The sequence below is a fragment of the Streptomyces sp. WAC 04229 genome (genome assembly GCF_003947455.1).
Classification (GTDB): domain Bacteria; phylum Actinomycetota; class Actinomycetes; order Streptomycetales; family Streptomycetaceae; genus Streptomyces.
Genome location: NZ_QHJH01000012.1, coordinates 1 through 55,046, shown reverse-complemented (window position 1 = coordinate 55,046; position 55,046 = coordinate 1). Strand labels below are relative to the sequence as shown.

The window sequence follows — 55,046 nt, the reverse complement described above, 5'->3', positions numbered from 1 at the left end:
AGGAGCGGCCCGGGGAGGGTGATCACCCGGCCCTGCTCGGTCTCCCGGTCGTCGGCGTGCTCGCCCGGGACGACGAGGACGGGGTCGTGTCCCGCCGCCCGGTATCCCCGGCCCAGCTCGCGCAGCGCGGTGCGCAGGCCGCCCGAGGCGGGTGCGACGAAGTTGGCGAGCCGGACGATCCGCAGCGCGTTCATGCCGCCAGCACCGCCTTCCGCGAGGCCAGCACGTCCCTGTAGTGCCCGATGAGGCGGTCGCCGACGGCCGCCCACGTGCGGCCCTCGACCTTCGCCCGGCCGGCCGCCCCGTACGCGGCCCGCAGTACGGGGTCCGCGGACAGCGACCACACCGCGTCCCGTACGGCGGCGGCGTCGCGCGGCGGCACCAGCAGGCCGGTGCTGCCGTGGGCCACCAGATCGAGCGGGCCGCCGGCCGCCGGGGCGACGACGGGCACCCCGCTGGCCATGGCCTCCTGGACGGTCTGGCAGAACGTCTCGAAGGGGCCGGTGTGCACGAAGACGTCCAGGGAGGCGAAGACCCTGGCCAGCTCCTCGCCGGTGCGGCGGCCGAGGAAGACGGCACCGGGCAACGCCTGTTCCAGGCGCGACCGGCTGGGCCCGTCCCCGACGACCACCACGCGCACGCCCTCCAGGGCGCAGACACCGGACAGCAGCTCCACATGCTTCTCGGGGGCGAGGCGGCCCACGTAGCCGACGATCAGCTCGCCGCCGGGGGCGAGCCCGCGGCGCAGTTCCTCGTCGCGACGGTCGGGCCGGAAGCGGACGGTGTCCACACCGCGCGGCCACAGGCCGACCCGGGGCACGCCGTGCGCCCTCAGGTCGCGCAGGGCGGCGCCGGAGGGGGCGAGGGTGAGGTCGGCGGAGGCGTGCACGGAGCGGATGCGGCGCCAGGCAGCCGCCTCGCCCGCTCCCATGTAGGTGCGGGCGTAGCCGGCGAGGTCGGTCTGGTAGACGGCCACGGCGGGCACGCCGAGGCGGGCGGCGGCGGCCATGCCCCGGACGCCGAGGACGAAGGGGCCGGCCAGGTGGACGACGTCCGCGCGGTGTTCGGCGATGGCTGCGGCCACGCGCCGGCTGGGCAGGGCGACGCGGACCTGGGGGTAGCCGGGGAGCGGGAGGGAGGGGACGCGGACCAGCGGGCACGGAGCGGAGGCGTCCGCCGCGTGCCCGGCGGCGGTGGCCGGTGCGACGACGACGCATGCGTGACCGCGGTCGACGAGGTGCCGGGCGGTCTGCAGCGCACAGTGGGCGACGCCGTTCACATCGGGGGGAAAGGATTCGGTCACGATGACGACACGCATACCGGTGTTGTCGCCGGACTGGACGTGCCCGCGTCAACGTCGATCTTTCCGGCCGGGAAACGTCCCATGAGCGTTGCCCGTGCACCCGGGCGGGTCGGCCGACGGCCATGTCCGGCGGCCCCGCGCGCCATCCGTCGTTCACCCGGGGACGGCGGCACCGGGCCGGGCACGGTCCGGTGCCACCGTCCCCGGGCCGTCTCACACGGCGGGCGCGTCCGGTCCGAAGCGGCTGCGCACGGCCGTCTGGACCTCGTCCTCCTCGGCCGGATCGGCGGCCAGCCTGCGCAGCCGCTCGACGACCCGGTTGTCGCCGGTCTCGGCGTGCCGGGCGGCGACCTCGCGGGTGGTCTCCTCGCAGTCCCACAGGCACTCGATGGCGAAGCCCGCGGCGAACGACGGGTCGGTGGCGGCCAGTGCACGGGCGGCCCGGCCGCGCAGGTGGGAGGAAGCGGTCTCGCGGTAGATGTGGCGCAGCACGGGGGCGGCGCAGGCGATGCCGAGGCGCCCGGTGCCGTCGACGAGGGTCCACAGGGTCGGGGCGTCAGGGCCTTCGCCGCGTACGGCCTCGCGCAGGGCGGCGAGGACGAGGTCGCGGTCCTGCGCCGCGCCCCGGCAGGCGAGCACCCGTCCGGCGGCGGCGCCGAGGGCGTCGGGGCGGTGCACCCAGCCGCGGGCCCGGTCGACGGCGGCGAGGCTGCGCATGCGCTCGTAGGCGGCGACGGCGGCCTCCACGACCGGGGTCGGGCCGGTGGTCGCGGCGCCCTCGATCAGGTCGAGCACGTCGGGATCATTGGTGTCGGCGAGGTAGTGCAGGGCGGTGCTGCGGGCGCCCTCGGTGCCGGACCGGGCGGCCTCGACGATCTCGGGCCGGTCCTCGGGTCCCGCGACGGCGGTGAGGCAGCGGGCGGCCGGCACGTGGAGCGCGGCGCCGCGCTCGATGCCCTGCTCGGCCCACTCGAACACGGCCCGCACGCTCCAGCCCGGACGCGGGCCGGTGGGGTTCATCTGCCGCTGCCAGCGGTCGAAGCTGCCCGCCTCGTGGGCGGCACGCACGCGCGTGGCGATCGATTCGCGGGGATCGTCGGCCCACAGCCGCCAGGGCCGCGGTTCGAAGGCGTCCCGCACGGCGACGGCCAGCTCGGCGTCGCCCTCGGGATCGCGCGGAAAACGCGCCAGCACGGGCGCGGCGAGGGCGCGCAGGCCCGCGTCGTCGTCACGCAGCGCCAGCTCGTCCAGGGCCCACGCCCAGTTGACGCCGTGGGCGGCGTACCGGCGCAGCAGTTCGAGCGCGTCCCGCCTGCCGTAGGACGCGAGGTGCCCGAGGACCGCGAGGGCCAGCCCGGTGCGCGACTCGTCGGCGTCCAGGACGTCCTCGGGGTCGAAGAGGTGGGCCTCGATCGCGTCCAGCTCGCCATTGAGGTCGAGGTAGAGGCGGGCGTAGTAGAGGGAGCGGTTCTCGACCTGCCAGTCGTGGCGGGGGTCGTGGAGAACGCAATGGTTCAGAGCCGCCAGCGCTTCGGGGCGCGGGGCGGTGAGCGCGTGCAGCGTGCCGTCGCCGCGACCCCGCTGAAGCAGGCCGAGCAGCGTACCGCTGGGCGCTATGACCGGATCGAACATGGGAAACAGCCTCACATCAAGCGTCGACGCAACCGGGAAACACGCGTTACCTGGCCGTGCGCCAACACGTCGGAGCGCCCGCCGTCTCTTGCTTGCTGTAGACCATGTTCCTGCCTCTCGTCGGTGGCCCTTGCGAGCCGTGTCACGGCCCGCGCGGTGCGGCAACACCTGCCCAGCCATCACGTCCGTGAACCACGTCGTCATGATGGCCCGGCGGTCACATCTGCCGCGACCGAAATTTCGGCGGCCTTGTACCGCCTCCCCCGTTTTCAGTGTTTTACCTGGTCAGAACGTGCGGATCGGATCCTCGGAGGATCCGGGCCGACGTCCGGTCACTGGGCGTCGAACAGCTCCAGCAGGTCCGTCCGGGCGAACATCCGCGCCGTGTCCACGGCCGACGGGGTGCCCGCGGCCGGGTCCGCGCCGGCCTCGAGAAGCGCCTTCGTCACTTCCGTCTCACCCTTGAAGGCAGCTCCGGCGAGCGGGGTCTGACCCCGGTCGTTGACGCGGTCGGCGTCGGCGCCGCGGCCCAGCAGCGCGCGTACCGCGTCGGCGTGGCCGTGATAGGCGGCGAGCATGACGAGGGAGTCGCCGCGGTCGTTGGTGAGGTCGGCCGGAACTCCGGCGTCCACATACGCCACCAGCTCTTCGGTCCGCCCCTGCCGGGCCAGATCGAAGATCTTGGTCGCCAGCTCCACGACCTCTGGGTCGGGGGCTTCACTCATCGGCCGGACCGCCTCTCACTGCGAACGTTGGGGACTGCGGGACTGCGCACGCTGCCGGGGTACTCCCCGGGTGTTGCCACGTACGGCGGCGAGCGGTGCCGCCGTACGAGTGAATCGCCAGGGTACTGGCTCGCGAAGCACTCGTCCGGCCCAACAAACACGCCGCCAATCAGGGTGATTCTGCCGAATTTCCCCCATTTGCACCTTTTATCGTATGGATACATGCTGTGAGCCTGGAAGTACTCATGGTGACTGTCCCCCGTGAACCAGGAGAACTCACATGATCCTCTCGATCTCAGGCGTGGTCCTGCTCGGCATCGTCGTCTTCATCTTCTTCCGCAAGGACGGCCTCAAGGCCTCGCACGCGCTGGTCGCGGTCCTGTTCGGGTTCTATCTCGCGAGTACCGCCATCGCGCCGAGCATCAAGGCGGGCGGCGAGAGCCTGGCGGGCCTCCTAGGCGGAATCAAGTTCTGACGCCCCCCTCCCCCCACCCGACACCCCCACGTACGCACTCCAGGAGGCATCAGTGGCCCGGCGGCCCCTCCCCCGCATTCTGAGCAACGGCGGCGCACAGCTCGCCCGGAGCCGGGTGCTGGCCCGGACGGCGGCCGACAGCGCCACCGACGTCCTCCAGCCGCTGATCACGATCGGCCGCGGTCTGCGCAGGCTGGCCGCAGCCGGGCGGAGCAGATGGACCGAGACCCCCAAGGACCGGCGCGGTGCGCTGCTGTTCCTGGTGGCCTCGGTGGTCCTGGTCGTGGCACTCGTGCCGTACGGCCCGCTGCTCGCCGTCATCGCCCTGATGGCGGCGGCAGCCTGGCAGGGCAGGGACCGCACCCCGGCCACGCCGGAAGGCCCCGACGACTCCCAGACCCAGCGCCTCCAGTCCCTCTACGAGGCCCTGGTCCCGTACTTCTCGCTCGCCGAGGACCCCGACCCCCTGTACGCCCACGGCGGCTCCTGGGAGAAGGCGTTCCCGTCCTACGAGTTCGACGGCGGCGGCCGCTTCACCCACCTGGTGATCCGCTACCCCGCCTACTTCACCGACGGGGAGGCCGGCTCCCGGACCCGCATCGAGCACCTGCTCACCGCGAAGTCCGGCCGGGGCCGGGAGTACCACTTCACGTGGGACGAGGAGGCCAACCACCTCACCGTCGACGTGCTCGCGGCGCTCCCCACCGACATCGCCGCCCAGCGTTTCGTCACCGCGCCCGGCGAGACCGTCCTCGGCTTCACCGACCCGACCCGGGTCCAGCGCACCCTCCCGCTCACCCACGGCGAGGAGCGGCGCGACGTCCCGCCGGTCGTCTGGCGCACCGGCATCCGCTCGACCGAACCCCACCTGCTGGTCCTGGGCCGGCCCGGCACCGGCACCTCCACACTGCTGCGCTCGGTCGCCCTCCAGGCGCTGCACCACGGAGACATCCTGATCGTCGACGGCGGCGGCACCGGTGAGTACGCCTGCCTGGTCGGCCGGGACGGCGTCCTGGCCGTCGAGGCGGGCCTCACCGGGGCGCTGACCAGCCTGGAGTGGGCCGCCGCCGAGACCGAGCGCCGGCTGATCTCCGTCAACCGGGCCCGCCAGGAGGGGCAGCCCGCACCGGACGACACCCGACGGCCCCTGTGGGTCCTCCTGGACCGTCCGAGCGCCTTCACGCACCTCGCCACGGCCGAGGGCCGCAGGGACCCGCAGTCCCTGCTCCAGGTGCCCCTGCGGCACGGCCGCGCCGCGCACGTGACGGTGGTCGTCGCCGACCAGCTGGACGCCCTGGAGGGCCTCAGCGACGGCGTACGGCAGCACACACGCGCGCGCGTGGTGCTCGGCCCGGCCACGGCGGACGAACTGACCGCCGCGCTGGGCGCTCCCCCGCACACCACCCCCGTCGACCAGGTTCCCCCCGGTCGCGGGTACGCCCGCCTCGGCACGGGAGCGGTGCACCGCCTCCAGGTCCCGGCCACTCCGGACCCCTACGACGACGCCACGAGCGACGCCCACCGGCAGGCGGTGCTCGACCTGCTCCCCCCGCGCACGACCCCGGCGGACGGGGAGCGGGCGCCGGTCCCCGCGGAGGCGGAGGCGGCGGAGGCGACGGCGGAGGCCAAGGCGGTGTCGATGGAGAAGAAGGCCCGGCCGGCACCCAACCGGACCGAGCCGGAGGAAGCCCCGGCGGAGCCCGAACCCACGCCGGTGGCGACGGAGACAACGACGGGGGCGCCCGAGGCACCGGGCGGTCCGGAGGCCTCCGCTGAGCCCGCGACGTCGGACCCGGTCCCCGCGGGGCCGGTCCCCGTTACGGCCGTCGCGGCGGAGCCGGTCCCCGCCAAGGCCGTCGCGGCGGAGGCCTCCTGAAAGGGTGACCGCGGCCCCTGAGAAGGTGACCGCGGCCGGGGCGGAGCGACCCACCGCTCCGCCCCGGCCGCGTTCACACCGACCGCTCCGCCCTGCCGAACCCGGGCTACGCCACGAACGTCCGCGGCGCCTCGCCGCCGCTCCCGGCTCCGCCGCTCTCCACCAGGCGGGCCGCCGCGGCCAGCCGGGACGCCGCCTCCTCGGCCACCGCGCCACCCACCGTGAAGGGCAGCCGGACGTACCCCTCGAAGGCGCCGTCAACCCCGAAGCGCGGACCGGACGGGACCCGTACCCCCACCCGCTCCCCCGCCTCCGCGAGCCGGGAGCCGGAGAGGCCGCCCGTCCGCACCCACAGAGTGAGCCCGCCCCTGGGCACCTCGAACTCCCAGTCGGGCAGCTCCCGCCGTACCGCCGCCACCAGCTCGTCCCGGTTCTGCCTGGCCTGCTCGCGGCGGACCGCCACGGCCTGTTCCCAGCCGCCGGTGCTGAAGAGCCAGTTCACGGCCAGCTGCTCCAGTACGGGCGTGCCCAGGTCGGCGTACGCCCGCGCGGCGACCAGGCTGCGGATGACATCCGGCGCGGCGCGGACCCACCCGATGCGCATCCCGGCCCAGAAGGCCTTGCTCGCGGAACCGACGGTGACGACGGTGGACCCGGCCGGGTCGAAGGCGCACACGGGCCGCGGCATCTCGACGTCGTCGTCCAGCCACAGCTCGCTCATCGTCTCGTCGGCCACGAGCACCGTGCCCGCCGACCGGGCGGCGTCCACGAGACGGCGTCGCTGGTCCTCCTCGGCGAGCGCGCCGGTGGGGTTGTGGAAGTCGGCGACGACATAGGCGACGCGCGGAGCGGCCTCGCGCAGCACCTGGCGCCAGCGGTCGACGTCCCAGCCGGTCAGCCCCTCGGCCATCGCGACGGGGACGAGCCGGGCGCCGGCCTCCCGCATCAGCTGGAGGATGTTCGCGTAGGAGGGCGATTCCACGGCGATCCGCTCTCCGCGCCCCCCGAAGAGGTGGCAGATGGCGTCGATCGCGCCCATCGCGCCCGTGGTCACCATGATCTGCTCGGGCATGGTCGGGATCCCGCGCGCGGTGTACCTCTCGGCGATCATCGCGCGCAGCGTCGGCAGTCCCGCGGGATAGTCGCCGTGGGTGTGCGCGTACGGCGGCAGCTCCTCCAGGGCGCCCTGCACGGCCCGGGTGAGCCAGGGCTCGGGCGCGGGGAGCGCCGCGCAGCCCAGGTCGATCATCGAACCGAGCGCTTCGGGCGGCAGGGGTTCGAGACCGCGCGCCGGCAGCGGGTTCCCGGCCGGTACGGCCGTCCAGCTGCCCGCGCCGCGCCGGGACTCCAGGAAGCCCTCCGCGCGCAGCGCCTCGTAGGCGGCGGCGACAGTGGTCCGGCTGACGGTCAGGGCGAGGGCCAGTTCGCGCTCGGCGGGCAGCCGGGCGGCGACCGGAACGCGGCCTTCGAGGACCAGCAGACGGATGCCGTCGGCGAGCGCACGGTAGGCGGGCGGGCGGCGGGTGCCGGGCCCGGCGGGGCGGTCCTGCTGGGAGCCGAGCAGCCGGGCGAGCTGACCGGCCCCCACGGCCGAGGTCCACTGCGCCATTGAAATCAGTCCACCTTCCCCGAATTGGCCATGGTTGCTTCTCCTTCTCAAGCCACAGGGTGTCATGCAGCAGGCCACTACGACCACACAGGGGGCAGATCTTGTCCAGGCAGGCCGAGGTCCGGCACCGGCACCTCACACGGCGGCTGACCCAGCTCTACGGCGGACTCGCGTTGTACGGCGCGAGTTCGGCGCTGCTGGTCCGGTCGGGACTCGGCCTGGAGCCGTGGAACGTGCTGCACCAGGGACTGGCGGAACGCACCGGCCTGTCCATGGGCGTGGTGCTGACCGTCCTGGGCGCCGCCGTGCTGCTCCTGTGGATCCCGTTGCGCCAGCGGCCGGGCCTGGGCACGGTCTCCAACGTGCTGGTGATCGGCGCGGCGATGGACGCGACGCTGTCCGTCCTGCCGGACGCCCAGGGGCTGCCGCTGCGGATCGCCGCCATGGCGGCGGGGATCGTCCTGAACGGGGCGGCGACCGGGCTGTACATCGCCGCGCGGTTCGGCCCCGGCCCGCGCGACGGCCTGATGACCGGCCTGAACCGGCGCACGGGCCTCTCGGTACGCCTGGTGCGCACGGCCGTCGAGATCACCGTCGTGGTCACGGGCTTCGCCCTCGGCGGCACGGTCGGTGTCGGCACCCTCCTGTACGCGGTGTCGATCGGCCCGCTCGCCCAGGTGTTCCTGCGCGTCTTCGCCGTGCACCCGGCACCTTCCGGCAGCACGGTGGTCGCCGCCGGCGAACCCCGGCGCGCGATACTGCGTCGGTGACCACCCCGATACGCCACCCCTACCTCGACCACCCCGGCCCGATCGCCTTCGCCCACCGGGGCGGTTCGGCGGACGGTCTGGAGAACACGCTGCGGCAGTTCCGGCGGGCGGTCGAGGCGGGCTACCGGTACATCGAGACCGACGTCCACGCCACGCGCGACGGGAGGCTCGTCGCCTTCCACGACGCGACCCTGGACCGGGTGACCGACGGGGCCGGGCGGATCGCGGACCTTCCGTGGGAGCGGGTGCGTCACGCGCGCGTGGCGGGCGAGGAGCCGGTGCCGCTCTTCGAGGAACTCCTCGGGACGTTCCCCGAGGTGCGCTGGAACATCGACGTGAAGGCGGAGCCCGCGCTGGTGCCCCTCCTGGAGCTGATCGGGCGGACGAACGCCTGGGACCGGGTCTGCGTCGGCTCGTTCTCGGAGGCACGCGTGGCGCGCGCCCAGCGCCTGGCGGGCCCGCGCCTGGCCACCTCGTACGGCATCCGCGGCGTCCTGGGCCTCCGGCTGCGCTCATGGGGTGTTCCGCTCGCCCCACACCGTGCTGCGGTGGCCGCGCAGGTCCCAGAGGTCCAGTCGGGCATCCGGGTCGTGGACCGCCGCTTCCTGCGCGCCGCCCACGCGCGCGGGCTCCAGGTGCACGTCTGGACGGTGAACGATCCGGACCGCATGCACCGGCTCCTGGACCTGGGAGTGGATGGCATCATGACCGATCACATCGACACACTGCGCAAGGTCATGGAGGACCGCGGCGTCTGGGCCTGAGTCCCGGCCGGTCGCCCGGGGCGGTGCGCGCGCACGGGGAAGCGAGGCACGGGTGGGCACCGACACCCTGCGGACGGAAGCGGCCGACGGGGCCGCCGACCGGCGGCGCGAACAGCGCGGCTGGTACTTCTACGACTGGGCGTGCTCCGTCTACTCGACAAGCGTGCTCACCGTGTTCCTGGGGCCCTATCTGACGTCGGTCGCCGAGTCGGCGGCGGACGGGGACGGGTACGTCCATCCGCTGGGGATACCGGTGCGCGCCGGGTCCTTCTTCGCCTACTCGGTGTCCCTCTCGGTGATCGTGGCGGTCCTGGTGATGCCCCTGGTGGGCGCCGCGGCCGACCGCTCGGGCCGCAAGAAGCCGCTGCTGGCCGCGGCCGCGTACACGGGCGCCGCGGCCACTGCGGGGATGTTCTTCCTGGACGGCGACCGCTATCTGCTGGGCGGCGTGCTCCTGGTCGTCGCCAATGCCGCCCAGTCGGTGGCGATGATGCTCTACAACTCGTACCTTCCGCAGATCGCACCGCCCGGGGAACGCGACGCCGTCTCCTCGCGCGGGTGGGCCTTCGGATACGCGGCCGGGGCCCTGGTCCTGATCGCGAACCTGATCCTCTACACAGCCCACGACTCCTTCGGACTGAGCGAGAGCGCCGCGGTCCGCATCTGCCTGGCGTCCGCCGGACTGTGGTGGGGCGCCTTCGCGCTCATCCCGCTACGACGACTGCGCGACCGCCGCACCCCCGCGCGCCAGGCCGCGGGGACCGGCCGGCAGCAGCTCGCGGCGACGATCCGCGACATGCGCCGCCACCCGCTGACACTGGCCTTCCTGCTGGCGTACCTCGTCTACAACGACGGCATCCAGACGGTGATCACCCAAGCGTCGGTCTACGGCTCCGAGGAGCTGGGCCTCGGGCAGTCCACCCTCATCGTGGCGGTCCTGCTGGTCCAGGTGCTCGCGGTGGTGGGCGCGCTGGCCCTGGGGCGGCTGGCCAGGACGTACGGGGCCAAGCGGGCCATCCTCGGGTCGCTGGTGGCCTGGACGGCGACCCTCGCCGCCGGGTACTTCCTGCCGGCCGGGGCGCCCGTGTGGTTCTTCGTGCTGGCCGCCGGGATCGGGCTGGTGCTGGGCGGCAGCCAGGCGCTCTCCCGCTCCCTCTTCTCCCAGCTGGTTCCGCCCGGCAAGGAGGCCGAGTACTTCTCGGCGTACGAGCTGAGCGACCGCGGGATGAGCTGGCTCGGGCCGCTGCTCTTCGGGCTCACCTACCAGCTGACCGGGAGCTACCGGGACGCCATCATCTCGCTGGTGGCGTTCTTCGTGCTGGGTTTCGTGCTGCTCGCGCGGGTGCCGGTGAGGCGTGCGATCGGCGACGCGGGCAACCCGGTACCCGAAAGGATTTAGCACTCGGCGCGAAAGGGCTGTAGTGTACGCGTTTGGCCTGCCAGGCGGACCGTTACTGCGCGTCAAAGGTGCCGAAACGCAATGTCACATCTGTTAGCAGAGGTGACAAACCGGACGTTGGCGGGTACTGCACTGGTTGCAAGGCTGCGGCTGCGACGGCGACGCAGGGCCCGGATCGGGAGTCGGGACGGGAATCTTTACCGCCGCCCGGACGTTGACCGGATGACGACGACAGCGACACCTGTCCTGTGGGCGACAAGCCCGGGAGGCACGATTCATGAGTGAGCGAGCTCTTCGCGGCACGCGCCTCGTGGTGACCAGCTACGAGACGGACCGCGGCATCGACCTGGCCCCGCGCCAGGCCGTGGAGTACGCATGCGAGAAGGGGCACCGCTTCGAGATGCCCTTCTCGGTCGAGGCGGAGATCCCGCCGGAGTGGGAGTGCAAGGTCTGCGGGGCCCAGGCACTCCTGGTGGACGGCGACGGCCCTGAGGAGAAGAAGGCCAAGCCCGCGCGTACGCACTGGGACATGCTGATGGAGCGGCGCACCCGCGAGGAGCTCGAAGAGGTCCTCGAGGAGCGGCTGGCCGTACTGCGCTCCGGCGCTATGAACATCGCGGTCCATCCGCGAGACAGCCGCAAGAGTGCGTAGCGGGAAACCGTAGGCGACACAACCGAACACCGCGGGTGCCGTACGTGAGCTTCACGTACGGCACCCGCGGTTTTGGTGTGTCCGGGGGGCGCCGGCGATCCGGCGACCCCCGAAGGGCGTCAGTGGGTCAACGGCGGACGGGGGCCCTGCGGGGCGTCGTCCGGGTGGTCGTCCCGGACGACCTCGCCCTGGACCACCTTGCCGTCGGGCCGGTGCATCCGGGCCTGACGGAAGGCGTCGCCCAGGGTGCCCGGGCCGGCCTCGCGGATCCTGCGCTCCACCGTGCGCTGCGCGGAGCGGCTGACGGCCTTCTGTACCGGCGGCAGCAGCATGAGCAGGCCGAGCGCGTCCGAGATGAGGCCGGGCAGGATCAGGAGCAGCCCGCCCAGCATCATCAGGCCGTTGCCCTCGCTGTTGGGACGGGCCTCGGGCGGGACGCCGGACTGCTGCTGCTGCAACGTCTCGGTGAGGTTCCTGAAGGCCCGGCGGCCCGCCGCCTTGATGACCACGGAGCCGAGGACGATGCCCGCGACCAGCAGCAGGAAGACCACGAAGCCGCTGGACGCGCCGGCCACCACGGTCAGCAGCCAGATCTCCAGGACGAGCCAGGCGGCGATGCCCAGCGGCAGGAAGGTGCGCAGCCGGGAGCGCGGAGGCCGGCCGGGGGACCTGGGGGTCTGAGCGCCAGTCGTCATACTCCCAGTGTGCCTGGCCCCGGCTCAGCGCGGCGTAAGGGAACGATCAGGCGTTCCTGTCGGACGCCTGTGCCGACTTGTCGCCCGGCACGGCCGGCCTGTCGGACTGCTTGTCGCGTCCCAGGACCTTGCCGACCCTCTCCCCCACGCCCCACGTGGTGACCCGCCAGAGCGCCTCCACGAGGATGTCCCGGCTCATCTTGGAGTCGCCGAGCTCCCGCTCGACGAAGGTGATCGGGACCTCGACGACGTGGTAACCCGCCTTGATCGCCCGGCGGGCCAGGTCGACCTGGAAGCAGTAGCCCTGGGAAGCGACCTCCTCCAGTCCGAGCCCTTCCAGGGTCTCGGAGCGGAAGGCGCGGTAACCGCCGGTGATGTCGCGCAGCGGCAGGTCCAGGGCGATCCGCGAGTACATGCTGCCGCCGCGGGAGATGATCTCGCGCGACCTGGGCCAGTTCACCACCCGGCCGCCGGGCACCCAGCGGGAGCCGAGCACCAGGTCGGCGCCCTTGAGGGCGGTCAGCAGCCGGGGCAGCTCCTCGGGCTGGTGGGAGCCGTCGGCGTCCATCTCGACCAGCACGCCGTAGCCGTGCTCCAGTCCCCAGCGGAAGCCCGCGAGGTAGGCGGCGCCGAGACCCTCCTTGCCCTTGCGGTGCAGGACCTGAACGTGGTCGTCCTCCGCCGCCAGCTCGTCGGCGAGCTTGCCGGTGCCGTCGGGGCTGTTGTCGTCGGCCACGAGCACGTGGGCCTCGGGGACCGCCTCGCGCACGCGCGCGACGATCGCCTTGATGTTCTCCGCCTCGTTGTAGGTCGGGATGATCACCAGGACCGTGCCCAGGGGACCGAACCGCCTCCCCTGCCCCGCCGCCGCGGGCGTCCCGTCGCCGTCGTTCACCACTGCCCCTTCGTGTCCGTACCCAGAGCACCACCTTAATCGCCGCCGCCTGCGCTGACGTGACAGGACGTACGTACGGTGGTGTCGCTTTCCCAAGACCGGGGTAGGGATGGCCGTTTCGGACCGTTTGCGCGGCGGATGGGGGCCCGGCGCCCTTCGGGCCGACCTGGGGCCCGCTGGCTGCGGGTCGACCGAAAGCCGTTGTCTACTGAGCTCCCGGGCCCCACCCGGGGTCGCACCTCCCGACCGGCCGGAACGATCCCTCGTCGTGGCGCGAGCGCTGAGCCTGGCTGCCAGTGGCGGTGCACCGGTTCGGCACACCGTCCCTGACTCAGCGGCGCCGCGACGGTGCGCGGAAGATTCCCCGGTCGGGCGTCCGGTGGTGGACCCGGCCGAACCTACCGGCCCCCCGCCGTCGCCTGTCAACAGTCGTTCCACCTGCGCCTTTTGCGTCAAAGCCCAGGTCAGCGCGGAGGACACACACGCCGGACGCGCCCGAAGATCATCGCCCTGTCGGCCGTCGCAATCACTCGCCCGGCCGCACGAACACGGTGCGGCCGCCCACGACGGTGCGCAGGCAGACCGGCAGGTCCCGGCCCGGGGTCAGATCCGGCAGGCCCGGAGTGCCGGAGCGCGGGTCGGTGGACCAGCGGGCCACCCGGTCGTCCGGGGCCTGGACCACGAGTTCGCCGGTGCGCCACACGGCGTAGTCGGCGGGCACGCCCGGCACCAGCACTCCCGCGTCGTCGCGCCCGACCGCCCGCCAGCCGCCTCGCGTGTGCGCCGTGAACGCCGCGCGCACGGAGACCCGGTGTTCCGGCGTGTGGTGGAAGGCGGCGGCCCGGACGGTGCCCCACGGATCGAGAGGGGTGACCGGGCTGTCGGAGCCGAAGGCGAGCGGGACCCCGGCGCGCAGCAGGGCCGCGAACGGGTTGAGCGTACGGGCCCGCTCCGCCCCCAGCCGCCGGGCGTACATGCCGTCCTCGCCGCCCCAGAGGGCGTCGAAGGCGGGCTGGACGGAGGCGGTGAGGCCCAGTTCGGCGAAGGCAGCGACGGTCTCGGGGGTGAGCATCTCGGCGTGCTCGACGCGGTGGCGGGCGGCGCGCAGGCGGGCGAGGCCGACCTTGTCGGCGGCGGCGCGGACCCCTTCCACCACGGTGGCCACGGCGGCGTCGCCGATGGCGTGGAAGCCCGCCTGGAGGCCGGCCTCGGTGCAGGCGACGACGTGCGCGGCGACCGCGGCGGCGTCCAGGTGGGCGGTGCCGGTGTGGGCGGCGTCGGCGTACGGCTGGTGCAGGCACGCGGTGTGCGAGCCGAGGGAGCCGTCGACGAAGAGGTCCCCGGCCGCCCCGACCGCGCCCAGCTCGCGCGCCCTGTCGACGTCCTGTTCGGCCCAGTAGCCGATGACCCGCGGGCCCGCCTCCTCGGCCGTCAGGCGCAGCAGGCCGGTGAAGTCGTCCTCGGAGGAGATCTCCGGGCCTGCGCATTCGTGAACGGTTCCGATGCCGAGGGAGGCGGCGTGCGCGAGGGCGGCGCGCTGGGCCGCGGCGCGCTGGGCCGGAGTGACCGCGCCGAGCGCGGCGGCGCGTACGGCGTGGTGGTCGTCACCGGTGAGCGGTCCGTCCACGCGGGCGACCCGGCCGGGCGTCAGATCGAGCAGGGCGGTGGTGACGACGGCCGAGTGGACGTCGATACGGCTGAGGTAGAGGGGCCGGCCGCCGGTGGCCCGGTCCAGTTCGGCGCGGGTCGGCGGTACGCCGTCGGGCCAGCGGGCGGCGTCCCAGCCGTGTCCGAGGAGCACACGGTCGTCCGGGCGGGCGGCGGCGAAGTCGCGTACGAGGGTGAGGGCGGCCTCCCGGGTGGGGGCACCGGAGAGGTCGAGACCGGTGAGGGCGAGACCCGTCGCGGTGGTGTGCACATGTGCGTCGGTGAACGCCGGGGTGACGAGGGCGCCGTCCAGGTCGACCACCTCGTCCACGCCGTCCGCGAAGGCGTCCGCGGCGCCCTCGGAGCCGACCCAGGCGACCTGGCCGCGCTCGACGACCATGGCCGTGGCGAAGGGGTCGGCGGGACTGTGGACCTCGCCGCGGCGCAGCAGGACGGTCGAGGACGGGGTGGTGGTCTCACTCATGGACACCAGTCTCGCCCCTGACGGGGGCCGCCCGGCAGCCGGGGCGGCCACGCGGGCGAGCCGGGGCGGCCCGGAGTCAGACGCGTGGCGGGCGGGCCTCGTACGGTGTGGAGAGCACCACGGTGGTCCGGGTCGAGACGCCGGCCAGGGAGCGCACCCGGGCTAGCAGCTCCTCCAGTTGGTGCGGTGTGGAGACGCGGACCTTGAGGATGTAGTTCTCGTCGCCCGCGACGCTGTGGCAGGCCTCGATCTCGGGGACGCCGGCCAGGCGGTCCGCGATGTCGTCGGGGGCGCTGGGGTCGAAGGGTTTCACCGAGATGAAGGCGGTCATCGGCAGCCCGACGGCTTCGGGGTCGACGACCGCGGCGTACCCGCGGATGACGCCGCGCTGTTCCAGCCGCCGCACCCGCTGGTGCACGGCCGACGTGGACAGGCCCGTGGCCTTGCCCAGGTCGGTGTAGCTCATCCGCCCGTCCTTGACGAGCAGCTGCACGATCTGTCGGTCCAGCTCCTCCATGGCGCAAGAACCTACAGTGCGGTTGATCTCCTCGGATACCTGAGCGGCCCGGGGGCATGTCCGGTTCGTGATGTGACGGGGCGTCGGCCGCGTTCGGGGCGGGGACAAATCCGCCGGACGGGGCACCTGCGCCGGGCATGTGACGAAGACCACACCGCTCGAACGTTCTCCGTGATGTTCGCGTGATTACCCCGCGAAGTGGACGGGAAGTGCTTGCTGTGGTCGAGGCCGCAGTGCCGTCACGGCCCAGCCCGAGGGGGAGAATCCCATGCAGAGTCTTAAGCGCCCTGGTCGTACCGCGCCCAAGCGGCAGCAGCCGGTCGTCGAGCCCGTATCGGAGGGCGTCGAACCCGACGCCTTCGACGACGAGGACCTCGACGCCTACGACACCTTCGAGATGTACCGGGTGATCTGCCCGGACTGCGCGCAGCCCATCGCACTGCTGGCCGACGAGCGGGAGCTGCCCGAGCATGCGCTCTGCGCCTCCCCGTGGAACCCGTTCGGGCTCACGGTCTGCGCCGGCACCGGCCGCAGGGCAACCGAGGCCCGCCCCGCGGACGAGTCGTTCCGGCCCCACGAGCAGGACACCGCCCTGCTGTTGACGCTCCCCCGGGGCCTCGACTGGCGGACCCAGCCCTTCTCCCACGTCGGCGGCCCGGGCTCGCGCCCGATGCGGGTGCCGACGATGCGGAGCGAAGCGGCCTGAGGCACCCGGCGCCCCCGTCCGGGGGACGCCGCCCGATGCGGTCACCCCACCCGCGCCACGGCTCGCAGGACGCCGCGGCGTGGGTGGGCGTCGATGAGCCGACGACACGTCAGGTCGCGACGGCAACCGCGTGACGGCGGCGGACACCGGCGAACTCACGCTCGATTGCGTCCGCCGGTGACCTGTCCCCACTTCGCCGCGTTGCCCGGGTATGACCCACACGTACTCGGCGACCGGGAGTCGGCGCCGCGTGTTCGTCCCGGTGCCCGCCGGACCGGTTCCGCCGGCCCCGCAGATCCCGGACCCGCCCATCTACCGCGAGCTGATGCGGACCTGGGCGGACGGCGGCCGCACCCTGCCCGGGCGGCACGACCCGGAGTGGATCAGGCTCGCGGAGCCCCCGCGCGGACTGGGCGACTTCTTCACCGGCGCCGACGCCCTGACCACCGGCGACGCCCTCGCCACCGGTGGCTTCACCGTCACCGGTGGCTTCACCGTCGCCGGCGGCTTCACCGTCACCGGTGACTTCAGCGTCCCTCGGGACCCGCGAGGTGACGGGCGATGACCATGCGCTGGATCTGGTTGGTGCCCTCGACGATCTGGAGCACCTTCGCCTCGCGCATGTACCGCTCGGCCGGGAAGTCCGCGGTGTAGCCGTACCCGCCGAGGACCTGCACGGCGTCGGTGGTCACCTGCATCGCCGCGTCGGTGCAGTACAGCTTGGCCATGGCCGCCTGCTTGGCGAACGGGCGTCCGGCGTCGCGCAGTCGCGCCGCCGTCAGGTACAGCGCACGCCCCGCCTCGATCCGGGTCGCCATGTCGGCCAGCATGAAGCGCAGCCCCTGGAAGTCGGAGATCGGCTTGCCGAACTGGCGCCGCTCGGCCGCGTAGGACACCGCCTCGTCCAGCGCCGCCTGGGCCACGCCGACGGCGCAGGCGGCGATGCCGAGCCGCCCCGAGTCGAGCGCGGACAGCGCGATCGCGAAGCCCTGCCCCTCGTCACCGAGCCGGCGGTCGTCGGAGACGCGTACGCCGTCGAGATGGATCTGCGCGGTGGGTGAGCCCTTGAGCCCCATCTTCTTCTCCGGCACCGCCGCGCTCAGGCCCTCGGCGTCGCCGGGCACCAGGAAGGCCGTGATGCCGCGCGGCCCGTCCTCGCCGGTGCGCGCCATGACGGTGTAGAAGTCCGCGATGCCGCCGTGGGTGATCCAGGCCTTGGTGCCGTCGATCACCCAGCCGTCGCCCTCGCGCACGGCCTTGGTGCGCAGCGAGGCGGCGTCGGAGCCGGAGGCGGGCTCGGAGAGGCAGTAGGCGCCCACCAGGCCGCCGCCGAGCATCGCGGGCAGGTGGTCGGCCTGCTGCTCCTTGGTGCCGTAGGCGGCCAGCGCGTAGCAGGCGAGGGTGTGCACGCTGACGCCGAGGCCGACGGTGAGGCGGGCCGCGGCGAACTCCTCCAGGACCTGGAGGTACACCTCGTAGGGCTGCTCGCCACCGCCGGACTGGGCGTCGTAGGGCAGGCCGAGCAGGCCGGAGTCGGAGAGCAGGGCGAAGACCTCGCGCGGGAAGCGTCCGGCGTCCTCCTCCTCGGCCGCACTCGGGGCGATCTCACGCTGCGCGATGTCGCGGACGAGTGAGATCAGATCCCGTGCCTCGTCCGTGGGCAGTTGCCGGTCCACCGGCTGCGGGGCGCGGTCGGGCATGGCGACGCTCTCCTCCCTGTCGGGCGCAACGGCGGGTGCGCGCCTTGGGTGGAGGCGGGTCCGCCGGGTCGTTCGGGCCTGGCCGATGCTCGCACTCCCGGGTCGCGGAAGCGGCTGACCAGCGGCTGTGCGCTGTGAGTATGCCCGATTGGACGCATGGAGTCACCAGTTAACGACCGCTTACTTCAAGAAAGGGCCCGGCCCGCCGCGAAGGGCCGGAATTCGACGCTCCGGACGGAAAATGGTCCGCACCATTGACCCCACTGGTCTAGTCCTTCTACGGTGACGGCCCGAACGCGTTACCGCGTTCATGCCAATCGGCGCGCGTTTCCCTCTTCCCCCCACGAGGAGACACCCGATGCACCTCCCGCACCTCCCCCGCGCCCGCTCCCTGCGGGCGCTCCTCGGCGCCCTGTGTTCCGTCGCCCTCGGCGCGGGACTGCTGGCCGGCGCCGGCACGGCCACGGCCACGCCTCCCCCACAGGCGCCCGCCACGCAGGCGGCGGCCGGTTCCAAGGTCGTCGGCTACTTCACCGAATGGGGCACCTACGACCGGAAGTACTACGTCAAGAACGTCGAGACCTCCGGTTCCGGCGCCGAACTGACCCACATCAACTACGCGTTCGGCAACGTCACCGGCGGCAAGTGTGCGATGGGCGACGCCTACGCGGCGACCGACCGGGCGTACACCGCGGCCGAGTCCGTCGACGGGACCGCCGACACCTGGGACCAGCCGCTGCGGGGCAACTTCAACCAGCTGCTCAAGCTGAAGAAGAAGCACCCCGACCTCAAGATCCTGTGGTCCTTCGGCGGCTGGACCTGGTCCGGCGGGTTCACCGAGGCCGCCAAGGACCCGGCCGCCTTCGCCCAGTCCTGCTACGACCTGGTCGAGAACTCCAAGTGGGCCGATGTCTTCGACGGCATCGACATCGACTGGGAGTACCCCAACTCCTGCGGCCTGAGCTGCGACGAGAGCGGCCGGGACGCGTTCCCGAAGCTGATGGGCGCGCTGCGCGCCAAGTTCGGCCAGGACTACCTGGTGACCGCGGCGATCACGGCCGACGCGACGGCCGGCGGCAAGATCGACGCGGCGGACTACGCGGGCGCCGCACAGTACGTGGACTGGTACAACCCGATGACGTACGACTTCTTCGGCGCCTGGGACGCCACCGGACCGACCGCTCCGCACTCGCCGCTGACCTCGTACTCCGGCATCCCCAAGGCGGACTACCACTCCTCGGCGACCATCGCGAAGCTCAAGGGCCTCGGCGTTCCGGCCTCCAAGCTGCTGCTCGGCATCGGCTTCTACGGCCGCGGCTGGACCGGGGTCACCCAGTCGGAGCCCGGCGGCACCGCCACCGGCCCGGCGAAGGGCACGTACGAGAACGGCATCGAGGACTACAAGGTGCTGAAGACCAGTTGCCCCGCGACCGGCACGGTGGCGGGCACCGCGTACGCCAAGTGCGGCGGCGACTGGTGGAGTTACGACACCCCGCAGACCATCGCGACCAAGATGTCGTACAAGAACGAGCAGGGTCTGGGCGGGACGTTCTTCTGGGAGCTGAGCGGCGACACCGCGAACGGTGAGCTGATCAAGGCGATCGACTGAACCACCCGGCGCACGGGGGCGGGGGCGGAGGCCGGCTCGGGCCTCCGCCCCTTCGTCAGGTGTCGCGGCGGGCGGGTTCCGGCGCCGGACAGGCGGGGTCCAGCTCCTCGATGGCGCGCAGGGTGCCGCCGAGCGACTTGACCAGCAGTTCGCGCATGGTCTCGCGGGGCAGTCCGGGCCGGCCGATCCAGTCGAGGGTGGCGCCCTCGACGCTGCACACCCAGGCGAGCAGGCCCATGCGGGCCAGCGGCCCGATGTCGGAGCGGCCGTAGGCCCCCTCCGCGATGGTGGCGACGATGGCCTCGCGCACCCCGTCCCGGATGGCGTGCACCTCGGTGTCGAAGCCGACCCCGCCGCTGACGATGGTCCGGTAGGCGGCCTGGTTGTGCTCGGCGTAGCGCAGGTAGCCGTCGATGGTGCGCTGCACGCGGTCCACCTGCGGCAGTTCGGTGCCCCGGGCGGCGGTGGTGACCAGGCCGGCGACGGAGTCCTGGATGATCGCCAGGTAGTAGCCCCGCTTGGACTGGAAGTAGTAGTAGATCAGCCCTTTGGCGACATGCGCCTGGCGGGCGATGTCGTCCATCGAGAGCGCGTCGTAGGACGTGTCCGCGAACAACCTCCGCCCGATGGCGATGAGTTCGGCGCGACGTGCCAGCGACCGCTCGGTGCCGCGCGCCCGGGGACGGGCGTCGGCACGCTGTTGACTGATATTCAATTTCGACCCTGGTCTCCTACGGGCGGCGGGACATCCGCAGTATGGCAGGTCGGTTCGTGGGGCAGGTCACACGGCGGTCACGTCACAGCAGCCCCAGTTGGACCACGAGCATCGCGACCACCACGACGAGGGTCCAGCCCATGACGTGCTCGAGGATCTCCGGACCGTCGTCCTTGGGGCCGCCGGTACGGACACGGGCGGCGGTGGCGGTGTGTGCGGTCATGGCTTCTCACTGCTCTCGGACGTTCGGTGGACTCCCCCCGCGCTCCTGTCCACCTTGCCACCGGCGGCGGCTTTTGCACCGGAGACCTTGGTCACAGCGAAGGCCCCGGCGGCGGACGGCGCCGGGGCCTTCGAGCGGCGTCAGCGCACGCCCACCGCCGCGAGCGCCCTGCGCTGGCGCGCGCTCGGGTGGGCCGGGAAGTACAGGTAGCAGACGCCGCCGGAGCCGGAGACGACCTTGCCGTCGGCGTTGTACCGCTTGGTCCGCAGCCAGATGTTCTCCCACTCGCGCCGCTTGTAGACGCGCCGCACCGCCTCGTTGTCGTCTGAGGCGGGGTCGTTGGCGATCACGTCCCCGTCGGCGGTGAAGCCGATCACGGTCATCAGGTGGCCCGAGGTGCCGTACCCCGCCCCGGTCAGCTCCTTCGCCAGGAACGACTGGGACGTTATGGCCGGGATGCCGGCCGCGATCAGCGTCTCCAGGTCGGTGAGGGAGCCGAGGCGGGTCACCACGCCCTGGAGGCCCTTGAAGGTGGCCGCGTAGGCCGCGTTGAACGGCCAGTTGCCGCAGCCGGAGTACTGGGTGTCGTACGTGTACCGGGCCGCGTGGCAGACCTGCGGGTCGGCATAGGAGGGGTCCACCCAGGAGAGCTGGTCCTCGGTGAGCCTGCCGCCCCAGTACTCGATGATCATCTGCGAGGAGGTGGGGCTGCACCAGGCCTCGCCGCCGTTGTCGTACTCGGGGTACTGGCCCTTGTGGATCTCCTGCGAGTAGCGCGGGACGCGCAGTTCCCGGGCGAGGCCGGGCGCGGAGGCCGGGACGGTGAAGCGGTCGGGGACGTCGGAGCCCATCGCCCCGAGCCGCCAGACGGTGGGCGCGCTCCGGGTGCCGGGGCGGCGGTACAGGGTGAGCCGGAGCCGGTAGGAGGCCAGGCGGAGGCCGGAGGCCGCGTCGTCGACCGCGAAGGTGTCCGTCCAGACACTGCTCCTGCCGTCGCCCTGGTCGTCGACCGAGGTGCGGCGGATGTCCTGCTCACCGTCGCCCGCCGTCCAGCGGCCCATCACGTACCAGGGTGTGTCCGTGCCGTCGGAGTAGGTGCCCCGCAGCTCGACCTGGATCCAGGTGCCGCTCGGGGTGTGCGCGTTCCAGGAGGCGATGGCCTCCGTCGAGGGCACGGTGAGCCGGTGGACGGGCGAGGTCCACGTGGCGTACTCCCACGCGGCGGTGGTGCCGGTGTGCGGGTCGGTGTAGTCGGTGGTGCCGGCCGGGGTGCCGATCGTCACGCCGGGCCGGGAACCCGCCGTGACCCGGGCTCCCCGGGTGGTACCGCGCCGCCAGTCGCTGTAGGTCGTCCAGGCGCGGTAGTCGACCCGGCGGGCGGGGGCGCGGCCGGTGTCCCCGTCGCCATCGCCGGTGCCCGCGCCGGACGCGGCGGCCTCGGCGGCGGCCGGGACCGCGCCACCGGCCACGGCGGCCGCGGCGACTGCCGCGGCCAGGACGGCTCTGCGGGACGGCTGTTCGGCTTTGCTCATGGGCGGGAGACCCCCATTGTCCGAGTCGGGCGGGTCCGTTGCACGGTCGTGCGCCCACTATGACCGCAGGCGCCCGCTCCTGCCAGCACTTCCGCGCACGCCACGCCACGAACATTGGTGTCGACCTGTGGCACGAACGGCGAGGTGGGGACGGGTCGGGGGCGCCGTTAGAGTGCGGGGCGAACCGTGTCCGCCCCCTCGCCCCGCACAGGATCCGTCATCCACGACCTCGCCGCCCGGCTCCGCCGCCTTCCGCCCTCCTGCGGGCCCGTGCGCCTGATCGGCGTCGACGGGCACGCCGGTTCCGGGAAGTCCACGTTCGCCGGGCGGCTGGCGGCCGGGCTGGGCGGCGCACCGGTGCTGCACCTCGACGACATCGCCAGTCACGACGAACTGTTCGCATGGACCGATCGGCTGCTCGGCCAGGTGATCGAGCCGCTGCGGCACGGGGACACCGCGCACTACACCCCCTACGACTGGCGGTCCCGGCGCTTCGGGGCGGCGTGTCCGCTGCCGCCCGCGCCGGTGGTACTGGTCGAGGGGGTCGGCGCGGGCCGCCGGGCGCTGCGCCCCCACCTGGCGCTGCTGTTCTGGATGGACGTGCCCGCCGAGGAGGCGTGGGCCCGCGGACGGGCGCGCGACGGAGCGGAACAGCGGGAGTTCTGGGACGGATGGGTCCCGGCGGAGCGCCGCCACCTCGCGGACGACCCCTCGCACCCCTTCGCGCACTGCCTGGTACGGCAGAGGCAGGAGGGGTACGAGGTGCTGCCGGGGCCTGCGGGGACCACTTCCGAACCCCATTTTTTCACGCAGGGTGACGGACCGTCGGCAATGTGCTGAACTCGTGAAGATCGCGCCCCGGCAACCCTCGAACGCGCCCCAACTCCGCTTGACCCAGGGCCCGTACAGGTCTTACGTTCTGAATGTGCGGTAGTTCGAAGCCGCCGACAGACGCGAAGCCCCCGGTTGTTCCCCCGTGATCGGGGGCTTCGTTCTGCCCTGAGCCCGTTCTCCGGGTGCTCCGTGACGCCGGACGCTCACCCTCGGTCACCATCCGGTCGCCTGTTCCAGCCACTCCCCCCTCGCGGAACGACGGCTCCCCGCACTCTTCGGAGGACCGGACGCCGCGGGTACCATGCCCTCGGTGCGACCTACGGGCGGTTGCCGCGCGCACCTGCAACTCCGGTCCTCGGTGGAGCCGTTGACCGAGGCGGCCGACGGGCGACGGCTCGGCGGCATACCGACGGGGGCACGGTACGTGGGGGACGGGATGGACTTCGGCACGCGGGGCCCGCAGACCCCGGCCGACCTCGCCTGGCTGCGCGGCGTGGACGCCTACACCATGGGGGCCTACCCACAGGCGGAGGAGGAGTTCCGGACCGCGGTGCGCATCGACCCCGCCATGGCCGACGGCTGGCTGGGACTGCACGCCCTGCGCGTCGACACCACGAACGCCCTGCTGCGGATGTTCCGCAACCGGGAGCGCTTCGGCGAGCAGCGCGCCCGTCACCGTCGCACCCTCAACTCCTGGTACTGGCTGGGCTGGTGGGTGCAGCCCGTGCTGGAGAACCCGCGCGACCTGCTGCTCGCGCACGCCTCCCACTGGCTGGACGGCCGCCACGTCCCGGAACTGGACCGGGCGCTGGCCGGGCTGCCGCCGGTCGACACCGACTCCCAGGTCCGCTTCCTGCACGCCTGCCGCGCCTACCTCGTCAAGGACTGGGAGCAGCTCGTCCGGCACACCGACCCCCTGCTCGGCGATCCCCTGCTGGGCATCGAGGCCGGCCTCTTCAGCGGCATGGCCCGGGTCCGCCTGGAGATGTTCGGCCAGGCCGAACCGCTGCTGTCGGCCGCCCTGATGCGCTGCCGCAGCGAGCAGCCCCAGCGCAAGGAGCTGCGCTACTGGCTGGCGCGGGCCCACGAGGGCACCGGCCGCAGCGCCGCGGCGCTCCCCCTGTACCGGGCCGTGCACCGCGTCGACCCGGCGTTCATGGACACCTCGGCCCGGCTGGCGGCGATCGACGAGAGCGACGGCTACGACGACGCCGCCGACCTCGCGGGCCTCGCGGGGGCCGGCCCGGGCGTGGACGGCCTGGACGGTCTCGACCCGCTCTTCGGCACCGAGGAGCGCGACCTCAAGGTCTCCGCGCCCGGGTCCCCGCCGGGCGCGCCGCTGCCCGCGCTGAGCGGACCGCCGGTGCGCCACAAGGCCGACGGGGCCGACCCGGCCCTGCCGACCGGGCCGACCGACCCCGCGTTGCTGGAGGAGGCGCTCGCCGAGCTGGAGCGCATGGTGGGACTCGAGCCGGTGAAGCGTCAGGTCAAGGCGCTCTCCGCGCAGCTGAACATGGCGCGGCTGCGCGCCGGGCAGGGCCTGCCGGTCCAGCCGCCCAAACGTCACTTCGTCTTCTCCGGCCCCTCCGGCACCGGCAAGACCACCGTGGCCCGCATCCTGGGCCGCGTCTTCTACGCCCTCGGCCTGCTCGGCGGCGACCACCTGGTGGAGGCGCAGCGGGCCGACCTGGTCGGCGAGTACCTCGGCCAGACCGCCGTGAAGGCCAACGAACTGATCGACTCCGCGCTCGGCGGCGTCCTCTTCGTGGACGAGGCGTACTCCCTGTCCAACTCCGGCTACGGCAAGGGCGACGCGTACGGCGACGAGGCGCTCCAGGTGCTGCTGAAGCGCGCCGAGGACAACCGCGACCACCTGGTGGTGATCCTGGCCGGCTATCCGGAGGGCATGGACCGGCTGCTCGCCGCCAACCCGGGGCTGTCCTCCCGCTTCACCTCCCGGGTCGACTTCCCCTCGTACCGGCCGCTGGAGCTGACCTCGATCGGTGAGGTGCTCGCGGCCGAGAACGGGGACGGGTGGGACGAGGAGGCACTGGACGAGCTGCGGTCGATCGCCGGGCACGTGGTGGACCAGGGGTGGATCGACGAGTTGGGCAACGGGCGGTTCCTGCGGACGCTGTACGAGAAGAGCTGCGCCTACCGGGATCTGCGGTTGTCGGTCTGTCCCGGCGAGCTGACCCGGGACGACCTGGCTACGTTGCGGCTGCCGGACTTGATGCAGGCGTATGGGGAGGTGCTGTCGGGGCGGGGGCCGCAGGATCCGCCGACCGGGTGAGCTGCGGCGTCACCACCCGGTGGGCCGGGTCCCTCACCTCCCCCACCAGCAGCTCCAGCACGTCCTCCAGCGCGACCAGGCCCAGCACCCGGCCGGAGGCGTCCGTCACCTGGGCCAGGTGGGTGGCCGCGCGGCGCATCACCGTGAGGGCGTCGTCGAGGGGCAGTTCGGGCCGCAGCGTGGTCATCGGGCGCCAGAGGTGCTGGGGCACGGCCCGCTCGGACTCCTCCAGGTCGAGGACGTCCTTGACGTGCAGGTACCCCATGAAGGCGCCCGGTCCGGCGGCGACCGGGAAGCGCGAGTACCCGGTGCGGGCGGTGAGCGCGACGATCCGGGCCGGGGTGACCGAGGGGCTGACCGTCACCAGCGACTCCCTCTTGAGGAGTACGTCGGTGACCGGGCGGGAGCCCAGTTCCAGGGCGTCCTCCAGGCGTTCCTGCTCCTCCGGGTCGAGCAGGCCGGCCTGGCCGGCGTCCTCCACGAGGCGGTTGAGCTGCTCGCTGGTGAAGACGGCCTCGACCTCGTCCTTGGGCTCGACACGGAACAGCCGCAGGACGATCCGCGCGCAGGCGCCGAGTGCGACGGTGACCGGTCCGCAGAGGCGGGCGAAGGCGACCAGGCCGGGACTGAGCCACAGCGCGGCCTTCTCGGGGGCGGCCATCGCGAGGTTCTTCGGGACCATCTCGCCGACGACGAGGTGGCAGAAGACCACGGCGGCCAGCGCGATGACGTAGCCGAGCGGGTGGATCAGGCCGTGCGGCAGGTGGATCCACGCGAAGGCGGGCTCCAGCAGATGCGCGACGGTCGGTTCGGCGACGGCGCCGAGCGTCAGTGAGCAGACGGTGATCCCGAACTGGGCGGCGGCCATCATCCGCGGCAGCCGCTCCAGCCCGTACAGGACCTGGCGGGCGCGGGCGGTGCCGAGGGGTTCGATCTGGCTGCGGCGCACCGAGACCAGAGCGAACTCGGCGCCGACGAAGAACCCGTTGGCGAGCACGAGCAGCGCGGCGAAGAGGAGTTGCAGGACGCTCATCGGGCGGCCTCCGGCACGGGGACCGGCGCCGTGCGCACCAGCCGTATCCGTTCGGCGCGGTAGTGGCCGACCTGGCGGACGGAGAGCCGCCAGCCGGGCAGTTCCGCGCGGTCGCCGACCGCGGGGATGCGGCCGAGCAGATCGGCGACGAGCCCGGCCACGGTCTCGTACGGACCGTCGGGCGCTTCGAGACCGACGCGGCGCAGGGCGTCGACGCGGCAGCTGCCGTCGACGTCCCAGGCGGGGCGGCCGTCCTCGGGCGGGGCGGGGGCCAGTTCGGGCGCGTCCAGGCCGTCGTGCTCGTCGCGGACCTCGCCGACGATCTCCTCGACGATGTCCTCCAGCGTGACGACGCCGGCCGTGCCGCCGTACTCGTCGACCACGACCGCGATGGGCTGCTCGCTGCGCAGGCGGGCGAGGAGCGGCCGGACGGGCAGTGTCTCGGGGACGAGCAGCGCCGGCCGGGCGATCCGGCCGGTCAGGACGCGCAGCCGGTCGTGGGCGGGGACGGCGAGCGCGTCCTTGAGGTGCACCATGCCGACGATCTCGTCGATCCTCTCCCGGTAGACGGGGAAGCGGGACAGTCCGGTGGCGCGGGTCAGGTTGACCACGTCCTGGGCGGTGGCCGAGGAGTGCAGGGCGCTGACCTTCACCCGCGGGGTCATGACGTGCTGGGCGGTCAGGTCGCCCAGGGACAGGGTCCGCACGAAGAGGTCGGCGGTGCCCTGTTCCAGCGCGCCGGCGCGGGCGGAGTGCCGGGCCAGGGAGACCAGTTCGCCGGGGGTGCGGGCGGAGGCCAGCTCTTCGGCGGGCTCGATGCCGAGGGCGCGGACCAGGCGGTTGGCCACGGAGTTCAGGGCCGCGATCACGGGGTGGAAGAGCCGGGCGAAGGCGTGCTGGGGGCCGGCGACGAAGCGCGCGACCTGGAGGGGCCTGGAGACCGCCCAGTTCTTGGGCACCAGTTCGCCGATCACCATCTGCACCGCCGAGGCCAGCAGCATGCCGACGACGACCGACACGCCGGGCACGGCGCCGTCGGGGACGCCGACGGACGTGAACGGGCCGTCCAGGAGCTGGGCGAGCGCCGGTTCGGCGAGCATGCCGACGACCAGGGAGGTGATGGTGATGCCGAGCTGGGTGCCGGAGAGCTGGAAGGACAGCTCCTTGAGGGATTCGACGACCCGGTGGGCCCGCCGGTCACCTTCGGCGGCGGCCTGTTCGGCGTCCGGCCGTTCGACGGTGACGAGGCCGAACTCGGCGGCGACGAAGAAGCCGTTGGCGAGGATCAGCAGGAACGCGGCTGCCAGCAGCAGCAGGGGGGTGGTCATGATGCCGCCGCCTGTGCGGTGTCACAGCAGGGGGCGGCGCAAGTACTGCAGGACGGTCCGTCCATCGCCGGAGGGAGTCACTCCTCGGGTAGCAGGAACCCCCTGCGCACCGGGCGGAGCGGCAGGGGCGAGGACGCGGCGGGCGCGTCTGTCGTTCCCAGATTAATCAGGAAAAGGGCGACCGCGGCAGGGCTCGCGGCGCGGTGTCAGTCACGCGTCGGATCGGGCCCGGCGCCGGACCGGGCCTCCACGAGGGCGCGCAGGGTGCGGGCGTCGGCGATGGCGCGCTGCTTGGCGATGCCCGGCTGGATGCCGAGCACGGGCAGGCTGGTGCCGTCGCTGAGGTCGAGGAAGACCCAGGGGTCGCCGTGGCGGAGGTTGACCCGGAGGATCTCGGGCCAGGCCAGGCGCCGCCTGGTGGTCAGGTTGACGACCGTGACGCCCGTCGCGTCGGCGGCGACGTGGGGCCGGGCCAGCAGGAGCAGTCCGCCGGCCAGGAGGAGGGCCGTCAGCACGAAGCTGAGGCGCTCCCCCGTCCCGAGGCCGGCGAGCACCGTCCCGACCGCCGTGATGGTCGCGAAGGTGGCGACGGCGAGGACGATCAGGACGGCGCGGGTGCGGCCCGGCCGGAAGGTGACGGGCAGGGCGGGCAGGTCCGGCGTGGTGTCGGGCATGGCGTCGCTCCGGGCGGGCTCAGAGACGGCAGGCGTGGATGGCCGTGGTCAGGATGGCCCGGGCGCCGATCTCGTACAGGTCGTCCATGATCCGCTGGGCCTCCTTGGCGGGGACCATGGCGCGGACGGCGACCCAGCCCTCGTTGTGCAGCGGGGAGACCGTGGGGGATTCGAGGCCGGGGGTGAGCGCGACTGCCTTCTCCAGCTGCTCCACGCGGCAGTCGTAGTCCATCATCACGTACGTCCGGGCGACCAGGACGCCCTGGAGGCGGCGCAGGAACTGCTGGACCTTGGGCTCGGTCGTCTCGTCGGGCTCGGCGCCCGCGCGGCGGATCACGACGGCCTCGGACTTCATGATGGGCTCGCCGAAGACCTCCAGGCCCGCGTTGCGCAGGGAGGTGCCGGTCTCCACGACGTCGGCGATGACCTCGGCGACGCCGAGTTCGATGGCGGTCTCGACGGCGCCGTCGAGGTGGACGACGGAGGCGTCGATGCCCCGGTCGGCCAGGTGGGCGGCGACGATGCCCTCGTAGGAGGTGGCGACGGTGCGGCCCTTGAGGTCCTCGATGCCGCCCGCCGCGCCCGGCTTTCCGGCGAAGCGGAAGGTGGAGCGGGCGAAGCCGAGCGGCAGGATCTCCTCCGCGTCGGCGCCGGAGTCGATCAGCAGGTCCCGGCCGGTGATGCCGATGTCCAGCTTGCCGGAGGAGACGTAGATCGCGATGTCGCGGGGCCGGAGGTAGAAGAACTCGACCTCGTTGGTCGGGTCGACGACGCGCAGTTCCTTGGACTCGCGGCGCTGCTGGTAGCCGGCCTCATGCAGCATGTCCGCCGCAGGGCCGGAGAGGGAACCCTTGTTGGGGACGGCGATGCGCAGCATGAGGTCGGCTTCCTTTGCGTGGAGTGGGGCAGGGGGGTGTGCTGGGCTTACAGGTGGGCGTAGACGTCGTCCAGGGAGATGCCGCGGGCGACCATCATCACCTGGACGTGGTACAGCAGCTGCGAGATCTCCTCGGCCGCCGCGTCCTTGCCCTCGTACTCGGCGGCCATCCAGACCTCGGCGGCCTCTTCGACGACCTTCTTGCCGATGGCATGGACCCCCTTGTCCACCAGCTCGGCGGTGCGGGAGGTGGCGGGGTCGGCGTTTGCGGCCTTGTGCTGGAGCTCGGTGAAGAGCTCCTCGAACGTCTTATTGGACATGGTGGCGCCCACTTTACGCGTAGTGCCGACGGGGCTAGCGCCACGGTTCGGATACTGAGCGGAGCGTGGCCGCCGTGGCGACGGCCGCGGTCACCGCCTCGTGCCCCTTGTCCTCGCTGGAGCCCTCCAGTCCGGCGCGGTCCAGGGCCTGCTCCTCGGTGTCGCAGGTGAGGACGCCGAAGCCGATGGGGACGCCGGTCTCCACGGAGACCTGGACCAGGCCCTGGGTGACGCCCTGGCACACGTAGTCGAAGTGGGGGGTGCCGCCGCGGATGACGACGCCGAGGGCGACGACCGCGTCGTAGCCGCGCCCCGCGAGGACCTTGGCGACCACCGGGAGCTCGAAGCTGCCGGGGACCCTGAGCAGGGTCGGCTCGTCGATGCCGAGGTCGTGCAGGGCGCGCAGGGCGCCGTCCACCAGTCCGTCCATCACCTGGTCGTGCCACTGTGCCGCGACGACGGCGACCCGCAGGTCCCCCACGTTGCGTACGGACAGTTCCGGTGCACCCTTGCCGCTCACGTCGCTCCTCGCGTTGCTGCTTGCTTACTGGTTGCCGCAGGTGGACACGGGCTTCGCGTCCAGCCAGGGCAGGTCGTGTCCCATCCGGTCCCGCTTGGTGCGCAGGTACCGGAGGTTGTGCTCGCCGGCCTGGACGGGCATCGGCTCGCGGCCGGTGACGTCGATGCCGTGCCGGACGAGGGCGTCGCTCTTGTCCGGGTTGTTGGTCATCAGGCGGACGGAGCGTACGCCGAGGTCCTGGAGGATCTGGGCGCCGGCGCCGTAGTCGCGGGCGTCGGCGGGCAGGCCCAGTTCCAGGTTGGCGTCGAGGGTGTCCCGGCCGCGCTCCTGGAGTTCGTAGGCGCGCAGCTTGGACATCAGGCCGATGCCGCGCCCCTCGTGGCCGCGCAGGTAGACGACCACGCCCCGCCCCTCGGCCTGGATGCGGTCCAGGGAGGCGTCGAGCTGGGGGCCGCAGTCGCAGCGCTGGGAGCCGAAGACGTCGCCGGTGAGGCACTCGGAGTGGATGCGGACCACGACGTCGGTGCCGTCGCCGACGTCGCCGTGCACGAGGGCGACGTGCTCGACGCCGTCGACGGTGGAGCGGTAGCCGTACGCCGTGAACTCGCCGTGCCGGGTGGGGAGGTGGACCTCGGCCTCGCGGCGGACGGTCGGTTCCGCGCTGCGGCGGTAGGCGATGAGGTCCTCGATGGAGATGATCGTCAGGCCGTGCTTGCGGGCGAACGGGATCAGCTCGGGCAGCCGCAGCATCCGCCCGTCCTCGCCGGCGATCTCGACGATGGCGCCGGCCGGGCGCAGCCCCGCGAGGCGGGCCAGGTCGACGGCGGCCTCGGTGTGGCCGTCGCGGACGAGGACGCCGCCGGAGCGGGCGCGGAGCGGGAAGATGTGGCCGGGGCGGACCAGGTCGGTGGGCTCGGCGGTGCCGCTCGCGAGGAGCTGGAGGGTGGTGGCGCGGTCGGAGGCCGAGATGCCGGTGCTCACGCCGTGGGCGGCGGTGGCGTCGACGGAGACGGTGAAGGCGGTCTTCATCGACTCGGTGTTGTCGTCGACCATCTGCGGGAGCCGGAGCCGGTCCAGTTCGTCGCCCTCCATGGGGGCGCAGATCAGGCCGCGGCACTCGCTCATCATGAAGGCGACGATCTCCTCGGTCGCCTTCTCCGCGGCGATGACGAGGTCGCCCTCGTTCTCGCGGCTCTCGTCGTCGACGACGACGACCGGGCGTCCCGCGGCGATGTCGGCGACGGCCCGCTCGACCGGGTCGAGCGAGAGGTCGTCGATGCCGTCGGGGCTGTATAGGATCGGTGCGGTGGTCATGCGGGCGCTCCTTCCGGGACGGGCCGCGCCGCGGTGCGGGAGCGCAGCCACCAGTCGCGCAGGCCCCAGAGGACGAGCGCGCCGTAGAGGACGTAGACGAAGCCGGAGAAGGCGAAGCCGTTGGCGAAGTTCAGCGGGACGCCGACCAGGTCGACCAGCAGCCAGGCGAACCAGAACTCGACCATGCCGCGCGCCTGGGCGTACATCGCGACGACGGTGCCGACGAAGATGTAGGCGTCCGGCCAGGGGTCCCAGGACAGGGTCGGGAAGGCGGTGAACAGGCCGCCCACCGCGAGGGTGCCGACGGCGGCCGCGGCGGCGAGGACGCCGCGCTCGCGCCAGGTGGCGAACCGGACGGCGATGGAGCCGTCCTGGTTCTGCTGCCGGCCGCGGTTCCACTGCCAGAAGCCCCAGGCGGCGACCGCCATGACGACGATCTGCTTGCCGGCGCTGCCGGAGAGGTGGGCGGTGGCGAAGGCGGTGAAGAGGACGAGTCCGGAGACGAACTGCACGGGCCAGGTCCAGATCGAGCGCCGCCAGCCGAGCGCGAGGCCGAGCAGACCGATCACGTTGCCGATCATGTCCGACCACTTGATGTGCTGGCCGAAGAGGGTGAACGCCTCGGAGTTGAGCCAGTTCACCGGGTGCCTCCCTGGGCGCCCAGCAGCCGCTCGACGTACTTGGCGATGACGTCCACTTCGAGGTTGACCGGGTCGCCGGGCTGCTTGAGGCCCAGCGTGGTCAGGGCGAGGGTGGTGGGGATGAGGCTGACCGTGAAGAAGTCGGGTCCGGCGTCGACGACGGTGAGGCTGATGCCGTCGACGGTGATGGAGCCCTTCTCCACGACGTAGCGGGCGAGGTCCGCGGGCAGGGAGATCTTCACGAGCTCCCAGTGCTCGGAGGGCTTGCGCTCCAGGATCTCGCCGGTGCCGTCGACGTGGCCCTGCACGATGTGGCCGCCGAGGCGGGCGCCGACCGCGGTGGGGCGCTCCAGATTGACGCGGGAGCCGGTGGTGAGGACGCCCAGGCTGGAGCGGTTCAGGGTCTCGGCCATCACGTCGGCGGTGAACTCGTCGCCCTCGTGGTCGACGACCGTGAGGCAGACGCCGTTGACGGCGATGGAGTCTCCGTGCCGGGCCCCCTCGGTGACCACGGGGCCGCGCAGACGGAAGCGACAGGCGTCGTCGAGGGTCTCGACGGCGGTGATCTCGCCCAGCTCTTCGACGATTCCGGTGAACACTTCCCGGGTCCTCCTGCCTCTTCGGGCACGGACTCCGGGGCTGCCGAGAACGACAGAGACCGCGAGCGAGGACACCTGGGGCGACGCCGGACGGGCCCACCCGTGACGGGCGAGCCCAGAGATCGGCGGCGCGCACGAATGCTCGCCCGCCGCGCACTGCCTCCCATCCGGACTTTAACCGTCGGTCCAGGAATTTCACCTGGTCAACCGGTCGCTGGAGGCGACCGGGTCGCGGACTGTAACCGCCGGTTCGGACTTTCACCGACCCCGGAGTGCGCTGCTTCTGGTACAGAGCCAGTGTGCCACGCCTGATCGCCGTTCATGCGGACGGAGTGTGTGGGGTGGCTCACAGAGCGCTTCCCGGCCGGCGCTCGACCGCCCCCGCACCCTTCAACCGACCTGCCCGCACTGGGCTTTTCAATTGGTCCATACCTATTGACGCTCTGGTCTAGTCCTCTCTACTGTCTGCGCAACTTCCGTGGAGAGGAACCGATTGTGCCTTCCCCCTCACGTTCCAGATCCCCCCGCCGAGCGAGACCCGCGCTCCTCGCCGCTGCCGCCGCCATCACCGGCCTCTTCCTCGCCGGACTCCCGGCGACCGCCTCGCAAGCCGCCGACCAGGAGACCTGTCGCCCGGACGGGCTCTACGAGACCCCCGGCACCGACGTCCCGTACTGCTCGGTCTACGACTCCGCCGGCCGGGAGAAGATGGGTGCGGACCACCCCCGCCGGGTGATCGGCTACTTCACGAGCTGGCGCACCGGCAAGGACGGCAAGCCGGCGTACCTGGCCTCGGACATCCCGTGGGACAAGATCACCCACATCAACTACGCCTTCGCGCACGTCGACGGCGGCAACCGGCTCTCCGTGGGCTCGGACGGCGCGAAGAACCCGGCCACCGGCATGACCTGGCCCGGGGTCGCGGGCGCCGAGATGGACCCTGGCCTCCCCTACAAGGGCCACTTCAACCTGCTCAACAAGTTCAAGAAGCAGCACCCCGACGTCAAGACGATGATCTCGGTGGGCGGCTGGGCCGAGACGGGCGGCTACTTCGCGGACGACGGCTCGCGCGTGGACTCGGGCGGCTTCTACTCGATGGCCACCCACGCGGACGGCTCGGTCAACCAGGCCGGCATCGACACCTTCGCGGACTCGGCCGTCGACTTCGTACGGAAGTACGGCTTCAACGGCGTCGACATCGACTACGAGTACCCGACGACGATGAAGGACGCGGGCAACCCGCTCGACTGGTCGTTCGCCAACGGCCGCCGGGCCGGACTGGTCAAGGGCTACGCGGCACTGATGAAGACGCTGCGCGAGAAACTCGACCGCGCGGGTGCCGCGGACGGCCGGCACTACCTGCTCTCCGTCGCCGCTCCGTCCTCCGGGTATCTGCTGCGCGGCATGGAGACCTTCCAGGTCCAGAAGTACCTCGACTACGTCAACATCATGTCGTACGACCTGCACGGCGCCTGGAACGAGTACGTCGGCCCCAACGCCTCCCTCTTCGACGACGGCAAGGACGCGGAGCTCGCCGCCGCGGGCGTCTACACGACCTCCCAGTACGGCGGCATCGGCTATCTCAACACCGACTGGGCCTACCACTACTTCCGCGGCTCGATGCCCGCGGGCCGCATCAACATCGGGCTGCCGTACTACACGCGCGGCTTCAAGAACGTCACCGGCGGCACCGACGGGCTCTGGGGCCGGGCCCCCGCCACGGACTGCCCGGCCGGCTCCGGGCTGACCAAGTGCGGTGACGGCGCGGTCGGCATCGACAACCTGTGGCACGACCTGGACACCGACGGCGAGGAGTCGCCCGCGGGATCCAACCCCATGTGGCACGCCAAGAACCTGGAGAAGGGCATCGTCGGCGACTACGTCGCCGACTACGGCTTCCCCGCCGGCACCCGGCTGACCGGGACGTACGCCCGCAAGTACGACGCCACACTGGTCGCGACGTGGCTGTGGAACGCCGAGAAGAAGGTCTTCCTGTCCACGGAGGACGAGCAGTCGGTGCGGGCCAAGGCGGAGTACGTGGCCGACCGCGGCATCGGCGGCACGATGATCTGGGAGCTGGCCGGGGACTACGCCTGGGACGCGGCCGAGGGGCAGTACGTGCCGGGTTCGACCCTGACCGACACGATGTACGACACGTTCAAGGCGGCCGCTCCGTACGGCGCCCGGCGTGCCACCACCGAGATGCCGTCCGAGGCGCTGGACGTGGACGTGGAGTTCGGCCAGTTCCCGCTGGGCGACTCCAACTACCCGATCAGCCCCAAGCTGAAGATCACCAACAACACGGACACGGCGCTGCCCGGCGGCACGGAGTTCCGGTTCGACTACGGCACGTCCGCGCCCGGCAACGCCAAGGACCAGTCCGGCTGGGGCACTTCGGTGGTCCGCAGCGACCACACCGGCACCAACGTGGGCGGACTCAAGGGCGACTACCACCGGGCCTCGCTGAAGCTGCCCGCCTGGCAGTCGCTGGCGCCGGGGGCCTCCACGACGGTGGACCTCGTGTACTACCTGCCGGTGTCGACGCCGTCGAACTGGACGGTGACCTTCGGCGGGAAGTCGTACGCCCTGACGGGTGACCTCGCCCGGGGCACGACCGTGGTCGACCCCGGCACCCCGAGCCCGACGCCGACACCCACGCCCTCCCCCACCGGCTCCGGGTCGCCCGGCCCGACGGAGTGCGCCGCCCCGGCCTGGGACACGGCCACGGCGTACGGCGGTGGCACCACGGTGTCCCACCAGGGGCACACGTGGAAGTCCAAGTGGTGGACGAAGGGCGAGGAGCCCGGCACCACCGGGGAGTGGGGCGTCTGGCAGGACCTGGGGGCCTGCTGACCCCCGGCCAGAACCGGCCCGGCGGCGGTGACGACGGCCCTTGCCCGCCGCCGGGCCACCCAATCGGCGACCTGCGCGGCGGGACCGGCCTCGACACACTGGACGTGGCGACAGGGCGCTCCATCCGGGAGCCCCGCGCGTCCGACAGGGGCTGAGCAGCATGACCGACATCCTGGTGACCGGCGGCACCGGCACCCTCGGCCGGCTCGTCACCGAACGGCTGCGCACGGACGGGCACGAGGTGCGGGTGCTGAGCCGGCACAGCCCGCCGTACGCCGTCGATCTGCGCGAGAACGGTGGCGGGCTGGACGCGGCGCTCGGCGGAGTGGAGACGGTCGTGCACTGCGCGACCTCACCGCGCGGTGGTGACGAACGGGCGGCCTCGAACCTCGTCGCGGCGGCGCGGCGGGCCGGGGTGGCCCATCTGGTCTACATCTCGATCGTCGGCGTCGACCGGGTGCCGTACGGCTACTACCGGTCCAAGCTCGCCGTCGAGCGGATGGTCGAGGAGTCGGGGCTCGGCTGGACCGTGCTGCGGGCGACCCAGTTCCACGACCTGGTCGCGCAGGTGCTCCAGGCGCTGGCCAAGGCTCCGGTCCTGCCGCTGCCGGCAGGCATCCGCGACCAGCCGGTCGAGGTGGCGGAGGTGGCCGACCGGCTCGCCGCACTGGCCGCCGGCGCCCCCGCCGGACGGGTGGCCGACATGGGCGGCCCCGAGGTGCGGACGTTCGAGTCGCTGGCCCACGCGTATCTGCGCGCGACGGGACGCAGGCGGGCCATGGTGAAGGTGCCGCTGGCGGGGAAGACTTACCGGGCGTTCCGCGAGGGCGGGCACCTGGCGCCCGGACGGGCGGTCGGCACGGGAACGTTCGAGGAGTATCTGGCGGCACGGTTCGGCGGCGGGGAGGACGGGCGGCGCGGATGAGCCAACGGGCGTGGCTGCGGGCGGGTCTCGGTGTGCTGGCCGGTACGCAGGTGGTGCTGGGGCTGTGGATCGTGCTGCTGCCCGAGCTGTTCTGGAAGTGGCCCTGGGTGTCGCACCTGCCGCCCTACAACGAGCATCTGCTCCAGGACTTCGGCGGCGCGAGCCTCGCGCTCGCCGTGGTGCTGTGCGCGGCGGTGGCGGCGATGGAGCGGCGTCTGGTGCTGACCGCGCTGGTGGCCTACCTGGTGAACTCCGTCGCTCATCTCCTGTTCCACGCCCGGCACCTGGAGCCCCTGTCCGCGGCGAGCGCCGCGGGTTTCATGGCGCTGCTGGGAGCGGCGGTCCTGCTGCCCGCGGTCCTGCTGTGGCCGGCGGCGGACGGGGCGGCCTTCGGCGGCACGGACGCGGAGGCGCGACGGCCGGCACCCTGACCGCGCGCCGGCGGCTCGCGGAGACGGTGACGGGCGGAAGCCTCCGCGGGGCTACCGCTCCGGCGGGGCGAACAGGTCGTCCTGGGCCCGGTCGCGGGCGGTGAGCAGCGCGCCGCGCAGGACGGCGCCACCGCCCAGGGTGCTGGGGCGAACCTCGGTGGCGAGGGGTGACATCCGGGTGAGGCGCTGCTGGACGCGGGTGGCCAGGGCGTCGGCGCCCGCCCGGCCGATCTCGCCGGCCAGCACCAGGCAGCCGGGGTCGAGGACGGAGACGACGGCGGCGGCCCCGAGGACGATCCGGTCGGCGAGCGCGTCCAGGAAGGGTTCGGCGCCCGGGGCGGAGCCGCGTACCGCCTCCCGGACCAGCGCGGCCGCGTACGGCTCGGGACCGGCCGGGTTCGCGGTGAGGCCGTGCTCCGCGGCGAGGGCGGTCACCGCCGCCGCCCCGGCGACGGAGTGGAAGCCGCCGTCGCAGTCGGTGGCGGACGGCAGGCCCGAGGTGCCCGGCACCGGCATGAAGCCGATCTCGCCGGCGCCGCCGGAGACGCCCCGGCGCAGCGTGCCGTCGAGGACGACGGCGGCGCCGATGCCGAGGCCGAGCCACAGGAGCACGAAGGTGTCCCGGTCCCGGGCCGCGCCGTCGCGCTGCTCGGCCAGGGCGGCGAGGTTCGTCTCGTTCTCGACGCCGACCCGCGCCTCGGGGAACTTCTCCTGGAGCGCGGTCGTCAGCCGGCGGTGCCACGCGGGCAGGCCGCTGGAGTCGCGGAGTTCACCGCTGGCCGGGTCGATCAGGCCGGGCGCGCCGATGCCGACGGTGTGCAGCCGGTCGGCGCCGGCCTCCTTCGCCGCGCGCTCGACCAGGCCCACCGCCTGCTCCACCGCGGGGCCGGTGCCCGAGTCGTCGTCGATCGGCGCGGACGCCTCGGCGAGCACCCGGCCGACCAGGTCGGAGACGAGCACGGCGACGCCCTCGGTGCGGACGTCGAGGGCGGCGAGGTGGGCCCGCCCGGCGACGATGCCGTAGAGCTTGGCGTTCGGGCCCCGGCGCTGCTCGCCCGACTCCCCCGCCACCTCGATCAGCCCGGAGGCGGTGAGGCGTTCGACGAGGTCGGCCACGGTGGGCCGGGACAGGCCGGTCAGCTGCTTCAACTGCCCTGCCGTCAACGGGCCCTGCCGCTGGAGCAGGTCGAGGGCGAGCCGGTCGTTGATGGCCCGGGCGGTGCTCGGGGATGCGGGCATGCCGGGATCCTTCCAGATCGGCCGCGCGGGGGCGCGCGTCGGTATTCCACTATCTATCAGGCAGGGTCCCTGATAGTTTACGCCGCGGCCGGCGGCTCGCGCGGCACGGAGACGGAGGGGTGGACCATGAGCACAGTGACCTACGGGCAACGCGAGGTGAGGCGGTCCCGGTACGCCGTGGCGGCCGTGTTCGCCGTGCACGGCGCCGTCACCGGCTCCTTCGCGACCCGCGTGCCGTGGATCCAGGACCACGCCGGGGTGAGCGCGGGCCAGTTGGGGCTGGCCCTGGCGTTCCCGGCGCTCGGCGCGTCCGTCGCGATGCCGCTGGCGGGCAGCGTCAGCCACCGCTTCGGCGCCCGCACCGCGCTGCGCGGTCTGCTGGCGCTGTGGACGCTGGCGCTGGTGCTGCCCTCGCTCGCCCCGAACCTGCTCACCCTGTGCCTCACCCTGTTCGTCTACGGCGCCACGGCGGGCATGTCGGACGTGGCGATGAACGCGCTCGGCGTCGAGACGGAGAACCGGCTCGACCGGTCGATCATGTCCAGCCTGCACGGCATGTGGAGCGCGGGCGCGCTGATCGGATCGGCCGCCGGCACGCTCGCCGCCCACCTGGGCGCGGACGCCCGGCTGCACCACGTGCTGGCCGCCGCGGTACTGACCGTGACGGGCCTGGTCGCCTGCACGTGGGTGCTGGATCTCCAGCCCGCCGAGGACGAGGATCCGCCGCCGCGGTTCGCGCTGCCGCCCAGGTCGGCGCTGCTGATCGGCGCGGTCGGGTTCTGCGCGGTGTTCGCGGAGGGGGCGAGCCTGGACTGGTCGGCGGTTTATCTGCGGGACGAGCTGGAGACGTCGGCCGGGCTGGCGGCGGCCTGCACGACCGGGTTCACGCTCACCATGGCGCTGGCCCGGCTGGCCGGCGACAAGGTGGTGGACCGGTTCGGCGCGGTGCGGGTGGTGCGGGTGAGCGGCGTACTGGCCACGCTCGGCGGTCTGCTCGTCGTCGTGGGGGGCCATCCGGCGGTGGCGATGACCGGTTTCGCGCTGATGGGCCTCGGCATCGCCGTGGTCGTCCCGCTGTGCTTCGCCGCGGCAGGCCGGGCCGGGTCCAACCCGAGCCTGGCCATCGCGGGTGTGGCCACCATCACGTACACCTCGGGGCTGGTCGCCCCGAGCGCGATCGGCGGTCTGGCCCAGGCGACCAGCCTGGTGGTGTCGTTCGGTCTGGTGACCGTGCTGGCCTGCTGCCTCGTGGTGTTCGCGAAGGTGCTGCGCGTCGGGGACCGGGACCGCCCGAAGATCAGCCCGTCGAACGCGGGCGTGCCCGACCGGCAGTCCTGAGGCCGCCGCCCCTGGGCTCGGCCGCCGGGCGGCGGCCACCGGGAAGGCGCTGGTCAGCCGGGGGGGTGGGACGTGAGCGGGGCCGGTGTCCCTGACAATGGTCCGGACCGTCCTCACGTACAGAGAAAGCGAAACCTCACCATGGACCTCGGCGTGCGCTGGAAGCTGCACGGGGACGGGAAGACCCCCGCCCCCGGAGCGGTGGTCCGCCCGGACGAACGGCTCTCGTGGCCCCGCACGGCCGGGCTCGGCGCCCAGCACGTGGTGGCCATGTTCGGGGCGTCCTTCGTGGCTCCGGTCCTGATGGGCCTGGACCCCAACCTGGCGATCATGATGTCGGGCGTGGCGACCGTCATCTTCCTGCTCGCCACCCGGGGCCGGGTCCCCAGCTATCTGGGCTGCTCGCTCTCCTTCGTCGGCGTCGCCGCGGTCATCCGGGCGCAGGGCGGCACCAGCGCCACGGTGACCGGCGCGGTCCTGGTGGTCGGCGCCGCGCTGTTCCTGGTGGGTCTCGCCGTGCAGCGCTTCGGGGCGCGGATCATCCACGCCGCGATGCCGCCGATCGTCACCGGTGCGGTGGTGATGCTGATCGGCTTCAACCTGGCGCCGGTCACCGCGTCCACCTACTGGCCGCAGGACCAGTGGACGGCGCTGCTGGTGATGCTGTTCACCGGTCTGGCCGTGGTCTGCCTGCGCGGTTTCTGGTCCCGGATCGCGATCTTCCTGGGGCTGGTCTTCGGCTACCTCCTGTCCTGGGTGCTCGACCTGGTCTTCGGGAAGATCCACTCGGTGGACGGCAGCGGCAAGGTCACCGACCACTGGCGCCTCGACCTGTCCGCCGTGGGCCAAGCCGACTGGATCGGTCTGCCGTCCTTCCACGGGCCGAGCTTCGAGTGGTCGGCGATCCTGGTCGCCCTGCCGGTCGTCATCGCGCTGGTCGCGGAGAACGCCGGGCACGTCAAGGCGGTCGGCGAGATGACCGGCGACCCGCTCGACGACAAGCTGGGCACGGCGATCTCCGCGGACGGCGTCGGCTCGATGCTGTCCACCGCGGTGGGCGGCCCGCCCAACACCACGTACTCCGAGAACATCGGCGTGATGGCCGCGACCCGGGTCTACTCGACGGCCGCCTACTGGGCCGCCGCGGGATTCGCCCTCCTCTTCGGCATCTGCCCGAAGTTCGGCGCGGTCGTGGCGGCCATCCCGGGCGGTGTCCTCGGCGGTATCACCGTCATCCTCTACGGCATGATCGGCCTGCTCGGCGCCCAGATCTGGGTCAACGCCAAGGTCGACCTGCGCAACCCGCTCAACCTGGTGCCGGCCGCCGCGGGCATCATCATCGGCGTCGGCAACGTCAGCATGGAGTTCACCGACACCTTCTCGCTCAGCGGCATCGCGCTCGGCACCCTGGTCGTCATCACGGGCTACCACGCGCTGCGGGCGTTCGCCCCGGCCCACCTCAAGACACAGCAGCCGCTGCTCGACGAGGGGACGTCCTCGTACGACGAGAAGGGCGGGGGTGACGATCCGGGCGCTCAGCGCGCCAGGTCGTAGGCGTACGAGGGTGTGAAGGTGCCCGGCTTCCCCCGGCAGCCGTCGGACTCGCCGGGCAGCTTGACCCACAGGTAGGCGTCGACGCGTCCCATGCCGGTGTGCAGGGTCGGCGCGCGCCCGAGTCTGCGGCCGGCCGGATCGCACCACTCGCCGTCGGACGGCGCGCCGTTGCCGTTGCGGCTGGTGTCGATGACGGCGCCGAGGCCCGGCGGGCCGCCGAGGGCGTCGAGGACGGCGCGGTCGTGGGCGATCTCGTCGGCGGTGGCGTGGAAGTTGGAGACGTTGCTGAAGACGCCGTCGGAGGAGTCGGGCGAGGCGGCCCCGGCCTGTTTCAGCCAGGCCGCCTGCCTGGCCGGCGCGTGCCAGCCGGAGTGGCCCGCGTCGAAGTAGACCCGGGCGGCGGGATTGGCGTTCTTCATCACCCGCCCGGCCCGGGCCAGGGAGGCGAAGCGGTCGGCCCGCTCCCCCGCGGACAGGCAGTCGGCCTGCGCGACCGAGTCGGGCTCCAGGATCACGATGACCTCGCCGGAGCCGAGCCCGGCCGCGAACCGGTCGATCCAGTCGTCGTAGGCGTCCAGATCCGGCGCCCCGCCCTGGGAGTGGCCGCCGCAGTCGCGGTCGGGAATCGCGTACGGCACGACGACCGGCACCCGGCCCCGGGCGGCGCCCCCGGAGGTGACGGCGCGGACCCGGGAGGTGAGGGTGGCGGGCGTGTAGTCCGCGAACCAGACGGCGGCCGGGCGGCCGGCCACCCGGGACGCGATGACGTCCCGGCGCGGATCCTCGGGGTGGGCCCGGACCCAGTCCAGGACCTGGGACTCGGGGTGCCGGTAGAGCAGGGTGGCGGGCTCGGCCGTACGGGACGGCGCCGTCCGGGGCGTACGCGCCGGAGAGGGCGTACCGCTCGCCTTCCGCGCCGGGGGCGAGGCGGAGACCGACGCCGGGGCCGAGTCCGAGGGCGACGGCACGGCGGGCGGGGGCTTCGGCCACGGCGTGCGCGTCACGGCCGGGCGGGCCTCGTCCGCTCCGCCGCCACCGTCGTCGCCGAGCGCGGTCAGCATGCCGGTCGCGGCGCCCACCGCGACCACGACGGACGCCAGCGCGGCCATCGCGCCGCGCCGGGCGGCGCGTCCGCGCTCCACCCTGCGGGCGGCCCGGCGCCGGGCACGATGGCCTGACACGTACGGTTCCCCCTCCCCCGCGCGGCGGGCGCGTTCCCCCGTTCTGGGGAAGCGCCGGGCCCGCCGGCACTGCCGTCACCCTAAAGCTGCGACGCTGCCGCCATGGCCCACTGCGAGCAAGTACCGACGGCCGTCCGGACGGTGGACTCGGTGCTGACCCGGATGCGCGCCCTCGACGCGTCGCTGCCCGGCCGGGACGGGGTGGCGGTCTTCAACCGCGTCTACCTCGCCGTCACGGAGGAGGTCGACCGGCACATCGACAGCGGCCGGTTCACGGACGCCCGGGCGGCGATCGCGCTGGACGTGCGGTTCGCGGAGCGGTTCCTGGGCGCCGTGGACGCGGCGGCACAGGACCGCCGTCCGCCCGCGTGCTGGCGGCCCGTGTTCCAGTTCCGCCGCCATCCCGGCGTACGCCCGCTGCAGTTCGCGCTGGCCGGCATCAACGCGCACATCGGTCACGATCTGGCGCTGGCCGTGGTGGACACCTGCCGTACGCTCGGCTGCGAACCCGCCGACCTGGAGGACGAGTTCGACCGCGTGGGCGATCTCCTCGTCTCGCTGGAGGAGCGCGTCCGCGACGAGCTGATGCCGGGCCCCGACCTCCTCCAGATCGCCGACCCGCTGACCCATCTGCTCGGCTCCTGGAGTCTGGACCGTGCCCGCGACGCCACCTGGGCGGCGGCCCGCGCGCTGTGGGCGCTGCGCCGGCTGCCGGACGTCGCCGGGGAGTTCACCGAACGGCTGGACGCGGCCGTGGGCTTCGCCGGACGCATGCTGCTCACCCCGCTGCCGGACTGAACCCGGCCGCCGCCGCTGCGCACGGGGCAACCGCGGCCCGTTCGTTGTACGTTGCACGCATGCGCGACATCGCACCCCGACTGCGAAGGAGCACCCAGACATGACGATCCGGCTCGGACTCGGCCTCCCCCAGATGCGCCAGTACGACATCGGCAAGGACGTCCCCGACGTCGCCCGCGCGGCGGAACGAACGGGCTACGACAGTCTCTGGGTCTTCGAACGGGCCCTGTTCCCCGAACCCGCCACCCAGGGGCTGTACGGCATCGAGGGCCTGCCCTGGCCCGACGAGTACCGCAACGTGGCGGAACCGCTGGTCACCCTGGCCCTCGCCGCCGCGGCCACCGAACGGGCGGAGCTGGGCTCCAGCGTCCTGGTGGCCCCGCTGCACGTGCCGTTCCAGCTGGCCAGGACGCTCGCCACACTGGACGCGGCCAGCGGCGGCCGGGTGGTCGCGGGCTTCGGCACCGGCTGGTCCCACGACGAGTACGCGGCGGCCTCCGTGCGGCCGTTCGCCGAGCGCGGTGCCGCCCTGGACGAGCTGATCGGGGTGTGCCGGGCCGTCTGGGGCCCGGACCCGGTGGTCTACGACGGCCACGTCACCAGGATCGCGTCGGCCGTGGTCGGGCCCAAGCCCGCCCGCCCGATCCCCATCCTGCTGGCCGCCGGCAGCGGCAGGGGCCGGCGCCGCCCGGTCGACCACGCCGACGGCTGGCTGCCCACCGGCGTCGGCGCCGAGGCCGTGGCCGCGCAGTGGCGGCAGCTGCGCGAGCTGGCCGACGAGCGCGGACGCACCGCGCCGATCCGGACCTCGCTGCGGGTCAACGCCCGCTACTCCCCGGCGACCGACGACAGCGCCGAGCGCCGCCCGTTCCACGGCAGTGTCGACCAGATCGTGGCCGACCTCGCCGAGTACACCGGCCTCGGCCTCGACGAGGTCCTGCTCGACCTCCAGAGCACCCTGCGGGACGCCGAGGAGCTGAAGGACGTCGCCGCCCAGGTGTACGAGAAGGCCCGGGCGGCCGGCGTCTGAGCGGACCCGCCCGGGACCGCCCGGTGGATCAGTCCTCGGGCAGCTCCACCGGCGCGATCTCCTCGTACACGTCGCCCGGGCCCGGGTTGGTCGCGTCGGTCTCCCCGCCGAAGTGGTGCATGACGCCCCAGACGGCGTTCAGCGCCGTCTGGACCGCGCCCTCGGCCCAGCCGGCCGTCCAGGAGATGTCGTCGCCGGCGAGGAAGATGCCGCGCTTGTCCTCGGGCAGCTCCTCCTGCATGAAGTGCGTGAACAGGCGGCGCTGGTAGCGGTAGTGGCCGGGGAGGTTGGCCTTGAAGGCGCCCATGAAGTAGGGCTCGTTCTCCCAGGAGACCGTCACCGGGTTGCCGATGACGTGCTTCCTGATGTCGACCTTCGGGTAGATCTCGCCGAGCGACTTCAGCATGACCTCCATCCGCTCGTTCGCGGACAGCGGCAGCCACTTCAGGCTGTCGTCGCACCAGGTGTAGGAGAGGCAGATGACGGCGGGCCGGTCCGGGCCGTCGTCCAGGAGGTAGGTGCCGCGGGTCATGCGGTCGGTGAGGGTCATCGACATGACGTCCCGGCCGGTGTCCTCGTCCTTGTCCAGCCAGAAGGGGCGGTCGACCGGCACGAAGAGCTTGGACGACTCCATGTAGTGGGTCCGCTCGATCGCCGTCCAGTGGTCGATCGGGAAGAGCGAGTCGTCGCAGGCGATCTTGGAGAGCAGCATCCAGGACTGGGCGGTGAAGATCGCCGCCCGGTAGGTGCGGATGTCGCCGTCGGCGTCCGTCACGGTGATCCGGTTGCCGGCGGTGCGGTTCAGCCGGGTCACCGCCGGGCGCGGCTCGCCGTCCGCGTGCAGGGACGCGAGCGAGGTGCCGTGCGGCCAGTGGACGATCTTCTCCGGCTCGCGCTCCCACAGGCGCGTCGGCAGCTGCTGGGAACCGCCGACGATGCCGCGGTGGTGGTCGTCGGCCTCGGTGTAGACGACGCGCAGGATCTCCAGGATGGAGTTGGGGAAGTCGGTGTCCCAGCCGCCGGTGCCGAAGCCGACCTGGCCGAAGATCTCCCGGTGCCGGAAGGACTTGAAGGCCTCGGAGTCGCAGAGGAAGCCGTAGAAGGTCTGGTTGTCGAACTTCTCGACCAGCCGGGACCAGATCTCGCGGATGCGCGGGACGTCGCGCTCGCGCAGGGCGCGGTTCATGTCGGAGAAGTCGGCGCCCTCTTCGAGGCACTTCGCCCAGGCGTCGGCCACGTCCCGGTAGACCTGCGGCAGGTCGTCGAGCGTCTCGGCGTAGTGGGACTCGCCCTTGAGGTCCACGACGGTGGAGGGCGTCGCCTCGGCGAGCGGGTTGGGGAAGGGGCTGGTCCGGAGCCCCACCAGGTCGATGTAGTGCTGCAGGGCGGTGGAGGACGGCGGGAAGCGCATCGCGCCCATCTCGGCGGTCAGGGACTCGTCGCAGCCGTCGAAGCCCACGGTCCGCAGCCGGCCGCCGATCTTGTCGGCCTCGTAGACGACGGGCTTGAGGCCCATCTTCATCAGCTCGTAGGCGGCCACGATGCCGGACAGTCCGCCGCCGACGACCGCGACCTCGGCGCCGTGCTCGGTCGCCGGTATCTGGCCGAGTCCCGCCGGGTGGGCGAGGAAGTCGTCGTACGCGTACGGGAAGTCCGGACCGAACATGGTGATCGGCGGCTGCTGCTCGTCTGCGTGCTCGACGGCGTTGGGCACGGTGGACGTCATGGGGTGCGGACTCCTTGCACGGGTGGAACGGAGGGGGTGACGGTGGGGTTCAGGCGAGGGACCCGTAGAGACCGGGGCGGCGGTCGGTCAGGTACGGGTTGTGCTCGCGGGACGCGGCGAGGAGGGCCGGGTCCACGTCGCCGAGGACCAGTTCCTCGGCGCGGCCGGCCCGCGCGCGGGCGGTGCCGTCGGGCCCGGCGAGGGTGGAGAGGCCGACGAACTCGAACTCCCCCTCCTGGCCGGCCCGGTTGACGTACGCCACGTACATCTGGTTCTCGAAGGCCCGCACCGGCACGACCGACTCGGCGACGAACTGGAACGGGTGCATCTGCGCGGTCGGCACGAGCAGCAGGTCGGTGCCGGCCAGGGCGTGGGCGCGGACGTTCTCCGGGAACTCCACGTCGTAGCAGATCATCAGGCCGACGGTGACGCCGCCGAGCCGCGCCTGCACGACCGGCTGCTCGCCGGGGGTGAAGTGGTCGCGCTCGAAGCAGCCGAAGAGGTGGGTCTTGCGGTAGTTGGCCAGGCGGGTGCCGTCGGCGGAGATCAGCTGGACGGAGTTGAAGACCCGCTCGCCCTCCCGTTCGGGGTAGCCGTACGCGATCGCGAGGCCGTGGCGTCCGGCGGTCTCCGCGACGGCGTCGGCCGAGTCGCCGTCGGCGGGCTCGGCGAGGACGCCGACGTCGTCGCCGATCGCGTACCCGGTCAGGAACAGCTCCGAGGTGACGAGCAGCCCGGCGCCCGCGGCGGCGGCCCGGCCGGCGGCCTCGTCGAGGACCTTGAGGTTCTCGGCGGTGGAGCCGGGCCGGCCGGAGCTCTGGAGCAGGGCGGTGCGCATGCGTGTTCCTCACCGGTGGGAGGGGGTCGGGGGGCCAGATAGACGGTACGGTCGGCGGACTCGGCCGGACAAGACGGACCTGTTGCGCACCGCGGAGCGGTTCGTTGCGTGCGTCGGGCACGGCGCGGAGATTCGTTGTGCGCGGCCGCCGACGGCGCGGGACGGGCGCCCGGCCCACGCTCCCGGGCCCGCCCGGCGGGGCGCCGGCACGGGCGCCCGCTCCTCCTCGGGTGGCATCCCCGGCGGATGCTCCCCGCCGCGCGGCGGAGGGCGGTCCCGCCCCGGGGGGCGATGTGGCGGGGGTGCGGCGACGGGACAGTGGTGGACGTTCGAGTCCGCCGCCACCCGCCCACCGAGGGGACCGCCATGAAACGAAGCCGTACGACGACCGCCGCGCTCTGCGTCGCCCTGCTGCTCACCGCCGTCACCACCGGTGCCGCGGTCGCCTCCGGGCCGCACGACGGCCTCCCGCAGGGGCCGCCCCCGCGGGAGGCCGCCGCGCTGACCGGCAGCGCCAAGCTCTACCGGTCGGCGGGCGACGACATCACCTTCACCTTCGACGCCCACCTCGCGGCGGAGCACGACGACAACCCGCTCGAGGCCACCGGGACGTTCGCGTTCAGCCACTACCTCGACGGCGGGGGCGCCAGGGCGAAGGCCACCGTCGACTGCCTCCTGACCGGCGGCGACGTGGCCGTCGTCTCCGGCGTCATCACCGACTCGGACCTGCCGGGCGCCGAGGGCAGGCGGGTCGGCGTCACGGTCCACGACCTCGGCCGCCACGACCGGCTCGGCTACAGCTGGGCGGCGACGGGCAGCCCCGTGGAGGGCGGGGAGCCTCCCAAGTGCGTCGGCTCGGCCCCCTTCGAGAAGGTGAGGAAGGGCAGCGGCGACTTCACGGTCGTGCCCTGGCGGCCGAGGCTGTAGCCCGCGCGGCGGTGGCCAGGGCCAGCGCCGTCAGCAGGTACGGCACCGCGGCCAGGGCGAACGCGGTGCCGTGCCCGGTCGCCGAGGATGCGACCGCGTACGCGCCGTAGGTGGCGAGGGTGCCCAGCTCGGTGCCGAGGCCCGCGACCGAGGTCAGGGTGGCCCGGCCGGTGTCGTCGATCCGCCGCTGCAGACGCGCGTCGGCGAGCACGGTCGCCAGCTGGAAGCCGCCGAAGGCGAGCCCGACCAGGACCAGGGCGGCCGGGGTGCCCGCGGCGGCGCCCACCGCCATGGCGAGCGCGGAGCCGGTGAGCAGGGCGGCGAACCCGGTGGCGGTCAGGCGGTCCGCGGCACCGGCCAGCAGGCTGCCGCCGGTGGCTCCGGCCCAGATCACCAGCAGCAGCCACGGAACGGTCTCCTCCGCGACGCCGGTGTCCAGCGCCAGCAGCGGCGTGTACTCGTCGAGCGCGCCCCACACCGCGGTCACGGCCGGGACCAGCAGCAGCGCGCCGCGCACCGAGCGGTCGGTGCGGACGTCGGCGAGTCCGGCGCGCAGGGTCGCGGTCCAGCCGGGACCGCCGACGGACGGTTCGCGGTGCTCGGGGAAGCGCGTCGCCACGGCGGCGCCGACGAGGCAGATCAGCACGCTGGCCGCGCCCACCGCGTCGTAGCCGCCCCAGGCGAACACCGGACCGGCCAGGCCCATCGCGGCCATCGTCGCCGCGATGCCGATGGCCCGCGCCCGACCCATGACCCCGGTGTACCGGTCGGCCGCGCCGGCCCGGTCCAGCTCGTCGTAGACCAGCGCCTCCTGCGCGCCGGAGCCGAGGGCCCCGCCGGCCCCCCACAGCACGAAGCCGAGCGCGAAGGCGCCGTAGGAGGGCACGAGCACCCACAGGGCGAAGCCGGCGGCGGTGAGCAGCGGGCCGAGGACCAGGAGCAGCCGCCGGGAGACGGCGTCGGCCCAGGCGCCGGAGGGCACCTCCAGCAGGACGCCCGTCAACGACCACAGGGCGAACAGCGAGGAGATCTGCCAGACGGACAGTCCGGTGTCGCTGAACAGCAGCGCGTACACCGGGTAGAGCAGGACGAACTCGTCGCAGAACGCGGAGGCGTACAACGTGCGCGTCAGCCGCCGAGTACCGGCGGTGGCGGGGGCACGCTCGGGTGAGAGAGTCATGAGGCCTTCCCGAGGGGGCGGATCGGACACCGGAGGTACGGCGTCCGGGGCGGCCCTCGGGAGAAGGCGCTATGGGTGAATCAATGTCGCCAGGTCATGCCACCGATGCTAGACGTCACCGGGCCTCCTGCCCACCGATTACGTGGGCGACCCCGACGAGAAGCGCCGCAGCAGCGGCGAGAGCACCAGCACGGACTTCGTCCGCTCCACGAACGGCTCCCCGGCGATCCGCTCCAGGACCCGTTCGAAGTGCCGCATGTCGGAGGCGAAGACCTGGGCGACCGCGTCCGCGTCCCCGGTGACGGTGGACGCGGCCACGACCTCCTGGTACCGCTCCAGGCCCCGCTGGATGGTCTCCGGCGAGGTGTTGCGCCGGCAGTGGATCTCGACGAACCCCTCGGTCTCCCAGCCGAGCGCGGCGGGGTCGACCCGTACGGTGAAGCCGGTGATGGCCCCGGTGGCGCGCAGCCGGTCCACGCGCCGCTTCACGGCGGGCGCGGACAGGCCGACCGACTGCCCGATGTCCGCGTAGGAGCGGCGGGCGTCCTCGGCGAGGGCGTGCACGATGCGTTCGTCGAGTTCGTTCAGCACTGCGGGCGGTTCACTTCACTTCTGGTGCGTCCGGACCTCTGACGGGTCCGGTGAGGCGAGTCGGGAGCGGCGGTGGCCGTACACGAAGTAGAACACGAGCCCCACCGCCATCCAGACACCGAAGACCACCCAGGTGACGGTGGACAGGCTGCCCATCATCCAGACGCAGAAGCCGAAGCCCAGGGCGGGCAGCACCGGCGACAGCGGAACCCGGAAGGTGCGGGGCATCTCCGGACGGGTCCGGCGCAGCACCACGACGGCCACGTTGACCAGGGCGAAGGCGAAGAGGGTGCCGATGCTGGTGGCGTCGGCGAGCTGCCCGAGCGGGATGGCGGCGGCCAGCACGCCGCAGAACAGGGAGACGATCAGCGTGTTGGCACGGGGCGCGCCGGTCTTCGGGTGGACCTTGGAGAAGACCTTGGGCACCAGTCCGTCGCGGGACATGGCGAACAGGACGCGGGTCTGCCCGTAGAGCACGGTCAGGACGACGCTGGCGATGGCGACGACCGCGCAGAAGGCCAGCAGGGTGCCCCAGAAGCTCTGTCCGGTGACGTCGGTCATGATCTGCGCGAGCGACGCCTCGGAGTCGGTGAAGTTCCGCCAGGGCTTCGCGCCGACGGCGACGGCCGCGACGAGGACGTACAGCACCGTGACGATGATCAGGGAGAGCATGATCGCGCGGGGCAGGTCGCGCTGGGCGTTCTTCGCCTCCTCACCGGCGGTGGAGGCGGCGTCGAAGCCGATGTAGGAGAAGAAGAGCGTCGCGCCGGCCGCGCTGACGCCGGCCATGCCGAGCGGCATGAAGTGCTCGTAGTTGCCGGAGCGGAAGCCCTGCACGCCGATCGCGCAGAACAGCACCAGGGCCGCGATCTTGACGACGACCATGATCGTGTTGGCCCGGGCGGACTCGCGGGCGCCGCCCAGCAGGAACGTCATGGCGAGCAGGACGACGATCAGCGCGGGCAGGTTGAAGATGCCGCCGTCGCCGGGTGGCGCCGACAGGACGGCGGGGAGGGTGACGCCGATGGTGCCGTCGAGCAGCTCGTTCAGGTACTCGCCCCAGCCGACGGCGACGGCGGCCACCGACACGCCGTACTCCAGGACCAGGCACCAGCCGCAGATCCAGGCGACCAGCTCGCCCATCGTCGCGTAGGCGTACGAGTACGAGGATCCGGCGACCGGGATGGTGCCGGCCAGTTCGGCGTAGGACAGGGCCGAGAAGAGCGCCGTGAGGCCGGCGATGACGAAGGAGAGCGTGACGGCGGGACCGGCCTTGGGGACGGCCTCGCCGAGGACGACGAAGATGCCGGTGCCGAGGGTGGCACCGATGCTGATCATCGTGAGCTGCCAGAGGCCGAGGGAGCGGCGGAGGCTGCCGCCCTCGCCCTGGCCGCCCTCGGCGACCAGTCGTTCGACGGGCTTGCGGCGCACGAGGCGCGCGGCCAGGCCCGGGGACGGTGCGGTGGCCGTTGCGTCGTGGTGCGGGGGTGCGCCTTGGTCGAGCACGCGTGGACTCCTTTGTCGCTGCCGGTCGGCGCCGCCGTGTGAACGGACGGGCTGGTGGCGGGGCCTGGGAGCGGCGGGGACCGGCGGGCGCGCTCGTGCGGAACGAACGGGAACCCACCGAGCGGGGTCCCCGCCACGCCACGTACAGCGCAGAACACTACGAGCGGGGCGCGGCCCGGGTAATGCAGCAACCTTGCGCGTGCCGGCACGATCGTTGCGTTCGCCGGGGTATGGCGCGTGTTCGTTGCGCGAGGGCCGTGGGGCGTTGCGCGGTGGGGCCGGCGGAGGGTGGATCGTCCCTGGTCAGTGACGGTCGGGAGCGCCCGCGACGGCCCGCGCCCCGGCCCCCTCCGCCGCGTCGAGGCCGATCTCGCCGGGCCGGTCGCGGGCGGCCTCCTGGGCGTCGATCCAGCGCGGGTGCGCCTCCCGGGCGGCCTGCTTGCCGGTGCCGGGGGTGGCCCCGGTCTGCGACCAGGAGGCACCGGCCGCGCGGGCGGCACGCACGGTGAGCCGGCGTCCGTAGGCGGCCTTGCGGGCCACCACCTCGCTCAGCGCGAGCAGTTCCAGGAGCTGGGGACGGTCGAGGGCTTCCGCGTCGCCGCCCAGCCCCGCGAGGGACTCGCGGGCGCGCAGCTCGTCGAGGCGGGCCACGGCGGTCAGCAGGGTGTGCTGCGGCTCGATGCCCTGCGGTGTCGCCATGCGGCCGGCGTCCCGTCAGGGCTGCTTGACGTCAAGCAGCCCTGACGCCTTTCGGACGCGAGCCGGTGCTCAGCCCCAGCTGGCGTGCAGCGGCTTGCCCTCGGCGTAGCCCGCGGCGCTCTGGATGCCGACGATGGCCTTCTCGGCGAACTCCTCCAGCGAGCCGGCACCGGCGTAGGTGCAGGACGAGCGGACGCCCGCGATGATCGAGTCGATCAGGTCCTCGACGCCGGGGCGGGCCGGGTCGAGGAACATGCGGGAGGTGGAGATGCCCTCCTCGAACAGCCCCTTGCGGGCCCGGTCGTACGCCGACTCCTCGGAGGTGCGGTTGCGCACCGCGCGGGCGGAGGCCATGCCGAACGACTCCTTGTAGGCACGGCCGTTGGCGTCGTGCTGGAGGTCGCCCGGGGACTCGTAGGTGCCCGCGAACCAGGAGCCGACCATCACGTTGGAGGCGCCGGCCGCGAGGGCCATGGCCACGTCGCGCGGGTGCCGGATGCCGCCGTCGGCCCAGACGTGCTTGCCGTACTTCTTCGCCTCGGCGGCGCACTCCAGGACGGCGGAGAACTGCGGCCGGCCGACGCCGGTCATCATGCGGGTGGTGCACATGGCACCCGGCCCGACGCCTACCTTGACGATGTCGGCGCCGGCCTCGATCAGGTCGCGCACGCCCTCGGCGGAGACGATGTTGCCCGCGACGATCGGAACCCGCGGGTCGAGGTCGCGGACCACCTTGACGGCGCTGATCATCGACTCCTGGTGCCCGTGGGCCGTGTCGATGACGAGGGTGTCCACGCCCGCGTCGAGGAGCTGCTTGGCCTTGCCCGCGACGTCCCCGTTGATGCCGACCGCGGCGGCGATGCGGAGCCTGCCGTTCGCGTCCGTCGCCGGGGTGTACAGCGTGGCGCGCAGGGCGCCCCGGCGGGTGAGGATGCCGGCGAGGCGGCCGTCCTTGTCGACGGCGGGGGCGTAGCGCCGGTTGGCGGCGTCGAGGGTGTTGAAGGCCTCGCGCGGGTCCATGTCCGCGTCGATGAGGATCAGGTCCTTGGACATGACCTCTTCGAGCTGGGTGAAGCGGTCCACGCCGGTCAGGTCGGTGTCGGTGACCACGCCGACCGGCTTGTGGTCACCGTCGACGACGACGCCCGCGTTGTGCGCGCGCTTGGGCAGCAGGGCCAGCGCGTCGGCCACGGTCTGGTGCGGGGCCAGCACGATCGGGGTGTCCAGGACGTGGTGGCGGCTCTTCACCCAGGAGACGACCTCGGTGACGACCTCGATCGGGATGTCCTGCGGGATGACCACGAGGCCGCCGCGCCGGGCGACCGTCTCCGCCATCCGGCGTCCGGCGATGGCGGTCATGTTGGCGACGACCAGCGGGATGGTGGTGCCCGTGCCGTCCGGGGAGCCGAGGTCCACGCCCTGCCGGGAGCCCACGGCGGAACGGCTCGGCACCATGAAAACGTCGTCGTACGTCAGGTCGTACGAGGGCTGGATGTCATTCAGGAAACGCACGTGCTGCACATCCCAGTCGATCAGAGGTGGCCCCCGGACAGGTCAGCCAGGGGGAAAGAGCACGTACTTCATTCTCCCACGGCCCGGCGCCGGCAACCCCCGGGCAGATCATCCAGGCTGGTCAGGAGCCTCCTTGGAGGAACCTCCAGGTCCGAGCGTCACGAAGAGTCCCGGCCCGCGGTCGGTGGCCTCGGCGAAGACCTCCTCGGCCACGGTCCACTCGTCCGGCCGCGCCTCGGCGTACGCCCGCCAGCCCCGCACCACGAGGACGAGCCCCCGCTCCTGGGCCTCCGGTGGCCAGACGGACGGGTCGGAGAGGGAGTCGGCGAGCGCGTCCCAGTTCCGGCCGAACCAGTCGGGCAGAGCCAGGTCACGGGCGCAGCGCTCCATCAGGCCCGCCTTGTCCGTGACCCCGCCGAGGTCCAGCGTGACCACGAGCCGCCCCGCGGGATCCTCGGTCATGTCGTGCCCTCTCCCGTTCCGGTCGTCCGTCTCGTCCTGAGCGCCCGTCAGACCCCGTCCGGGTCTGCCCGGTTGAGCGTCGACTTCGGTGCCGAGCCCAGGGTCATCAGGTGGTCGGCGGCCGACGTGTCCGTCACCAGGCTGGTGACCAGCCCGGAGCGCAGCACCGCGTCGATGGCCGCCGCCTTGCGCTGCCCGCCCGCGATCGCCACGACCTCGGGGATGCGGCGGAGCTGGTCGGCCTTGACCGTGATGCACCGCTCCCCCAGGTCCCGCCCGACCCGGCGCCCGTCGGCGTCGAAGAGGTGCGCGGACATCTCGGCGGCGACCCCGAGCGAGGCGTAGTGCGCGCGCTCCTCGTCGCTGAGCATGTCGTGCACCGTCGAGATGCCCGGCTCCCAGGAGCCGATGGAGACGCAGGCGACCGTGACCTTGTCGAAGTACTCGAAGGCCCGGGCGATCCCGGTCTGGTGGCGCAGTGCCTGCGCGGTGGCCGCGTCCGGCAGGAGCATCGGCGCGTAGATGGGGTGCGCGTCACCGCCGGACACCTGCGCGGCGCGCCGCACGGCCTCGACCGAGCCGCGTTCGGCGGTCCCGGCGTCGTACACGCCCGTCAGCTGCACCACCGTGCACGGCGGCAGCCGGTCGAGCGCCGCCGCCATGTGGATGGTGGACCGGCCCCAGGCCAGGCCCAGCACGTCGCCCTCGGTGACCAGCTCGCCGAGCAGGTCGGCGGCCACCTCGCCCAGGTTCTCCGGGTCGGGTGTCTCCTCGGCGTCGGCCGGGGACTCCACCACGACGGCGTGCCTGAGCCCGTAGCGGGCCCGCAGCGCGTCCGAGCGCTCCGCGTCCAGCTCGGCCGGCACCCGGATCTCGATTCGTACAAGGTCTCGCTCAAGGGCGGTCTCCAGGACCCTGGCCACCTTGAAGCGGCTGACGCCGAACTCCTCCGCGATCTGGATCTTGGACTTGCCCTCGAGGTAGAAGCGGCGGGCCATGGCCGCCGCCTGGACCAGCTCAGCGGGTCCCATCCGCATGGCTGAACGGCCCGCCGACATACCCGACACGGCGATCTCCTCACTGCTGTTCACACTCTGGATACGCCGTTCATCCTTGCAGATTCGACGCACTTGATCAGCCCTGATGGGAGCCGTTCACGTTCTGTTCCTCAGTGGTCGCAGGACCAGGACGCCCCGGCGGTCGCCGACTCGGCCTGCGTGCGCAGTGCACGTACCGCCTCGGCCGGGTCGGATGCCCCGTAGACGGCCGAACCCGCGACGAAGACGTCCGCGCCGGCGTCGGCGCACCGCTCGATCGTCGACGCCGACACGCCGCCGTCGACCTGGAGCCACAGCTCCAGGCCATGCTTCTTGATCAGCTCACGGGTGCGCCGGATCTTCGGGAGCATGATGTCGAGGAACGCCTGCCCGCCGAAGCCCGGTTCAACCGTCATGACCAGCAGCATGTCGAGTTCGGGGAGCAGGTCCTCGTACGGCTCGATCGGCGTCGCGGGCTTCAGCGCCATGGACGCGCGGGCGCCCTTGGCGCGGATCTCCCGGGCCAGCCGCACCGGCGCGGCGGCCGCCTCGACGTGGAAGGTGACGGAACCGGCTCCGGCCTCCACGTACTGCGGCGCCCAGCGGTCGGGGGCGTCGATCATCAGGTGGCAGTCCAGGGGGGTCTCGGTCGCCTTGGCCAGCGACTCCACGACCGGCACGCCGAGTGTGAGGTTCGGGACGAAGTGGTTGTCCATGACGTCGACGTGGAGCCAGTCGGCTCCGGAGACCGCCTCGGCCTCGTCCGCGAGGCGGGCGAAGTCGGCGGAGAGGATGCTGGGGTTGATCTGCGCGGCCATGGCCCCAAGCCTGCCATGCCCTCCGGGGGTGGGGCGGGAC

Annotated in this window: 53 protein-coding genes and 1 riboswitch (1 of these 54 running past the window's edge); of the genes, 19 read left to right on the top strand and 34 right to left on the bottom strand. The window is 72.9% G+C overall.

Features of this window, described 5'->3' with window-relative positions:
* The 4 genes from DMH12_RS05815 to DMH12_RS05795 form a co-directional block, all read right to left on the bottom strand.
* A protein-coding gene (locus DMH12_RS05815; RefSeq protein WP_125490462.1) for a glycosyltransferase crosses the window boundary here: on the bottom strand, nucleotides 1–194 show its start. Its footprint begins 964 nt before the window's first position; only the first 194 of its 1,158 coding nucleotides appear in the window; the start codon lies at nucleotides 192–194; the stop codon falls past the left edge of the window.
* The gene (locus tag DMH12_RS05810; RefSeq protein ID WP_125490461.1) at nucleotides 191–1,318 is read right to left on the bottom strand and encodes a glycosyltransferase family 1 protein; all 1,128 of its coding nucleotides are present in this window, start codon (nucleotides 1,316–1,318) and stop codon (nucleotides 191–193) included. Before DMH12_RS05810 ends, DMH12_RS05815 begins: the two co-directional genes overlap by 4 nt.
* Nucleotides 1,319–1,516: 198 nt before the next feature.
* Nucleotides 1,517–2,935: a HEAT repeat domain-containing protein gene (locus DMH12_RS05805; RefSeq protein WP_125490460.1), complete on the bottom strand. Its 1,419-nt coding sequence runs from the start codon at nucleotides 2,933–2,935 to the stop codon at nucleotides 1,517–1,519.
* A 332-nt stretch (nucleotides 2,936–3,267) separates the two neighbouring features.
* Nucleotides 3,268–3,660 carry an ankyrin repeat domain-containing protein gene (locus tag DMH12_RS05795; protein WP_125490459.1) on the bottom strand — a complete coding sequence of 131 codons (393 nt, stop codon included), beginning with the start codon at nucleotides 3,658–3,660 and terminating at the stop codon, nucleotides 3,268–3,270.
* A 280-nt stretch (nucleotides 3,661–3,940) separates the two neighbouring features.
* Between DMH12_RS05795 and DMH12_RS05790 the strand changes: the two genes are divergently transcribed.
* Nucleotides 3,941–4,135: a hypothetical protein gene (locus DMH12_RS05790; RefSeq protein WP_003977410.1), complete on the top strand. Its 195-nt coding sequence runs from the start codon at nucleotides 3,941–3,943 to the stop codon at nucleotides 4,133–4,135.
* A 52-nt stretch (nucleotides 4,136–4,187) separates the two neighbouring features.
* Entirely contained in the window at nucleotides 4,188–6,011 is a 1,824-nt protein-coding gene (locus tag DMH12_RS05785) for a hypothetical protein (RefSeq protein ID WP_125490458.1), read from the top strand.
* 106 nt (nucleotides 6,012–6,117) lie between these two features.
* Here the strand turns inward: DMH12_RS05785 and DMH12_RS05780 are convergent, their stop codons facing one another.
* Complete coding sequence (locus DMH12_RS05780; protein ID WP_125490457.1) at nucleotides 6,118–7,620, bottom strand: PLP-dependent aminotransferase family protein; 1,503 nt, start codon at nucleotides 7,618–7,620, stop codon at nucleotides 6,118–6,120.
* A 101-nt stretch (nucleotides 7,621–7,721) separates the two neighbouring features.
* Between DMH12_RS05780 and DMH12_RS05775 the strand changes: the two genes are divergently transcribed.
* The 4 genes from DMH12_RS05775 (at nucleotide 7,722) to DMH12_RS05760 (ending at nucleotide 11,205) form a co-directional block, all read left to right on the top strand.
* Nucleotides 7,722–8,390: a YitT family protein gene (locus DMH12_RS05775; protein ID WP_125490456.1), complete on the top strand. Its 669-nt coding sequence runs from the start codon at nucleotides 7,722–7,724 to the stop codon at nucleotides 8,388–8,390.
* Nucleotides 8,387–9,154: a glycerophosphodiester phosphodiesterase gene (locus tag DMH12_RS05770; RefSeq protein WP_125490455.1), complete on the top strand. Its 768-nt coding sequence runs from the start codon at nucleotides 8,387–8,389 to the stop codon at nucleotides 9,152–9,154. Before DMH12_RS05775 ends, DMH12_RS05770 begins: the two co-directional genes overlap by 4 nt.
* Nucleotides 9,155–9,206: 52 nt before the next feature.
* Entirely contained in the window at nucleotides 9,207–10,553 is a 1,347-nt protein-coding gene (locus DMH12_RS05765) for an MFS transporter (protein WP_125490454.1), read from the top strand.
* Nucleotides 10,554–10,830: 277 nt separating this feature from the next.
* Nucleotides 10,831–11,205 carry an RNA polymerase-binding protein RbpA gene (locus DMH12_RS05760; protein ID WP_003977404.1) on the top strand — a complete coding sequence of 125 codons (375 nt, stop codon included), beginning with the start codon at nucleotides 10,831–10,833 and terminating at the stop codon, nucleotides 11,203–11,205.
* A gap of 119 nt (nucleotides 11,206–11,324) precedes the next feature.
* On the opposite strand, the gene fxsA is transcribed toward DMH12_RS05760, so the two are convergent.
* The 4 genes from fxsA to DMH12_RS05740 all read right to left on the bottom strand — a co-directional run bounded on the left by fxsA (nucleotide 11,325) and on the right by DMH12_RS05740 (nucleotide 15,443).
* On the bottom strand, nucleotides 11,325–11,900 hold the full coding sequence (gene fxsA, locus DMH12_RS05755) for an FxsA family membrane protein (protein WP_125490453.1): 576 nt from the start codon (nucleotides 11,898–11,900) through the stop codon (nucleotides 11,325–11,327).
* 46 nt (nucleotides 11,901–11,946) lie between these two features.
* Nucleotides 11,947–12,795, bottom strand: a complete 849-nt coding sequence (locus DMH12_RS05750; RefSeq protein ID WP_125490452.1) for a polyprenol monophosphomannose synthase — start codon at nucleotides 12,793–12,795, stop codon at nucleotides 11,947–11,949.
* A gap of 526 nt (nucleotides 12,796–13,321) precedes the next feature.
* Nucleotides 13,322–14,926 carry an amidohydrolase gene (locus DMH12_RS05745; RefSeq protein WP_125490451.1) on the bottom strand — a complete coding sequence of 535 codons (1,605 nt, stop codon included), beginning with the start codon at nucleotides 14,924–14,926 and terminating at the stop codon, nucleotides 13,322–13,324.
* Between the two features lie 76 nt (nucleotides 14,927–15,002).
* Nucleotides 15,003–15,443 (bottom strand): Lrp/AsnC family transcriptional regulator, encoded by a 441-nt coding sequence (locus tag DMH12_RS05740; RefSeq protein ID WP_122617133.1) that lies wholly within the window; start codon nucleotides 15,441–15,443, stop codon nucleotides 15,003–15,005.
* A gap of 268 nt (nucleotides 15,444–15,711) precedes the next feature.
* Here DMH12_RS05740 and DMH12_RS05735 point away from each other — a divergent pair, with 268 nt between their 5' ends.
* Nucleotides 15,712–16,149 carry a hypothetical protein gene (locus tag DMH12_RS05735; RefSeq protein WP_125490450.1) on the top strand — a complete coding sequence of 146 codons (438 nt, stop codon included), beginning with the start codon at nucleotides 15,712–15,714 and terminating at the stop codon, nucleotides 16,147–16,149.
* A gap of 250 nt (nucleotides 16,150–16,399) precedes the next feature.
* Nucleotides 16,400–16,714 (top strand): hypothetical protein, encoded by a 315-nt coding sequence (locus tag DMH12_RS05730; RefSeq protein WP_260474091.1) that lies wholly within the window; start codon nucleotides 16,400–16,402, stop codon nucleotides 16,712–16,714.
* Here DMH12_RS05730 and DMH12_RS05725 read toward each other — a convergent pair.
* Nucleotides 16,677–17,849, bottom strand: coding sequence for an acyl-CoA dehydrogenase family protein (locus tag DMH12_RS05725; RefSeq protein ID WP_125490448.1), 1,173 nt, complete (start codon nucleotides 17,847–17,849; stop codon nucleotides 16,677–16,679). The two genes, DMH12_RS05730 and DMH12_RS05725, sit on opposite strands and share 38 nt — an antisense overlap.
* Before the next feature lie 358 nt (nucleotides 17,850–18,207).
* Between DMH12_RS05725 and DMH12_RS05720 the strand changes: the two genes are divergently transcribed.
* The gene (locus tag DMH12_RS05720) at nucleotides 18,208–19,458 is read left to right on the top strand and encodes a glycoside hydrolase family 18 protein (protein WP_125490447.1); all 1,251 of its coding nucleotides are present in this window, start codon (nucleotides 18,208–18,210) and stop codon (nucleotides 19,456–19,458) included.
* A gap of 55 nt (nucleotides 19,459–19,513) precedes the next feature.
* Here DMH12_RS05720 and DMH12_RS05715 read toward each other — a convergent pair whose 3' ends face one another.
* From DMH12_RS05715 to DMH12_RS05705, 3 genes are all read right to left on the bottom strand, one after another.
* The gene (locus DMH12_RS05715; RefSeq protein WP_125490446.1) at nucleotides 19,514–20,173 is read right to left on the bottom strand and encodes a TetR/AcrR family transcriptional regulator; all 660 of its coding nucleotides are present in this window, start codon (nucleotides 20,171–20,173) and stop codon (nucleotides 19,514–19,516) included.
* Nucleotides 20,174–20,255: 82 nt separating this feature from the next.
* Nucleotides 20,256–20,396, bottom strand: a complete 141-nt coding sequence (locus DMH12_RS05710) for an SCO1431 family membrane protein (RefSeq protein ID WP_125490445.1) — start codon at nucleotides 20,394–20,396, stop codon at nucleotides 20,256–20,258.
* Between the two features lie 140 nt (nucleotides 20,397–20,536).
* On the bottom strand, nucleotides 20,537–21,928 hold the full coding sequence (locus DMH12_RS05705; protein ID WP_125490444.1) for a peptidase C39 family protein: 1,392 nt from the start codon (nucleotides 21,926–21,928) through the stop codon (nucleotides 20,537–20,539).
* A 186-nt stretch (nucleotides 21,929–22,114) separates the two neighbouring features.
* Between DMH12_RS05705 and DMH12_RS05700 the strand changes: the two genes are divergently transcribed.
* A complete protein-coding gene (locus DMH12_RS05700) occupies nucleotides 22,115–22,768 on the top strand; it encodes a uridine kinase (RefSeq protein WP_260474090.1) in 654 nt (217 codons plus the stop codon).
* 430 nt (nucleotides 22,769–23,198) lie between these two features.
* Nucleotides 23,199–25,055, top strand: coding sequence for an AAA family ATPase (locus tag DMH12_RS05695; protein ID WP_125490488.1), 1,857 nt, complete (start codon nucleotides 23,199–23,201; stop codon nucleotides 25,053–25,055).
* On the opposite strand, the gene DMH12_RS05690 is transcribed toward DMH12_RS05695, so the two are convergent.
* The 9 genes from DMH12_RS05690 to DMH12_RS05650 form a co-directional block, all read right to left on the bottom strand.
* Nucleotides 24,973–26,088, bottom strand: coding sequence for a hemolysin family protein (locus tag DMH12_RS05690; protein ID WP_125490443.1), 1,116 nt, complete (start codon nucleotides 26,086–26,088; stop codon nucleotides 24,973–24,975). The two genes, DMH12_RS05695 and DMH12_RS05690, sit on opposite strands and share 83 nt — an antisense overlap.
* Nucleotides 26,085–27,416: a hemolysin family protein gene (locus DMH12_RS05685; RefSeq protein WP_125490442.1), complete on the bottom strand. Its 1,332-nt coding sequence runs from the start codon at nucleotides 27,414–27,416 to the stop codon at nucleotides 26,085–26,087. The genes DMH12_RS05690 and DMH12_RS05685 overlap by 4 nt, the downstream gene beginning before the upstream one ends.
* A gap of 206 nt (nucleotides 27,417–27,622) precedes the next feature.
* Nucleotides 27,623–28,090: a PH domain-containing protein gene (locus tag DMH12_RS05680; RefSeq protein WP_125490441.1), complete on the bottom strand. Its 468-nt coding sequence runs from the start codon at nucleotides 28,088–28,090 to the stop codon at nucleotides 27,623–27,625.
* Nucleotides 28,091–28,109: 19 nt separating this feature from the next.
* Nucleotides 28,110–28,967 (bottom strand): ATP phosphoribosyltransferase, encoded by an 858-nt coding sequence (gene hisG, locus DMH12_RS05675; protein WP_125490440.1) that lies wholly within the window; start codon nucleotides 28,965–28,967, stop codon nucleotides 28,110–28,112.
* A 47-nt stretch (nucleotides 28,968–29,014) separates the two neighbouring features.
* Nucleotides 29,015–29,287, bottom strand: coding sequence for a phosphoribosyl-ATP diphosphatase (locus DMH12_RS05670; RefSeq protein WP_125490439.1), 273 nt, complete (start codon nucleotides 29,285–29,287; stop codon nucleotides 29,015–29,017).
* A 34-nt stretch (nucleotides 29,288–29,321) separates the two neighbouring features.
* The gene (ribH, locus tag DMH12_RS05665; protein WP_125490438.1) at nucleotides 29,322–29,807 is read right to left on the bottom strand and encodes a 6,7-dimethyl-8-ribityllumazine synthase; all 486 of its coding nucleotides are present in this window, start codon (nucleotides 29,805–29,807) and stop codon (nucleotides 29,322–29,324) included.
* 24 nt (nucleotides 29,808–29,831) lie between these two features.
* Entirely contained in the window at nucleotides 29,832–31,121 is a 1,290-nt protein-coding gene (locus DMH12_RS05660; protein ID WP_125490437.1) for a bifunctional 3,4-dihydroxy-2-butanone-4-phosphate synthase/GTP cyclohydrolase II, read from the bottom strand.
* Nucleotides 31,118–31,762 (bottom strand): nicotinamide mononucleotide transporter family protein, encoded by a 645-nt coding sequence (locus tag DMH12_RS05655; RefSeq protein ID WP_125490436.1) that lies wholly within the window; start codon nucleotides 31,760–31,762, stop codon nucleotides 31,118–31,120. Before DMH12_RS05655 ends, DMH12_RS05660 begins: the two co-directional genes overlap by 4 nt.
* Nucleotides 31,759–32,361: a riboflavin synthase gene (locus tag DMH12_RS05650; protein WP_122617149.1), complete on the bottom strand. Its 603-nt coding sequence runs from the start codon at nucleotides 32,359–32,361 to the stop codon at nucleotides 31,759–31,761. The genes DMH12_RS05655 and DMH12_RS05650 overlap by 4 nt, the downstream gene beginning before the upstream one ends.
* Before the next feature lie 149 nt (nucleotides 32,362–32,510).
* Nucleotides 32,511–32,641, bottom strand: a riboswitch (FMN riboswitch).
* A 215-nt stretch (nucleotides 32,642–32,856) separates the two neighbouring features.
* On the opposite strand from DMH12_RS05650, the gene DMH12_RS05645 reads away from it, so the two are divergent.
* The 3 genes from DMH12_RS05645 (at nucleotide 32,857) to DMH12_RS05635 (ending at nucleotide 36,570) form a co-directional block, all read left to right on the top strand.
* Complete coding sequence (locus DMH12_RS05645; protein WP_125490435.1) at nucleotides 32,857–35,214, top strand: chitinase C-terminal domain-containing protein; 2,358 nt, start codon at nucleotides 32,857–32,859, stop codon at nucleotides 35,212–35,214.
* A gap of 160 nt (nucleotides 35,215–35,374) precedes the next feature.
* On the top strand, nucleotides 35,375–36,139 hold the full coding sequence (locus tag DMH12_RS05640) for an SDR family oxidoreductase (protein ID WP_125490434.1): 765 nt from the start codon (nucleotides 35,375–35,377) through the stop codon (nucleotides 36,137–36,139).
* Nucleotides 36,136–36,570: a hypothetical protein gene (locus tag DMH12_RS05635; RefSeq protein WP_260474088.1), complete on the top strand. Its 435-nt coding sequence runs from the start codon at nucleotides 36,136–36,138 to the stop codon at nucleotides 36,568–36,570. Before DMH12_RS05640 ends, DMH12_RS05635 begins: the two co-directional genes overlap by 4 nt.
* A 51-nt stretch (nucleotides 36,571–36,621) precedes the next feature.
* Here the strand turns inward: DMH12_RS05635 and DMH12_RS05630 are convergent, their stop codons facing one another.
* The gene (locus tag DMH12_RS05630; RefSeq protein WP_125490433.1) at nucleotides 36,622–37,809 is read right to left on the bottom strand and encodes an ROK family transcriptional regulator; all 1,188 of its coding nucleotides are present in this window, start codon (nucleotides 37,807–37,809) and stop codon (nucleotides 36,622–36,624) included.
* Between the two features lie 126 nt (nucleotides 37,810–37,935).
* On the opposite strand from DMH12_RS05630, the gene DMH12_RS05625 reads away from it, so the two are divergent.
* Entirely contained in the window at nucleotides 37,936–39,147 is a 1,212-nt protein-coding gene (locus DMH12_RS05625) for an MFS transporter (RefSeq protein ID WP_125490432.1), read from the top strand.
* A 141-nt stretch (nucleotides 39,148–39,288) separates the two neighbouring features.
* Nucleotides 39,289–40,701, top strand: coding sequence for a uracil-xanthine permease family protein (locus DMH12_RS05620; RefSeq protein ID WP_125490431.1), 1,413 nt, complete (start codon nucleotides 39,289–39,291; stop codon nucleotides 40,699–40,701).
* Here DMH12_RS05620 and DMH12_RS05615 read toward each other — a convergent pair.
* A complete protein-coding gene (locus tag DMH12_RS05615; protein ID WP_125490487.1) occupies nucleotides 40,683–41,810 on the bottom strand; it encodes a glycoside hydrolase family 6 protein in 1,128 nt (375 codons plus the stop codon). The genes DMH12_RS05620 and DMH12_RS05615 overlap by 19 nt on opposite strands.
* Nucleotides 41,811–41,984: 174 nt before the next feature.
* On the opposite strand from DMH12_RS05615, the gene DMH12_RS05610 reads away from it, so the two are divergent.
* Nucleotides 41,985–42,680 carry a DUF5995 family protein gene (locus DMH12_RS05610; RefSeq protein WP_125490430.1) on the top strand — a complete coding sequence of 232 codons (696 nt, stop codon included), beginning with the start codon at nucleotides 41,985–41,987 and terminating at the stop codon, nucleotides 42,678–42,680.
* Nucleotides 42,681–42,780: 100 nt separating this feature from the next.
* Nucleotides 42,781–43,710: a TIGR03619 family F420-dependent LLM class oxidoreductase gene (locus DMH12_RS05605; RefSeq protein ID WP_125490429.1), complete on the top strand. Its 930-nt coding sequence runs from the start codon at nucleotides 42,781–42,783 to the stop codon at nucleotides 43,708–43,710.
* A gap of 28 nt (nucleotides 43,711–43,738) precedes the next feature.
* On the opposite strand, the gene DMH12_RS05600 is transcribed toward DMH12_RS05605, so the two are convergent.
* Nucleotides 43,739–45,436, bottom strand: coding sequence for an NAD(P)/FAD-dependent oxidoreductase (locus tag DMH12_RS05600; RefSeq protein WP_125490428.1), 1,698 nt, complete (start codon nucleotides 45,434–45,436; stop codon nucleotides 43,739–43,741).
* Nucleotides 45,437–45,485: 49 nt separating this feature from the next.
* A complete protein-coding gene (locus DMH12_RS05595) occupies nucleotides 45,486–46,274 on the bottom strand; it encodes a carbon-nitrogen hydrolase family protein (protein WP_125490427.1) in 789 nt (262 codons plus the stop codon).
* A 366-nt stretch (nucleotides 46,275–46,640) separates the two neighbouring features.
* Here DMH12_RS05595 and DMH12_RS05590 point away from each other — a divergent pair, with 366 nt between their 5' ends.
* Nucleotides 46,641–47,201: a Repetin gene (locus tag DMH12_RS05590; RefSeq protein WP_125490426.1), complete on the top strand. Its 561-nt coding sequence runs from the start codon at nucleotides 46,641–46,643 to the stop codon at nucleotides 47,199–47,201.
* On the opposite strand, the gene DMH12_RS05585 is transcribed toward DMH12_RS05590, so the two are convergent.
* The 8 genes from DMH12_RS05585 to rpe all read right to left on the bottom strand — a co-directional run bounded on the left by DMH12_RS05585 (nucleotide 47,170) and on the right by rpe (nucleotide 55,006).
* The gene (locus tag DMH12_RS05585) at nucleotides 47,170–48,381 is read right to left on the bottom strand and encodes an MFS transporter (protein WP_125490425.1); all 1,212 of its coding nucleotides are present in this window, start codon (nucleotides 48,379–48,381) and stop codon (nucleotides 47,170–47,172) included. The genes DMH12_RS05590 and DMH12_RS05585 overlap by 32 nt on opposite strands.
* Before the next feature lie 138 nt (nucleotides 48,382–48,519).
* Nucleotides 48,520–48,972: an Lrp/AsnC family transcriptional regulator gene (locus DMH12_RS05580; protein ID WP_125490424.1), complete on the bottom strand. Its 453-nt coding sequence runs from the start codon at nucleotides 48,970–48,972 to the stop codon at nucleotides 48,520–48,522.
* A 15-nt stretch (nucleotides 48,973–48,987) separates the two neighbouring features.
* On the bottom strand, nucleotides 48,988–50,478 hold the full coding sequence (locus tag DMH12_RS05575; protein ID WP_125490423.1) for an amino acid permease: 1,491 nt from the start codon (nucleotides 50,476–50,478) through the stop codon (nucleotides 48,988–48,990).
* Between the two features lie 303 nt (nucleotides 50,479–50,781).
* Nucleotides 50,782–51,177, bottom strand: a complete 396-nt coding sequence (locus DMH12_RS05570; protein WP_125490422.1) for a hypothetical protein — start codon at nucleotides 51,175–51,177, stop codon at nucleotides 50,782–50,784.
* Between the two features lie 69 nt (nucleotides 51,178–51,246).
* Nucleotides 51,247–52,689, bottom strand: a complete 1,443-nt coding sequence (locus DMH12_RS05565; RefSeq protein WP_185832161.1) for a GuaB1 family IMP dehydrogenase-related protein — start codon at nucleotides 52,687–52,689, stop codon at nucleotides 51,247–51,249.
* Between the two features lie 108 nt (nucleotides 52,690–52,797).
* Nucleotides 52,798–53,151, bottom strand: coding sequence for a barstar family protein (locus DMH12_RS05560; protein WP_125490420.1), 354 nt, complete (start codon nucleotides 53,149–53,151; stop codon nucleotides 52,798–52,800).
* 47 nt (nucleotides 53,152–53,198) lie between these two features.
* Nucleotides 53,199–54,242, bottom strand: coding sequence for a sugar-binding transcriptional regulator (locus DMH12_RS05555; RefSeq protein WP_125490419.1), 1,044 nt, complete (start codon nucleotides 54,240–54,242; stop codon nucleotides 53,199–53,201).
* Between the two features lie 77 nt (nucleotides 54,243–54,319).
* Nucleotides 54,320–55,006: a ribulose-phosphate 3-epimerase gene (gene rpe / locus DMH12_RS05550; RefSeq protein WP_125490418.1), complete on the bottom strand. Its 687-nt coding sequence runs from the start codon at nucleotides 55,004–55,006 to the stop codon at nucleotides 54,320–54,322.
* Nucleotides 55,007–55,046 lie beyond the last annotated feature (40 nt).

What these genes read in the sequence shown, in the direction of transcription:
- DMH12_RS05805 (WP_125490460.1), bottom strand. Translation starts at nt 2,935, where the DNA reads ATGTTCGATCCGGTCATAGCGCCCAGCGGTACGCTGCTCGGCCTGCTT.
- DMH12_RS05640 (WP_125490434.1), top strand. Translation starts at nt 35,375, where the DNA reads ATGACCGACATCCTGGTGACCGGCGGCACCGGCACCCTCGGCCGGCTC.
- DMH12_RS05725 (WP_125490448.1), bottom strand. Translation starts at nt 17,849, where the DNA reads ATGCCCGACCGCGCCCCGCAGCCGGTGGACCGGCAACTGCCCACGGAC.
- DMH12_RS05670 (WP_125490439.1), bottom strand. Translation starts at nt 29,287, where the DNA reads ATGTCCAATAAGACGTTCGAGGAGCTCTTCACCGAGCTCCAGCACAAG.
- DMH12_RS05740 (WP_122617133.1), bottom strand. Translation starts at nt 15,443, where the DNA reads ATGGAGGAGCTGGACCGACAGATCGTGCAGCTGCTCGTCAAGGACGGG.
- hisG (WP_125490440.1), bottom strand. Translation starts at nt 28,967, where the DNA reads ATGCTGCGCATCGCCGTCCCCAACAAGGGTTCCCTCTCCGGCCCTGCG.
- DMH12_RS05760 (WP_003977404.1), top strand. Translation starts at nt 10,831, where the DNA reads ATGAGTGAGCGAGCTCTTCGCGGCACGCGCCTCGTGGTGACCAGCTAC.
- DMH12_RS05595 (WP_125490427.1), bottom strand. Translation starts at nt 46,274, where the DNA reads ATGCGCACCGCCCTGCTCCAGAGCTCCGGCCGGCCCGGCTCCACCGCC.
- DMH12_RS05745 (WP_125490451.1), bottom strand. Translation starts at nt 14,926, where the DNA reads ATGAGTGAGACCACCACCCCGTCCTCGACCGTCCTGCTGCGCCGCGGC.
- DMH12_RS05560 (WP_125490420.1), bottom strand. Translation starts at nt 53,151, where the DNA reads ATGACCGAGGATCCCGCGGGGCGGCTCGTGGTCACGCTGGACCTCGGC.
- DMH12_RS05615 (WP_125490487.1), bottom strand. Translation starts at nt 41,810, where the DNA reads ATGGCCGCGCTGGCGTCCGTCGTGGTCGCGGTGGGCGCCGCGACCGGC.
- DMH12_RS05680 (WP_125490441.1), bottom strand. Translation starts at nt 28,090, where the DNA reads ATGCCCGACACCACGCCGGACCTGCCCGCCCTGCCCGTCACCTTCCGG.
- DMH12_RS05720 (WP_125490447.1), top strand. Translation starts at nt 18,208, where the DNA reads ATGCACCTCCCGCACCTCCCCCGCGCCCGCTCCCTGCGGGCGCTCCTC.
- rpe (WP_125490418.1), bottom strand. Translation starts at nt 55,006, where the DNA reads ATGGCCGCGCAGATCAACCCCAGCATCCTCTCCGCCGACTTCGCCCGC.
- DMH12_RS05690 (WP_125490443.1), bottom strand. Translation starts at nt 26,088, where the DNA reads ATGAGCGTCCTGCAACTCCTCTTCGCCGCGCTGCTCGTGCTCGCCAAC.
- DMH12_RS05660 (WP_125490437.1), bottom strand. Translation starts at nt 31,121, where the DNA reads ATGACCACCGCACCGATCCTATACAGCCCCGACGGCATCGACGACCTC.
- DMH12_RS05790 (WP_003977410.1), top strand. Translation starts at nt 3,941, where the DNA reads ATGATCCTCTCGATCTCAGGCGTGGTCCTGCTCGGCATCGTCGTCTTC.
- DMH12_RS05735 (WP_125490450.1), top strand. Translation starts at nt 15,712, where the DNA reads ATGCAGAGTCTTAAGCGCCCTGGTCGTACCGCGCCCAAGCGGCAGCAG.
- DMH12_RS05585 (WP_125490425.1), bottom strand. Translation starts at nt 48,381, where the DNA reads ATGACTCTCTCACCCGAGCGTGCCCCCGCCACCGCCGGTACTCGGCGG.
- DMH12_RS05625 (WP_125490432.1), top strand. Translation starts at nt 37,936, where the DNA reads ATGAGCACAGTGACCTACGGGCAACGCGAGGTGAGGCGGTCCCGGTAC.
- DMH12_RS05810 (WP_125490461.1), bottom strand. Translation starts at nt 1,318, where the DNA reads ATGCGTGTCGTCATCGTGACCGAATCCTTTCCCCCCGATGTGAACGGC.
- DMH12_RS05685 (WP_125490442.1), bottom strand. Translation starts at nt 27,416, where the DNA reads ATGACCACCCCCCTGCTGCTGCTGGCAGCCGCGTTCCTGCTGATCCTC.
- DMH12_RS05610 (WP_125490430.1), top strand. Translation starts at nt 41,985, where the DNA reads ATGGCCCACTGCGAGCAAGTACCGACGGCCGTCCGGACGGTGGACTCG.
- DMH12_RS05590 (WP_125490426.1), top strand. Translation starts at nt 46,641, where the DNA reads ATGAAACGAAGCCGTACGACGACCGCCGCGCTCTGCGTCGCCCTGCTG.
- DMH12_RS05705 (WP_125490444.1), bottom strand. Translation starts at nt 21,928, where the DNA reads ATGAGCAAAGCCGAACAGCCGTCCCGCAGAGCCGTCCTGGCCGCGGCA.
- DMH12_RS05605 (WP_125490429.1), top strand. Translation starts at nt 42,781, where the DNA reads ATGACGATCCGGCTCGGACTCGGCCTCCCCCAGATGCGCCAGTACGAC.
- DMH12_RS05600 (WP_125490428.1), bottom strand. Translation starts at nt 45,436, where the DNA reads ATGACGTCCACCGTGCCCAACGCCGTCGAGCACGCAGACGAGCAGCAG.
- DMH12_RS05795 (WP_125490459.1), bottom strand. Translation starts at nt 3,660, where the DNA reads ATGAGTGAAGCCCCCGACCCAGAGGTCGTGGAGCTGGCGACCAAGATC.
- DMH12_RS05710 (WP_125490445.1), bottom strand. Translation starts at nt 20,396, where the DNA reads ATGACCGCACACACCGCCACCGCCGCCCGTGTCCGTACCGGCGGCCCC.
- DMH12_RS05620 (WP_125490431.1), top strand. Translation starts at nt 39,289, where the DNA reads ATGGACCTCGGCGTGCGCTGGAAGCTGCACGGGGACGGGAAGACCCCC.
- DMH12_RS05570 (WP_125490422.1), bottom strand. Translation starts at nt 51,177, where the DNA reads ATGGCGACACCGCAGGGCATCGAGCCGCAGCACACCCTGCTGACCGCC.
- fxsA (WP_125490453.1), bottom strand. Translation starts at nt 11,900, where the DNA reads ATGACGACTGGCGCTCAGACCCCCAGGTCCCCCGGCCGGCCTCCGCGC.
- DMH12_RS05780 (WP_125490457.1), bottom strand. Translation starts at nt 7,620, where the DNA reads ATGGCGCAGTGGACCTCGGCCGTGGGGGCCGGTCAGCTCGCCCGGCTG.
- DMH12_RS05635 (WP_260474088.1), top strand. Translation starts at nt 36,136, where the DNA reads ATGAGCCAACGGGCGTGGCTGCGGGCGGGTCTCGGTGTGCTGGCCGGT.
- DMH12_RS05695 (WP_125490488.1), top strand. Translation starts at nt 23,199, where the DNA reads ATGGACTTCGGCACGCGGGGCCCGCAGACCCCGGCCGACCTCGCCTGG.
- DMH12_RS05630 (WP_125490433.1), bottom strand. Translation starts at nt 37,809, where the DNA reads ATGCCCGCATCCCCGAGCACCGCCCGGGCCATCAACGACCGGCTCGCC.